General features: G+C 52.9%; 51 protein-coding genes, 3 tRNA genes, 3 rRNA genes, 1 pseudogene and 1 riboswitch (1 of these 59 running past the window's edge). Of the genes and pseudogenes, 21 read left to right on the top strand and 37 right to left on the bottom strand.

The annotated features are described in order from the left end of the window. The 20 genes from atpF to ABC395_RS00195 all read right to left on the bottom strand — a co-directional run. Positions 1–193, bottom strand: partial view of a F0F1 ATP synthase subunit B gene (atpF, locus tag ABC395_RS00290; protein ID WP_042233891.1) — the 5' portion only. It extends 293 nt beyond the left edge of the window; 193 of the gene's 486 nt are visible here — the first part of the coding sequence; its start codon is at positions 191–193; its stop codon lies beyond the left edge, outside the window. Between the two features lie 110 nt (positions 194–303). Further along, positions 304–516, bottom strand: coding sequence for a F0F1 ATP synthase subunit C (gene atpE, locus ABC395_RS00285; protein ID WP_068777401.1), 213 nt, complete (start codon positions 514–516; stop codon positions 304–306). Between the two features lie 107 nt (positions 517–623). Further along, positions 624–1,403 (bottom strand): F0F1 ATP synthase subunit A, encoded by a 780-nt coding sequence (gene atpB / locus ABC395_RS00280; RefSeq protein ID WP_103996921.1) that lies wholly within the window; start codon positions 1,401–1,403, stop codon positions 624–626. Between the two features lie 26 nt (positions 1,404–1,429). Next, a complete protein-coding gene (locus tag ABC395_RS00275) occupies positions 1,430–1,798 on the bottom strand; it encodes an ATP synthase subunit I (protein WP_103996922.1) in 369 nt (122 codons plus the stop codon). Continuing rightward, positions 1,791–2,024 (bottom strand): AtpZ/AtpI family protein, encoded by a 234-nt coding sequence (locus ABC395_RS00270; RefSeq protein ID WP_413000110.1) that lies wholly within the window; start codon positions 2,022–2,024, stop codon positions 1,791–1,793. Before ABC395_RS00270 ends, ABC395_RS00275 begins: the two co-directional genes overlap by 8 nt. A 197-nt stretch (positions 2,025–2,221) precedes the next feature. Next, complete coding sequence (gene wecB, locus ABC395_RS00265; RefSeq protein ID WP_413000109.1) at positions 2,222–3,358, bottom strand: non-hydrolyzing UDP-N-acetylglucosamine 2-epimerase; 1,137 nt, start codon at positions 3,356–3,358, stop codon at positions 2,222–2,224. Positions 3,359–3,381: 23 nt separating this feature from the next. Then, complete coding sequence (gene upp / locus ABC395_RS00260) at positions 3,382–4,011, bottom strand: uracil phosphoribosyltransferase (RefSeq protein WP_009676968.1); 630 nt, start codon at positions 4,009–4,011, stop codon at positions 3,382–3,384. Between the two features lie 240 nt (positions 4,012–4,251). Further along, positions 4,252–5,502 carry a serine hydroxymethyltransferase gene (locus tag ABC395_RS00255; RefSeq protein ID WP_413000108.1) on the bottom strand — a complete coding sequence of 417 codons (1,251 nt, stop codon included), beginning with the start codon at positions 5,500–5,502 and terminating at the stop codon, positions 4,252–4,254. A gap of 99 nt (positions 5,503–5,601) precedes the next feature. Then, on the bottom strand, positions 5,602–6,261 hold the full coding sequence (locus ABC395_RS00250) for a TIGR01440 family protein (RefSeq protein ID WP_413000107.1): 660 nt from the start codon (positions 6,259–6,261) through the stop codon (positions 5,602–5,604). Between the two features lie 29 nt (positions 6,262–6,290). Further along, positions 6,291–6,749 (bottom strand): ribose 5-phosphate isomerase B, encoded by a 459-nt coding sequence (gene rpiB / locus ABC395_RS00245; protein WP_413000106.1) that lies wholly within the window; start codon positions 6,747–6,749, stop codon positions 6,291–6,293. 166 nt (positions 6,750–6,915) lie between these two features. Beyond that, positions 6,916–6,996: riboswitch (ZMP/ZTP riboswitch) on the bottom strand. Positions 6,997–7,098: 102 nt separating this feature from the next. Further along, entirely contained in the window at positions 7,099–7,680 is a 582-nt protein-coding gene (locus ABC395_RS00240; RefSeq protein ID WP_413000105.1) for a low molecular weight protein arginine phosphatase, read from the bottom strand. Positions 7,681–7,764: 84 nt separating this feature from the next. After that, positions 7,765–8,337, bottom strand: a complete 573-nt coding sequence (locus ABC395_RS00235; protein WP_413000104.1) for a manganese efflux pump MntP — start codon at positions 8,335–8,337, stop codon at positions 7,765–7,767. Between the two features lie 252 nt (positions 8,338–8,589). After that, the gene (locus tag ABC395_RS00230) at positions 8,590–9,672 is read right to left on the bottom strand and encodes an L-threonylcarbamoyladenylate synthase (protein WP_413000103.1); all 1,083 of its coding nucleotides are present in this window, start codon (positions 9,670–9,672) and stop codon (positions 8,590–8,592) included. A gap of 29 nt (positions 9,673–9,701) precedes the next feature. Further along, positions 9,702–10,418 (bottom strand): stage II sporulation protein R, encoded by a 717-nt coding sequence (gene spoIIR, locus ABC395_RS00225; RefSeq protein WP_413000102.1) that lies wholly within the window; start codon positions 10,416–10,418, stop codon positions 9,702–9,704. 626 nt (positions 10,419–11,044) lie between these two features. Beyond that, entirely contained in the window at positions 11,045–11,938 is an 894-nt protein-coding gene (prmC, locus tag ABC395_RS00220; RefSeq protein ID WP_413000101.1) for a peptide chain release factor N(5)-glutamine methyltransferase, read from the bottom strand. 7 nt (positions 11,939–11,945) lie between these two features. Further along, positions 11,946–13,016 carry a peptide chain release factor 1 gene (prfA, locus tag ABC395_RS00215; RefSeq protein ID WP_413000100.1) on the bottom strand — a complete coding sequence of 357 codons (1,071 nt, stop codon included), beginning with the start codon at positions 13,014–13,016 and terminating at the stop codon, positions 11,946–11,948. Positions 13,017–13,232: 216 nt separating this feature from the next. Next, on the bottom strand, positions 13,233–14,333 hold the full coding sequence (ychF, locus tag ABC395_RS00210) for a redox-regulated ATPase YchF (RefSeq protein WP_413000099.1): 1,101 nt from the start codon (positions 14,331–14,333) through the stop codon (positions 13,233–13,235). Between the two features lie 209 nt (positions 14,334–14,542). Continuing rightward, a complete protein-coding gene (locus tag ABC395_RS00205; protein ID WP_413000098.1) occupies positions 14,543–15,079 on the bottom strand; it encodes a hypothetical protein in 537 nt (178 codons plus the stop codon). 132 nt (positions 15,080–15,211) lie between these two features. Then, on the bottom strand, positions 15,212–15,667 hold the full coding sequence (locus ABC395_RS00200; RefSeq protein WP_413000097.1) for a hypothetical protein: 456 nt from the start codon (positions 15,665–15,667) through the stop codon (positions 15,212–15,214). Between the two features lie 185 nt (positions 15,668–15,852). Next, the gene (locus ABC395_RS00195; protein WP_413000096.1) at positions 15,853–17,280 is read right to left on the bottom strand and encodes an amino acid permease; all 1,428 of its coding nucleotides are present in this window, start codon (positions 17,278–17,280) and stop codon (positions 15,853–15,855) included. A 350-nt stretch (positions 17,281–17,630) separates the two neighbouring features. On the opposite strand from ABC395_RS00195, the gene ABC395_RS00190 reads away from it, so the two are divergent. From ABC395_RS00190 to ABC395_RS00135, 12 genes are all read left to right on the top strand, one after another. After that, positions 17,631–18,857, top strand: a complete 1,227-nt coding sequence (locus ABC395_RS00190; protein WP_413000095.1) for a PucR family transcriptional regulator — start codon at positions 17,631–17,633, stop codon at positions 18,855–18,857. Between the two features lie 137 nt (positions 18,858–18,994). Further along, positions 18,995–20,128: an alanine dehydrogenase gene (gene ald, locus ABC395_RS00185; RefSeq protein ID WP_413000094.1), complete on the top strand. Its 1,134-nt coding sequence runs from the start codon at positions 18,995–18,997 to the stop codon at positions 20,126–20,128. 154 nt (positions 20,129–20,282) lie between these two features. Continuing rightward, positions 20,283–21,485, top strand: a complete 1,203-nt coding sequence (gene alr, locus ABC395_RS00180; RefSeq protein WP_413000093.1) for an alanine racemase — start codon at positions 20,283–20,285, stop codon at positions 21,483–21,485. A gap of 640 nt (positions 21,486–22,125) precedes the next feature. Beyond that, complete coding sequence (gene tadA / locus ABC395_RS00175) at positions 22,126–22,668, top strand: tRNA adenosine(34) deaminase TadA (RefSeq protein WP_413000092.1); 543 nt, start codon at positions 22,126–22,128, stop codon at positions 22,666–22,668. Between the two features lie 82 nt (positions 22,669–22,750). Beyond that, positions 22,751–22,824, top strand: a tRNA-Arg gene (locus ABC395_RS00170). 770 nt (positions 22,825–23,594) lie between these two features. Continuing rightward, the gene (locus ABC395_RS00165; RefSeq protein ID WP_413000091.1) at positions 23,595–24,476 is read left to right on the top strand and encodes a class I fructose-bisphosphate aldolase; all 882 of its coding nucleotides are present in this window, start codon (positions 23,595–23,597) and stop codon (positions 24,474–24,476) included. Further along, the gene (locus tag ABC395_RS00160) at positions 24,473–25,234 is read left to right on the top strand and encodes an amidohydrolase family protein (RefSeq protein WP_413000090.1); all 762 of its coding nucleotides are present in this window, start codon (positions 24,473–24,475) and stop codon (positions 25,232–25,234) included. The genes ABC395_RS00165 and ABC395_RS00160 overlap by 4 nt, the downstream gene beginning before the upstream one ends. 27 nt (positions 25,235–25,261) lie before the next feature. Then, the gene (locus tag ABC395_RS00155) at positions 25,262–26,338 is read left to right on the top strand and encodes a phenylacetate--CoA ligase family protein (RefSeq protein WP_413000089.1); all 1,077 of its coding nucleotides are present in this window, start codon (positions 25,262–25,264) and stop codon (positions 26,336–26,338) included. Next, complete coding sequence (locus ABC395_RS00150; RefSeq protein WP_413000088.1) at positions 26,331–26,612, top strand: acyl-CoA synthetase family protein; 282 nt, start codon at positions 26,331–26,333, stop codon at positions 26,610–26,612. The genes ABC395_RS00155 and ABC395_RS00150 overlap by 8 nt, the downstream gene beginning before the upstream one ends. Before the next feature lie 18 nt (positions 26,613–26,630). Then, positions 26,631–27,155 carry a hypothetical protein gene (locus tag ABC395_RS00145; protein ID WP_413000087.1) on the top strand — a complete coding sequence of 175 codons (525 nt, stop codon included), beginning with the start codon at positions 26,631–26,633 and terminating at the stop codon, positions 27,153–27,155. Then, a complete protein-coding gene (locus ABC395_RS00140; protein WP_413000086.1) occupies positions 27,124–27,918 on the top strand; it encodes a 3-dehydroquinate synthase II domain-containing protein in 795 nt (264 codons plus the stop codon). The genes ABC395_RS00145 and ABC395_RS00140 overlap by 32 nt, the downstream gene beginning before the upstream one ends. A 66-nt stretch (positions 27,919–27,984) precedes the next feature. After that, positions 27,985–29,214, top strand: coding sequence for a phenylacetate--CoA ligase family protein (locus ABC395_RS00135; protein ID WP_413000085.1), 1,230 nt, complete (start codon positions 27,985–27,987; stop codon positions 29,212–29,214). Positions 29,215–29,307: 93 nt separating this feature from the next. Here ABC395_RS00135 and ABC395_RS00130 read toward each other — a convergent pair whose 3' ends face one another. The 4 genes from ABC395_RS00130 to ABC395_RS00115 all read right to left on the bottom strand — a co-directional run bounded on the left by ABC395_RS00130 (position 29,308) and on the right by ABC395_RS00115 (position 35,683). Further along, positions 29,308–31,344: a sensor domain-containing protein gene (locus tag ABC395_RS00130; protein WP_413000084.1), complete on the bottom strand. Its 2,037-nt coding sequence runs from the start codon at positions 31,342–31,344 to the stop codon at positions 29,308–29,310. A gap of 314 nt (positions 31,345–31,658) precedes the next feature. Next, a complete protein-coding gene (locus tag ABC395_RS00125; protein WP_413000083.1) occupies positions 31,659–33,647 on the bottom strand; it encodes an FAD-dependent oxidoreductase in 1,989 nt (662 codons plus the stop codon). Between the two features lie 235 nt (positions 33,648–33,882). Next, positions 33,883–35,388, bottom strand: a complete 1,506-nt coding sequence (locus tag ABC395_RS00120; protein WP_413000082.1) for a CAP domain-containing protein — start codon at positions 35,386–35,388, stop codon at positions 33,883–33,885. Positions 35,389–35,606: 218 nt separating this feature from the next. Further along, positions 35,607–35,683, bottom strand: a tRNA-Pro gene (locus ABC395_RS00115). Between the two features lie 189 nt (positions 35,684–35,872). On the opposite strand from ABC395_RS00115, the gene ABC395_RS00110 reads away from it, so the two are divergent. The 9 genes from ABC395_RS00110 to ABC395_RS00070 all read left to right on the top strand — a co-directional run bounded on the left by ABC395_RS00110 (position 35,873) and on the right by ABC395_RS00070 (position 44,360). After that, positions 35,873–36,742 carry an ABC transporter ATP-binding protein gene (locus ABC395_RS00110; protein WP_413000081.1) on the top strand — a complete coding sequence of 290 codons (870 nt, stop codon included), beginning with the start codon at positions 35,873–35,875 and terminating at the stop codon, positions 36,740–36,742. Beyond that, positions 36,735–38,945 (top strand): hypothetical protein, encoded by a 2,211-nt coding sequence (locus ABC395_RS00105; protein ID WP_413000080.1) that lies wholly within the window; start codon positions 36,735–36,737, stop codon positions 38,943–38,945. The genes ABC395_RS00110 and ABC395_RS00105 overlap by 8 nt, the downstream gene beginning before the upstream one ends. After that, positions 38,942–39,658: a hypothetical protein gene (locus tag ABC395_RS00100; RefSeq protein ID WP_413000079.1), complete on the top strand. Its 717-nt coding sequence runs from the start codon at positions 38,942–38,944 to the stop codon at positions 39,656–39,658. Before ABC395_RS00105 ends, ABC395_RS00100 begins: the two co-directional genes overlap by 4 nt. A gap of 43 nt (positions 39,659–39,701) precedes the next feature. Then, on the top strand, positions 39,702–40,319 hold the full coding sequence (locus ABC395_RS00095; protein WP_413000078.1) for an RNA polymerase sigma factor: 618 nt from the start codon (positions 39,702–39,704) through the stop codon (positions 40,317–40,319). Next, on the top strand, positions 40,312–41,148 hold the full coding sequence (locus tag ABC395_RS00090) for a hypothetical protein (protein WP_413000077.1): 837 nt from the start codon (positions 40,312–40,314) through the stop codon (positions 41,146–41,148). Before ABC395_RS00095 ends, ABC395_RS00090 begins: the two co-directional genes overlap by 8 nt. Then, entirely contained in the window at positions 41,145–41,987 is an 843-nt protein-coding gene (locus tag ABC395_RS00085; protein WP_413000076.1) for an ATP-binding cassette domain-containing protein, read from the top strand. Before ABC395_RS00090 ends, ABC395_RS00085 begins: the two co-directional genes overlap by 4 nt. A gap of 168 nt (positions 41,988–42,155) precedes the next feature. Next, a complete protein-coding gene (locus tag ABC395_RS00080; RefSeq protein WP_103996954.1) occupies positions 42,156–42,680 on the top strand; it encodes an RNA polymerase sigma factor in 525 nt (174 codons plus the stop codon). Then, entirely contained in the window at positions 42,677–43,225 is a 549-nt protein-coding gene (locus ABC395_RS00075) for a hypothetical protein (RefSeq protein ID WP_413000075.1), read from the top strand. The genes ABC395_RS00080 and ABC395_RS00075 overlap by 4 nt, the downstream gene beginning before the upstream one ends. After that, entirely contained in the window at positions 43,215–44,360 is a 1,146-nt protein-coding gene (locus ABC395_RS00070) for a hypothetical protein (RefSeq protein WP_413000074.1), read from the top strand. The genes ABC395_RS00075 and ABC395_RS00070 overlap by 11 nt, the downstream gene beginning before the upstream one ends. Before the next feature lie 102 nt (positions 44,361–44,462). Here ABC395_RS00070 and ABC395_RS00065 read toward each other — a convergent pair whose 3' ends face one another. The 13 genes and pseudogenes from ABC395_RS00065 to ABC395_RS00005 form a co-directional block, all read right to left on the bottom strand. Then, positions 44,463–45,044 (bottom strand): thioredoxin family protein, encoded by a 582-nt coding sequence (locus ABC395_RS00065; protein WP_413000073.1) that lies wholly within the window; start codon positions 45,042–45,044, stop codon positions 44,463–44,465. Between the two features lie 386 nt (positions 45,045–45,430). Next, positions 45,431–45,580, bottom strand: a complete 150-nt coding sequence (locus ABC395_RS00060; RefSeq protein ID WP_413000072.1) for a small acid-soluble spore protein P — start codon at positions 45,578–45,580, stop codon at positions 45,431–45,433. Positions 45,581–45,621: 41 nt separating this feature from the next. Further along, the gene (locus ABC395_RS00055) at positions 45,622–45,768 is read right to left on the bottom strand and encodes a hypothetical protein (RefSeq protein WP_016423741.1); all 147 of its coding nucleotides are present in this window, start codon (positions 45,766–45,768) and stop codon (positions 45,622–45,624) included. A 32-nt stretch (positions 45,769–45,800) separates the two neighbouring features. Continuing rightward, the gene (locus ABC395_RS00050) at positions 45,801–46,148 is read right to left on the bottom strand and encodes a hypothetical protein (protein WP_413000071.1); all 348 of its coding nucleotides are present in this window, start codon (positions 46,146–46,148) and stop codon (positions 45,801–45,803) included. 237 nt (positions 46,149–46,385) lie between these two features. Next, positions 46,386–46,475, bottom strand: a tRNA-Ser gene (locus tag ABC395_RS00045). An 82-nt stretch (positions 46,476–46,557) separates the two neighbouring features. Beyond that, positions 46,558–47,842: pseudogene (serS, locus tag ABC395_RS00040) on the bottom strand (serine--tRNA ligase). A gap of 89 nt (positions 47,843–47,931) precedes the next feature. Beyond that, on the bottom strand, positions 47,932–48,504 hold the full coding sequence (pdxT, locus tag ABC395_RS00035) for a pyridoxal 5'-phosphate synthase glutaminase subunit PdxT (protein WP_413000070.1): 573 nt from the start codon (positions 48,502–48,504) through the stop codon (positions 47,932–47,934). A 28-nt stretch (positions 48,505–48,532) separates the two neighbouring features. Next, positions 48,533–49,414 (bottom strand): pyridoxal 5'-phosphate synthase lyase subunit PdxS, encoded by an 882-nt coding sequence (pdxS, locus tag ABC395_RS00030; protein ID WP_103996962.1) that lies wholly within the window; start codon positions 49,412–49,414, stop codon positions 48,533–48,535. 115 nt (positions 49,415–49,529) lie between these two features. Further along, positions 49,530–50,702 carry a D-alanyl-D-alanine carboxypeptidase family protein gene (locus tag ABC395_RS00025; RefSeq protein ID WP_413000069.1) on the bottom strand — a complete coding sequence of 391 codons (1,173 nt, stop codon included), beginning with the start codon at positions 50,700–50,702 and terminating at the stop codon, positions 49,530–49,532. Positions 50,703–50,938: 236 nt separating this feature from the next. Continuing rightward, complete coding sequence (gene guaB / locus ABC395_RS00020) at positions 50,939–52,396, bottom strand: IMP dehydrogenase (RefSeq protein ID WP_413000068.1); 1,458 nt, start codon at positions 52,394–52,396, stop codon at positions 50,939–50,941. 165 nt (positions 52,397–52,561) lie between these two features. Then, a 5S ribosomal RNA gene (gene rrf / locus ABC395_RS00015) occupies positions 52,562–52,678 on the bottom strand. A 134-nt stretch (positions 52,679–52,812) separates the two neighbouring features. Further along, positions 52,813–55,729 (bottom strand): 23S ribosomal RNA (locus ABC395_RS00010). A 249-nt stretch (positions 55,730–55,978) separates the two neighbouring features. Further along, positions 55,979–57,532: ribosomal RNA gene (locus tag ABC395_RS00005) — 16S ribosomal RNA — on the bottom strand. Together the 16S, 23S and 5S rRNA genes form the textbook arrangement of a ribosomal RNA operon. Between the last annotated feature and the right edge of the window lie 139 nt (positions 57,533–57,671).

Raw genomic sequence — 57,671 nt, 5'->3', positions numbered from 1 at the left:
CCTGCTTCTGTTCTTCGAGCATTTGCTCGGCTTGAACACGACTTGCGTCAGCAGAGTTCATCTGGTCGGCAATCAGCTTTCTGCGCTCTTCCATCGTTGCGAGCAACGGACCGAAGGCGTATTTGCTGAGCAGCCAGTATAGAATTCCGAACGCGACGAGCGCGAATACGAACGATTCCCAATTCCAAGACATTCGAGTCACTCCTTTCCGTAACTGTGTGCTGGGGCGATTCTTCAAGAACCTAATTCATAGCGAAGGCGCGGATGGCTCAGGCCTTCCCCGCCCAACCGAGGCTATGCGAATTAGCTGAAGAAAATCAGGAAGCCCAGAACGACACCGATAATCGGAACAACCTCGACGATACCAACACCGATAAACATAGTTGTTTGCAGTGTACCGCGAAGTTCAGGTTGACGAGCGATACCTTCTACTGTCTTGCTTACGATCAGACCGTTACCAATACCAGCGCCAAGTGCGCCCAAACCGATTGCTAATGCTGCTGCCAGGAATTCCATGAAAAATTTCCTCCTCAGAAAATAGGTTTTGTACCTGTAATGTGTATATGGATCCCACGCCTTGCGGAAGCCGCGCAGAGCTTGCTAAACGCAGCTGAGCCGATCATTTAGTGATCTTCATGATGAACGGTAGCTTGGGAAATGTAAACCATGGTAAGGATGGTGAACAAGAATGCCTGGATGGCACCTACGAAGATACTGAAGCCCTGCCAAACGGCGAGCAGCGGTATCCCTACAACACCCAGCATCATAATGGTGGAGATCAGAACCTCACCCGCAAAGATGTTCGCGAACAAACGAAGAGCAAGCGTCAACGGCTTGGAAAGCTCTTTAATGATGTTCAGCGGCAGGAAGAACCAGAACGGCTCAAAGTAGTGCTTAAGATAATGCTTTGTGTTCTGTGTCAAACCGAGTGTATTCGTCATCACAAACACCATCAGGGCGAGTGCGGACGTTACGGAAAGGTCGGCTGTCGGTGATTTCCACCAAGCCACAGAAGCATGCTTACCTGCTTCCTCCAGCTCATGAATACGGGCATCCGTCAAGACCTGCTGACCGAATAGCGTAAATCCATGATGATGGTCGGTTACGATACCGAACGGAAGACCGAGAAGGTTGGAGACAAAGATAAACATGATTAAGGTTAATCCTAACGAAATGTAGGACTTTGCCTTACTGAGCGGCATCGTACTCGCAATGGTGTTATGAACGAACTCAACGACCCATTCCATAAAGTTTTGCAATTTGGAAGGTTTGTCGACGGACAGGTTCCGCACGGACAGAAGAGCCAGGACTAACACAACCACGCAGGATACGATAATCGCCAAAAAGGTTGAAATGTCAATATCGATACCATTTTCGAAGTGTAGCACGGGAAACTCATGCATTTTCCAATTTCACCCCTTTCCATGCATTACGGTTTGTGTGGACGACTCAAAATGCCGACTAGCAAAAGTATAAATGGAACCAAAAAGCAACCAATAATGGTTGAGGCGATATCAAGGTGTTGTGGAAATTTAAGCGCAATCATAACGGCAAGGAGCACTGTGGCCAAACGGCTTAAAAATCCGAGACTCATACGCTGTGCGCCCCGCTCCGCAACGGTTTTGCCGATCAAATCGACTCTGCGCTGAAGGAGCAAAGCATTGATGCCGCTTGCAACCGCACCCACTGATAATCCTGCGGCTACCGTACGTACGGAAGGGACAAGCGCCCAGACCAGTAAACATGCGGCGAGAAGCAGAAGTGCGATACGCATAGCTTTCTTGAGCAGGTCATTCATCGGGTTCCTCCAGAAACTTCTTAAGCAGCATGATAACCGAAGCGATCCCCGCGAAGAGACCTAGCATCACGCCTGCTACTATCCAGCTTCTCGGACCGCCAAAACGCTGGACTGCGAAGTTCGCGGCGAAGTAGCCGATCAGTGTACAGATAGCGATATCAAGCCCGAGAGCGCCTACAAGGCCGGCAGCCCTCCAAGGATTATCGCGGTTTCCTTTGTTTTTCATGGCTTTGACCCCTATCAATCCTCATATATTGTATCGGAGCAAAGTCTACTTTGTCAATTCGTATAAAATCAAACATTTCGTGAACAGTGCTGCCGAAATCCCTTATATATCAAGGGATTTCGGCATTTAAAACCAAACAGTGGAACTGTACAGTGTGACCTTTGTCATTGCATCGTCACAATGTCGAACGAGTTGGGCTAAAAAGAGTCGGGTTTTTCCGTTTTATAGCCGAAATGGTGAAGGATTCCCTGCACGATTCTGCGGGAAGCCTGTCCGTCTCCATAAGGGTTCGCAGCGTCTTTCATGCGATCATACGTTTGCGGATCGGTGAGCAAAGCGCGTGCACGCTCGTAAACTTTCTGCCCGTCTGTACCGACCATTTCCAGGTTACCGGTTTCCACACCTTCGGGACGCTCCGTAGTGTCACGAAGAACCAAAGTAGGAATACCGAAAGACGGAGCTTCTTCCTGCATACCGCCGGAGTCTGTCAAAATCATGTAAGTATGAGGATAAATATTATGGAACTCGAACACGTCGAGCGGATCGATCAGTTTAATTCTCGGGTGGTTGCCCAGAATTTCATAAGCCGGTTCCTTAACGGCCGGGCTCGGATGAACCGGGTACACGATCGCGACATCCTCGAATTCGTCCGCTATGCGCTTGACCGCGTTGAAGATCTGGCGGTGCGGCTCTCCCTGCGCTTCTCTGCGGTGGGCCGTCATCAGAATGAGACGCTTGCCTTCCGCCCAGTCCAGAACCGGATGATGGAAATCCTTCTTCACGGTGTACTGGAATACGTCCGTTACGGTGTTGCCGGTAACATAAATCGTGTCTTCCGATTTATTCTCCCTGCGCAGGTTGTCTGCCGACAAACGGGTTGGAGCAAAGTGAAGATCCGCCAGAACGCCCGTCAGCTGACGGTTCATCTCTTCCGGATACGGCGACATCTTGTTCCAGGTCCGCAGGCCCGCTTCCACATGGCCGACTTTGATCTGCTGCAGGAAGGCCGAATAGCTCGCCAAGAAAGTCGTCAGCGTATCGCCATGCACCAGAATCAGGTCCGGCTTCGCTTCGCGGAAAACAGGTTCCAGACCTTGAAGAACCCGGATGGTGACTTCGTTGAGTGTTTGACGGTCCTTCATGACGTTGAGGTCAAAATCTGGCTGGATATTGAACAACTCAAGCACCTGATCCAGCATTTGGCGATGCTGGGCCGTCACGGCAACGAGTGATTCAATCTGCTCCGGATGCTTCTGAAGCTCCAAAATAAGCGGAGCCATCTTGATGGCTTCCGGTCTTGTACCGAAAATCGTAATGACTTTCAACCTTTTCATGAACGTACGTCCCCCCAAATTACTTATTTCGTACCGAATAACCGGTCGCCCGCGTCTCCCAGACCGGGAATGATGTAACCGTGATCGTTCAAATAATCGTCGATAGCGGCTACATAGATGTCAATGTCCGGATGCTCTTTCTGGACGGCTTCGATACCTTCCGGAGCGGCGATCAGGCACATCAGCTTGATTTGTACGCATCCGCGGTTTTTCAAAGCGGTGATAGCCAGGTTAGCGGAACCGCCCGTCGCCAGCATCGGATCCACGACGATCAATTCTCTTTCCTGTACATCTGTGGGTAATTTCACATAATACTCGACAGGTTGAAGCGTTTCGGGGTCACGATACAGTCCGATATGACCTACTTTCGCGGCGGGAATCAGGTTCAGAATCCCGTCCACCATGCCGAGCCCTGCGCGAAGAATCGGAATAATTCCGAGCATGCGACCGGAAATAATCCGGCAGTCCGCGGTCGCTACAGGCGTTTTGACCTGGATATTCTCCAGCTGGATATTACGCGTAATCTCGTACGCCATCAAAGTGGCGACTTCATCCACCAATTCACGGAAATCCTTGGTTTTCGTATTTACGTCTCTTATGTATGTGAGTTTGTGCTGAATCAAGGGGTGGTCGCAAATGAACACCTTACTCATAGTATTCCTCCCGAATATCGATCTGGCTGATCTGGATGTCTTTCCGACTTTCCACAAACCTCGTCCATTATATCATATGTCTGTTTATATATCCTCCCCAAAAAGCACACTCTCTTATGACAAGAATCTGCTTTTGTATGAACGATCCGTCTACTTTTTTTCATAAAAAAAGGAACCCTCTGCGGGTTCCCGGATTCACTGACCACCTGCCGGTAAAGCAGGCCTATTTATAAGGAAGAATTAATATTCCAATCCCGTGTAAAGCGGGAATTTGGAAGTAACGTCTTTGACGAGTTCACGGGCTTGGTCGTGAACGGCGGAATCGCTCGGATTTTTAAGCGTAAGGGCGATAATCTTGGCGATTTGCTTCATGGCTTCCGTATCCATTCCACGGGAAGTCGCCGCAGGCGTGCCGATACGAATACCGCTTGTTACGAAAGGACTCGTCGGATCGAACGGAATCGCGTTCTTATTGACGGTTACGCCGACTTCGTCAAGCAGATGCTCGGCGTCTTTACCCGTGATGTTCAGGCTGCGCAGGTCGATCAAGATCAAGTGATTGTCCGTGCCGCCGGAAACGAGATCGATTCCTTCGGCCGTCAAACCTTCTGCCAGCGCTTTGGCGTTGTCGATAACGTTCTTTCCGTATGTTTTGAAGTCGGCTTGCAGAGCTTCACCCAGCGCAACGGCTTTGGCCGCGATGATATGCATCAGCGGTCCGCCTTGGGAACCCGGGAATACGGCTTTATCGATGGCTGCGGCCCAAGGCTTGCGGCACAGGATCAAACCGCCACGCGGTCCGCGAAGCGTTTTGTGAGTCGTCGTCGTGACAAAGTGGGCATGCGGAACCGGATTCGGGTGCAGACCTGCCGCAACAAGACCGGCGATATGAGCCATGTCGACCATGAACAGGGCGCCCACTTCGTTCGCGATTTGACCGAGCTTCTCGAAATCAATGATGCGCGGATAAGCACTCGCCCCTGCAACGATCAGGCGGGGTCTGTGTTTGAACGCCGCTTTACGGACATCATCATAATCGATACGGGAATTCTTCTCGCTTACTCCGTAAGCTACGAAGTTATAGAGAATGCCGGACGCGTTGACGGGGCTGCCGTGTGTCAAGTGTCCGCCGTGCGCCAGGTTCATACCCAGAACGGTGTCGCCCGGTTTCAGCGCGGCCAGGTAAACGGCCATATTCGCTTGAGCGCCGGAGTGAGGCTGTACATTGGCATGCTCGGCCCCGAAAAGTTCTTTCGCACGGTCACGTGCGATATCTTCGACGATATCGACGTACTCGCAGCCGCCGTAATAACGCTTGGACGGATAGCCTTCCGCGTATTTGTTCGTCAGCACGGTGCCCATAGCTTCCAGAACCGCCTGGCTCACAAAGTTTTCGGAAGCGATCAGCTCGATTTTATCGCGTTGACGGCCAAGCTCCAGGTTCATAGCCTCAACGATTTTCGGGTCCTGTTTACGCAAAAATTCTACCATCTATAACAACCTCCCATGGATTTAAAATCACAACCAGTTTCGCTTTGTACGTGCCGCGATAAACGGCGGGTTAATCCCCCGCATCGCGGCTTCAGGTCATTACTCACAGGTGCCGCTGTCTTCAAGGCCTCCCGAAACCCTGCCGGCAGGCGCGCCGGCACCGGCGAATACGGGAATGCCCGGACTTTCCGGCACCGCTTCGTACACGGCCCGCTGTCCGCCGATCAGCTTCGGACGCGTGTAGGCCATCGTCACGTGTGCCTCGCCCACCTGCTTCACAGGCGGACGCACAGGGACGGCAACCCGGCGGAGGTGCATCCCGATCAGGGTGTCACCGATGTCGATGCCCGCATGGGCGGCGATCTCTTCCACGACGCATGCGCGTTTCAGGTGCCGGTAAGCATGGGCGGCCATCGAGCCGCCGGCCTTGGGCACCGGCACCACATTCACCGGCTCCAGCCGGGGGTCTTGCTCCACCAGCGCTTCTTCGACGACAAGCGCGCGGTTTAAATGCTCGCAACACTGGAAGGCGAGCCGCAGCCCGTATTCTTGCGCCACCCGGACCGCGGCGTCAAAAATGCGCTCGGCCGCTTCCGGCGTGCCGGACGTGCCGATTCTCTGGCCCCGCACCTCACTCGTCGAGGTACCGAAAACGACGATCTGGCCGCGCTTCAAGCCGCCGGCTTCGATCAGCGCCCGGAAATTGGCCTCGACCGCAGGCCCTATTCCGTCCAGCCAGGCTTTCTCTCCGTCATTCATACGATCACCTCCATTTAAAATAGAGTTCCTTACGGATGAATCGTATTCTTCTCTTCGAGCAGCTTCACTTTCTTCAGGCGGTTCTCATGACGTTCACCGTGCGAAAACTCCGTCTCGATCCAGATCTTGACGATTTCCTGTGCTACGCCGGGTCCGATTACACGCTCTCCCATAGCAAGCACATTCGTGTCGTTGTGCTCCCGGGTTGCCTTCGCGGAGAACATATCGTGCACAAGCGCACAGCGGATGCCGGGCATTTTGTTGGCGGCGATGGTCATGCCGATGCCTGTACCGCAAATCAGAATGCCTTTGTCCGCCTGTCCGTTAAGCACCATATCGCAAACGGGGACGGCGTAATCCGGATAATCGACCGATTGTTCACAGTTGCAGCCGACATCCTTCACTTCGTGACCTAACGATTCCAGGTAAGGAACAATAACATCTTTAAGCCGGTATCCGGCGTGATCGGCGCCAATTGTAATTTTCATTGAAAAGCCCTCCTCGGGTGGGAATAAACTGCGTCTGGCTCTATTATAACCCAAACCGATCAACCGGAGAAAAAAACCGGCAAATTCCGACTTTACCTGCACCTGTGTAACCGTTAGAAGACAATGAAAAAAAGAGCATGACACGCGTGTAAATACGCATGTACTGCTCTTTTGCCCAGGCGACCGGCCGTATACCCCGATGCTCCACTGTGGTTACACCCACTCGTCGCCAGTTACATCAGGTCTTCTTTTATGCCCCTATCTTACCGTATTCCCGCAAAACTGTAAAGCCGCTAAAAAATGAAGATTTTGTTAGCCCGGTGAGAGAAACCACGGCCATCGGGTTCATTCATCGGCTTTCCTTTATCTTTCCAACCAATTTAACGAGCGCTTCTTCGATTTCCTCCGCCGTGTGCCGGTAAAGCTCCAGCGAACCGCCGTAAGGATCGGAGATATCATAATCCGGGAGCCGTTTTTCCAGATACTTAAGCCGCGTTCTCTCTTCTATCGTGATTTCCTGGGAAAGGGCCTGCTTAACCTGCAATTCGGCGATCAGCTTCTCCCACTCCGCGGCGGCTGTCGTGACCTCGGAATCGTCTTCTACAAACTCTTTTAATGTATGTGTTTTATCCGCCGCTTGCGGGAACCGCTGAATTACGGCGCGTTTATGATCTTGTGTCATCGTTAAGATGAGATCGGCCCAATCCACGTCCGCGGATCTGAGAAGACTGGAGCTGATAGAAGCTTCACAGCCTTTTTCACGCAAAACGGAGGAAGATTGCCGGGAAATCGGGCTGCCGTCGGAAGCAAAAACCCCTGCAGAACGGATCTGGACTTCCAGGTTTTCCTCCCGGGCCATATGGCGCAGAATCCCTTCAGCCAGCGGGCTGCGGCATGTGTTTCCGGTACAGACAAAAAGGATCTGTTTCACGTTCCGTCTACCTCCCTACAGAGTATTCGAACGGGTTCATTCCGCTCTCTATTATTGTACCGCTTTTTTTGAAATCAGGAAAACTTACAATAAAAATTTCAGACCGAACAGCAGTAAAATCAGACCGCCCAGCGCTTCGCCGTATTCACCGATCCAGCTTCCCACACGGCGTCCGAGCATAAGCCCCAGAATCGACATACCTCCGCCCAGCAGCCCGAAAAGCAGGACCGTCAAAACTACATCCGTCGCGAAAATGCCCAGTGAAACCCCGACCGAAAAAGAATCCACGCTTACGCTTAGCGCAAACAGAATCATTCCCCAAAAGGTACGATGATCGAAAGCCGGGGAATCGTCTCCCCGGAAGGAGCTGTAAATCATATGGGAGCCGAGCAGGATGAGCAGACCGCCTCCGGCCGCCACGGCAACCTGTCCGAGCAAAGCGCCGAGATAATGGCCCGCATACATGCCGAGCAGCGGCATGAGGATATGGAAGAGACCGATGACGATGCTGATTTTAAGAATATGCAGCAGGCGTATTCCTCTCATTCCGATTCCGATTCCTAAAGAAAACGCGTCAAAACCCAGCGCAATGGCCATGATGAAGATCGTCAGCAGTTGGCCCCATACGAAAGGTGACACGCCCGCCAGTGCCGCCATTGGTATTTCCCCCTGTCCACTTTTTCTCTCTCAAGATATGCGGACAAACCGGGAAACATGCTACGGACTTGTACCTGACGCCATGGGTAAAGGCTGCTGCTTTCGTGATAAGTATTCGTGTGGAAAAGGATACTGGCTTCCCGGAATTTTTATGCCCTTGCGATACGCCGTTATACGGCGTATTCCCCCTCTGCCTGTATGAATCCAACAGTCCGGAAAGCGTCCCGCGTGCCACAATGCCTCTTCGGCCGCTTAAACGCGGGTAACTTCTTGACCCGCGGCTTTCAGCAGCCGGTTCATAACGGCACGGCCTATTCCCTTGTCGGGACAACCTTCCGCGAGGATATACGTCGTCCCCTCGCGGTCGAACTGCCGCAGCGCGGCATACAGCCCGCGCGCGATCGTCTCCGGCTCGGCCAGTGAGCCGGAGGAGACGACAGCGTCCGCGTGATGCAGACCGCGGCGCTCGTCATAGGTGAGCACCCCCGTGCGCTCACCGCGAGCTTTGGCGGCGTCAAGGTCACGCCGCATCCACTCGGCGACGGCCTGCGGATCGTCGCCCAGCACCACGCGCATGCTCCCCTTCGGGGCGTAATGCGCATACTTCATGCCGGGAGCCCGCGGCGTCCCGGCCGGTTCCCCGGTGCGCACAGGCTCGCGCACCGGCACGTCCGGCAGCGCCTCGCGCAGCTGCTCGGCCGTAACCCCGCCGGGGCGGAGGATGTATACCGCCCCGGACGCCCACTCCACGACGGTCGACTCTACGCCGACGCCCGTCGGGCCGCCGTCGACGATGCCGCCGATTCGTCCGCCGAGATCCTCGGCGACGTGTTCCGCCATCGTCGGGCTGGGACGCCCCGAGCTGTTCGCGCTCGGGGCCGCTACCGGGCAGCCTGCGGCGCGCAGCAGTGCCAGGGCGACCGGATGGTCGGGGATGCGGACCCCGACGGTAGACAGCCCCGCCGTCACCAGCGGGGATACCGCGCCCGCGCGGACCGGCACGATGACGGTCAGGGGACCGGGCCAGAAGGCATCCATAAGTCTGAGCAGGGGCTCGGCCGGTGCTCCATCCACGAACGCGTCCATTTGGGAACGGTCCGCGATGTGGACGATCAGCGGATTGTCCGAAGGACGCCCCTTGGCCCGATAGATGCCTTCGACCGCAGCGGAATCGGTCGCATCCGCTCCCAAGCCGTACACCGTTTCGGTCGGAAACGCTACGGTTTCTCCCTGGATGAGAAGACCGGCCGCTTCGGCAATCGCCTCACCCGCTTGTCCGGATCCGGTCTCCGTGTCCGCTTCATTGTAAATCTGCCATAGTTTAGTCGTTGTCAAAGCTGCTCACCCTTACTGGTTTCCGAAATTTATCTGAACAGATTCAGAAAGAATCCGATGATACCTTGAAGCAGTTCCCACAGAAAAAATTTCACTTCCGTATCTCCGCTTGCGGCCTCATCCGCAGCTGCCCCTTCGGCGGGAGCGTTCGCCGTTTTTTTCTGCGTGCCAGCCGTCTTAGCTTCACCAGAGGATTTCCCTTCAGCTCCGTCTTCAGCAGGAGACGCCTGGGCAACGGCCTCACCCGACACACCGTCTACAAAGCAAAGCGGGGGAAAAATTACACACCACCAGTTCTGCCCTTTCCCTTCTCCGAGAGACACGCGCAGAGCTTCGTAATTCCCCGCCGGATAAACCCGGCTGCCGTACATTTTGGTCGGAAACGGGACTTGTCCGAGCTCTACTGTGTAAGGAATACTTCCAAGACCTCGGGACACAAGCGTGTCGCGGACGACCTTTTCCAGAACCGGAAGGTTCCGCTGCACAATTTGCCTCGCCTCATCTATGGAGTGCGGCCCCGTAACCCACTCGTTCATCTGAGCGATGATGGCGTCCCGCACCTGCCGCTTGACGGCTTGATCCTCCGGCTTATCGGAGTTGGCCAGTATACGAAGACGGATCGACTGATCCGGGATAGCTCCCTCCGCCAGAGCCGCGTTCGAGCGCGTGCTTTCCCAGCTCATCATCATGATGGCAAGAGCGAAAAACGTATAAAATAAATGCTTGTATGATTTACGAATGACCATAATGAATCCCTCCCGTTTGCCGGAAAAACAGCGACAGCTTCGAAGCCCTTCTCTGTTTCTTCCTCTGTAACGGTTAGTATGGTCAAAAGGTAAATCTTTTAAACTACTAATCTATGATTTTTTTCACGTGGAACAATTTCGTGTGGAACATATAAACCGGCCGGAAAAGCGGCCGTTTAAAGCAGCAACCATAGCAGCAGACTCGGATTTCCGGAGCTGTCGAGCGTGAGTGCCAAACATGCTGATAGGTTTTAAAAAGTGTCCTTCTCTAGATGCGAGGTTTATAGATTGCCGGTTCGGGGAAGGGTAATAGCAAAACCTGTTTCGGAGACGGCAAACGTGAACTCTTACTCTTTTGGGCCTGCCGGACCGGCCACCCCAGTTCCGACTAAAGCCAAACAGGGGGTATCGGCAGTCACTTTACATGTGTTGATGCAGCAGTCTTCGAAAACGGATGTTCGCAGCCCCTTCCAATTAGCAGCAGTACTATCAGCCAGCGTGGTATGCCCTGCTCAGTTACTATAAGGGATTGGGCTTTCGGTTGAATCGGCAGCATCTTCAGCCGTGCAGCCCTTTCCGTTTTTTTCGAGACCCCAACCACTCGTCAGAGCTGGGCTTCCCGGCGGTCAATCGTTATTTATGGCTATGACATGCCGGTCGATGCCGGCCAAGTCTTTCACGAAGCGGATCTCGCTCCACTCTCCCGCTGCGCGCAGCAGCTCCGCCACGGCCTCCGCCTGGTGGATGCCGACTTCCAGCCCGACCAGTCTAGGCTGTTTCGGCAGCAGCGGGATCTGTCTGGCCAGCCGCCGGTACAGATCCAGTCCGTCCTCGCCCCCGAACAGCGCGAGATGCGGCTCATAGTCGCGCACCTCCGGCTGCAGCGACGGCGAGTCCCCCGCCGGAATGTACGGCGGGTTCGAAACCAGAATGTCGACGGGCAGCTCCCGTTCGATGCAGGGCAGGAGCAAATCGCCCTCGTAGAAGGCGATCCGCTCCCCTACGCCGCACCGTCCGGCGTTGCCCTTGGCGACCTCCAGCGCCTCCGGCGAGAGGTCGCATGCCGCGGCGCGCCATTCGGGGCGCGCATGCAGCAGGCTCACCGGGATAGCTCCGCTCCCGGTGCCGATATCCGCAAGGAGCGGAGCGCCTTGCGGGAACAAGCGCGAGCCCTCGCGGAGGATTTCCTCCACGAGGAGCTCGGTTTCGGGACGCGGGATCAGTACCGCGTCCGTGACCCGGAGCGTCAGGCCGTAGAATTCCTGCTCGCCGGTAATGTACTGTACCGGCTCACCGGCGGCCTTACGCTCCACAACCTCGACCCACTGCTCCGCATGCGCAGCGGGAAACGGCTCTTCCAGCCGGAAGAAGAACTCCGTCCGGCTCAGCCTCAGCATGTGCTGAAGCAGAATCTCCGCACAGATCGCCGCGTCCTGGATTTGCCGCTCTTTGAAAAAAGAAGAAGCCTGGGAATAGGCTTCTCGGATTGACATGCCGGCTTGATAAATCAGCCTGTTCATGATGATTTTATTGCTCCCCTTTTTCAAGAAGCTCGGCCTGCGCCGTCATAGTCAGAGCATTGACGATTTCGTCCATATCTCCGTTCAAAATAGTATCCAGCTTGTGAAGCGTAAGACCGATGCGGTGGTCCGTTACGCGGCTTTGCGGGAAGTTGTAGGTCCGGATGCGCTCGCTGCGGTCACCCGTGCCGACCTTGCTCTTCCGCTCCCCGGCGTACTTCGCTTCTTCTTCCTGACGTTTTACATCGTAAATGCGCGCGCGCAGAACCTGCAGCGCCTTCGCCTTGTTATCGTTCTGAGACTTGCCGTCCTGGCAGGTCGCCATAATGCCTGTCGGCACGTGCAGAACCCGAACCGCGGACTTCGTCGTATTAACGGACTGCCCGCCCGCTCCGCTGGAGCAGAACGTATCGACCCGGATATCGCTGTCCTTGATGTCGATGTCGATCTCTTCCATTTCCGGCATAACGCCGACCGTGGAAGTGGACGTATGAATACGGCCGCCCGATTCCGTTACCGGAATGCGCTGAACACGGTGCGCGCCGCTTTCGTACTTCATTTTGCTGTAAGCGCCCTTGCCGTTAATCATAAAAATAATCTCTTTGAATCCGCCAAGGTCGTTCAGGTTCGCTTCCAGCACTTCGGTTTTCCAGCCTTGGGCATCCGCGTACTTGGAGTACATGCGGTACAGGTCTCCCGCAAACAGGGCTGCCTCGTCACCGCCGGCCGCGCCGCGGATCTCCACGATCACGTTCTTGTCATCGTTAGGATCTTTAGGCAGCATGAGCACAGTCAGACGCTCTTCCAGCTCGTCTTTGCGGCCGGACAGTTCCTCGATCTCCATTTTCACGAGGTCGCGCATTTCGTCATCGAGTTTCTCAGCCTGCATGGCTTTCGCCGCATCCAGTTGTTCCAGCACGTCTTTGTATTCTACATAAGCATCGTAGGCTTCTTGTAGGTCGGATTGTTCTTTGGAGAATTCCCGGAGCTTCTTCGTATCGCTCGTCACATCCGGGTCACAGAGCAGCTCGCTCAGTTTCTCATAGCGATCCGCCAGAGCCTGCAAACGATCCAGCATTTGGACCACTCCTTACCATAATGTCAAAATAATCAGAGCTTTGCGCCGTTTTTGCAAACAGCCTAAACCCCGAACGCCCCCCGCCAGCCGCCAGGATAGTTTACGTAAGGGACCGGTCAACCGTTCGAGGATTTCCTTACCACCGAGCGTTGTACATCCTTATTTTCTATATAACACCGTAACAAGCTAAGGAAACGTCCGTCTAACGGCCGCTCCCTAAACGTTGAAACGGAAGTGCATGACGTCGCCGTCCTGCACGATATATTCTTTGCCTTCGAGACGAAGCTGGCCTTTTTCTTTAGCCGCGTTCATCGAGCCTGTTGCGGTCAAATCTTCATATGAAACCACTTCAGCCCGGATAAAACCGCGCTCGAAGTCCGTATGAATGACGGCCGCTGCCTGAGGAGCTTTCGTTCCTTTACGGATGGTCCACGCTCTTACTTCCTGGACGCCGGCCGTGAAGTAGGTGTAGAGACCGAGCAGCTTGTAAGCCGCTTTGATCAGACGGTCAAGACCCGACTCCTGCAAACCGAGCTCTTCCAGGAACATTTCTTTGTCTTCGCCTTCAAGCTCGGCGATTTCGGATTCAACTTTCGCGCTGATAGCCACAACCTCCGCGCCTTCTTGAGCCGCAAACTCGCGGACCTTCTGCACGTAAGGGTTGTTGTCGCCATCCGCCACTTCCGCTTCGCTCACGTTGGCGGCATAAAGAACAGGTTTCATCGTCAGCAGATGAAGGTCGCGCACAAGCAGACGCTCCTCGTCCGTCAGCTCTACGCTGCGGGCCGGCTGGTCGTTATACAGAGCTTCCTTGATCTTCTCGAAGCATTCCACTTCTGCGGCATACTGCTTGTTGCCGCCTTTCATATTTTTGCGCGAACGGTCAATGCGCTTCTCCACGGAATCCAGATCCGCCAGAATCAGTTCCAGGTTAATCGTCTCGATATCGGAGATCGGATCGACTTTGCCGGACACGTGGGTAATGTTCTCGTCCACAAAACAGCGGACGACATGCACAATTGCATCCACTTCGCGAATGTTTGCCAAAAATTTATTGCCAAGGCCTTCGCCTTTGCTCGCGCCTTTAACCAGACCTGCAATATCCACGAATTCAAACGCAGTCGGCACGATCCGGTTCGGATTCACAATATCGGCCAGTTTCTGCAATCTTTCGTCAGGCACCTCAACTACACCGACGTTCGGATCAATCGTGCAGAAAGGATAGTTTGCGGATTCAGCACCCGCTTGTGTAATCGCGTTAAATAGCGTCGATTTTCCTACGTTCGGTAGCCCGACGATTCCTGCTTTCAAAGCCATGTATGTGACACTCCTTGGTTCTCAAATTGAAAAAATGCACCATATTCTATTATAAACCATTCGTCAAGGGGTTACAATTTGCTTATTTGGGCGGAATTAAAGCCGGGAGCGGCAACTCTATATAAATGAAATCATGCATTCGGGGAAAATTGCGGAGTATTGGGTCACATTCTATTCTAATGGCTTCGGTTGAGCCAATATAAACTTTTTTATTCATTAATAGTCAGTTCACGGACAGCTCTTAATTCCTCGTATTCCTTTGTTAATTGCTCGATGGGCTTGCTCCCGTCTTTTAATTGGTGCTCGATTTCTGCAAGCGTCTTTTTCTTTTCATTCAAAATCCGGGCAGCTCTTTTATACGCCTTCCCATTTACGGGGTCATTCTTCTTAGTTTCGTAGTAACCGTTGATTTCCAATATATTCTTCAGTGATCTTATATTTTCTTCGAGTACTGCTTTAGAGTCAGGCGGGTATAACTCTTCCTGCAAAGTCCCCGCTTCGATTCCGATTTTTTTGATCAATCTCTCGTCTTTCTCACGTTGTAATTTTTCGGCCGTTGTTTCGGAAGCTCCTGGTTGTCCGGAATCGAGTATAGCTCTTAATCGTTGTTCTTCCTTCTTTAAAATTTCCAGCCTCTCTTTCTTATCAAAACCGTCTGCCTGACTGGAACTGTTCCATCCCAATCCGGCTATGATAAGAGCGGTTGCCGAGCAAACACCGGCTATCCATGTTTTTTTAAGATTCAAGAAGTTGCCTCCTTAATACTTGGTTCTGAGCAACGGTTGTGGAGTAATCATGCCCTCGTGTAGGTATCCAAGCCATTGTCCATGAACCCTTGGAATTTTCGAAAGTTATAAGTTACGTAGGATTTCACACGGTTATTTACTTTTCAAGCTTTTGATCAGCCCCGCCGCACACAATCCGACAAACAGAGCCGTGCCGTGCAGGAGGATCGGGAGCCAGGCTGCGGCATCTACCGGAAGCACCATGCCCCATAGAAAAACGGGCGGAAACTGGATCAGCACAAGGACGACCGCAATCCCGGCCAGGACGTTACAGCTGAGCCCGCATGCTTTTCCGGGCCGGATCAATCCGACCAAACCGGTCAGCAGGATGGCCCCCAGACCGATGGAAAGATAAGCCCAAAGCTTCAGTCCGCGGGGTTCGGCCACAATCTCGTGTGCTATAAACTGAATGGAGAATGCCGTTTCTCCTCCCCAAATCGGGGTATATAAAATACCCAGCAGCAAGCTGAGCAGACAAGTTCCAAGAATGAACAGAAAATGACCTCTGGCGAATTGCTTTTGTCCCATTGCTTCACGGTTGGCTGACAACCTGACCCCCTCCTGAAAATGCTCTTAGTTTTATAACGACCGGGAGTCCCTAAAAGTTCCAGGCCCGCCTTCCAATAACAAGAGTTTTTCATAAATTTTTCTGGGAATAAAAAAAGGCAAGTCCGGATTCCGATTTGGAGTCCGTCCTTACCTTTTTAAACGTTATGTTCGTTCAAGAACCGGTTTTACAGCTCAGATTGAGGATTGATGCTGATTCCTGCGCTATCGGAGTTTTTTTCGGAAAGCGCGTTCTTCCGGTGAAATCCCTTGCCGTAGTAAACCACAACGAGAGCGATCAGCCAGATTGGCCCGACAATCAGCGCGACGCGCGTGTCCTCGGAGAAGCCGAGAAGAACAATGACGAGCACGAGGAATGCCAGAGAGATATAGGAAGTATAAGGCGCCAGCGGCATCTTGTACTTAAGATTGCGGATTTGATCCGGACTTAATTTCTTGCGGTATCTCATTTGAGAAATAAGAATCATCGCCCACGTCCATACAGCTCCGAAAGTAGCGATACTTGTTACCCATGCAAACACTTTTTCCGGGACGATATAGTTGAGAATAACACCGATAAGAAGAGCGATAGCCGAAACGACGATGGCTTTGCCCGGAACGCCGCTTTTGGAAACCTTACGGAAGGAATCCGGCGCCTCGCCCTGCTGAGCCAGGTTGAAAAGCATACGGCCCGTACTGAAAATACCGGAGTTGCAGGAAGACAGCGCTGCCGTCAGAACGACGAAGTTGATAATTCCCGCGGCTCCCGGAATTCCGATTTTCTCGAACGTCATTACGAACGGGCTGCCGGCCTTGCCGATTTCATCCCATGGATAGATGGACATGATGACAACAAGTGCGCCGATATAGAAAATAAGGATGCGCCAGAAGACCGTGTCAATGGCTTTGGCCAGGGTTTTCTCAGGGTTTTGGGCTTCGCCCGCCGTTACCCCGATCATCTCAACGCCCAGATAAGCGAACATTACCATCTGGAAGGAAAGCAAGAGGCCGGTTACCCCGTTAGGGAGAAATCCTCCATGGCTCCAAAGGTTGCTGAATCCGACCGCGATGCCCTCGTTGCCGAGTCCGAAGAAGATCATCCCGGCTCCGATCACAATCATGCCGATAATCGTGACGATTTTAATCAAGGCGAACCAGAATTCGAATTCACCGTACGCTTTAACGGCGATCAGGTTAATGCCGCTCATGAGTACAAGTGCACCGAGCGCCCAGAGCCAGCGCGGAGTTCCCGGGAACCAGTACTCCATATAAATGCCGACTGCCGTAATTTCAGCCATACAAGTGATAATCCAGAGGAACCAATAGTTCCATCCGGTCAAGTATCCGAAAAGCGGTGAAATATGATTTCTCGCATACCGGCTGAACGAACCGGCTACGGGATTTTCAATGGCCATTTCCCCGAGTGCTCTCATAATGAAGAAAATGATGAGGCCTCCAAGCGCGTACGCCAGCAGAATGCCGGGACCGGCAAGTTTGATTGCGGATGCGGAGCCGAGAAACAGGCCTACACCAATGGCGGCACCAAGCGACATCAAGGTGATATGTCGTTGTTCCAATCCTCTTTGCAGTTCATGAGTCTGAGTTTTTTTGGACATAGGTACCTCCTGAAGATTCGTCTTAAACGTGTTCTGATTATACCCTCTTGAGGGCTTGAAGTCTGTCCACCAAAAGTAGCTAATTTCTGTAAAAGTAAGCGTTATCAATTATTTTATGTTTATTGAAAGCGCTTCATTTACAAAAAGAAGTGTAGCATATTTGTGTGTGATCTGTTTTTGTGTGATTATGAGAATGTTTCCCCCGGGATTTGTGCAAATACACAAACCGATACGATCCGTCTATGGCTTTTCGCACAATCGTTTTATAATAAAAGTACTGACTTTAAATGAACCTTACTTATATAAAATAAACCGCTTCGCAAGCCAAAGGAAATGGAGTCAAGACCTGCATGAGCAATGAATTAAATCCGTTTGACCGAAGTTTTGAAAGTTTGGAAGCATTGGCGGATACCATCAGCGAGGTGCTCGGCTGCGCCATCACCATAGAAGACGCCAACCACCGTCTTATCGCCTACAGCACGCATGAAGCGCAGACCGATCCCGTACGGATCGCCACGATAGTCGGCCGCCGCGTGCCCGAGAAGGTTATCGCCAGCCTGTGGCGCGAGGGGTTTATTCAACGGCTGATGAACAGCGAGGACCCCGTGCCGATCAAAGCGCTGGACGATGTGAAGCTCGGACGCCGCATTGCCATTTCGATCCGAAATAACCGCGAGGTGCTGGGCTACATTTGGGTGCTGGAAGACACCCGGCAATTAGAAGAAGCGGATTTCCTTCAGCTTAAGCATGCCTCCCGTGCGGCCAAAACCAAGCTGCTGCAGCTTCAGCAGCAGAAACGCAAGGAGCAGGAAGGCTTTGAGGACTTTTTCTGGCAGCTGCTGACCGGCCACATCTCCTCGGGCGACGCCGTCCGGCAGAAGTCCGACAAGCTCGGCATTCCTCTCATGGACTGCTTCCAGGTCATGGTCGTCGAATTCGATTCGGACATCAGCGAGCAAAGGGCTCAGCAGATCCGGTATCTGATCAGCACGACTCAGCGGATCCGCATCGCCCTTCATATTGTCGATCGTACCCAGCTCGTACTGCTCGGGACCTCTTCTTCCCGCAATCAGTTTGCGGCGGATTCTTCGGAGTTTCTGCGCCTCTTTGCCCAGCAGATGAAAGACCGGTTCGGCGTGGCCCCCGGGCAAACCGCTATCGGCAATATTTATGAAGACTACGGTCTGGTCGAGAAAAGCTACAGGGAGGCTCTCTCTGTTCTTCAGGTGAAGCGGCAGTTTCCCCAGGAAACGAAACGGTTTATCCATTACAGGGATCTGGGTTTCTATCGATTTCTTCCTCTTATGGCCGAGGAAAATCGTATTCACGCCCACACCAATCCTTCCCTGCTTAAACTGCGGCAGTACGACCGGGAGCATAACGGCAATCTTCTGCATACACTGGAAGTATTTCTTCTACAGGACAGCAACGTTAAAGACGCGGCCGATGCTCTCCACGTTCATACCAACACCCTGAACTACCGGCTGAAACGGATTTCCGAAATCGGGGATATCGACCTCAAAGATATGGACCAGAAGGTGAGCTTGTATCTCGATTTGAAAAGCGAAAAATTGTAGCGTCATTCGGCATTCTGTGGCAAGCTTTGTGGATTTACACAAAAAGCGGGCGCTTTTTTCTCGAAAGTGCACGAAGCAAAAAAGCGTTTTCAAAACTATACTAGCCTTAGATTTCCTAATCTAAGGAGGCAGTTCTTATGCGGATAGGTGTTCCTAAAGAAATTAAAAATAACGAAAATCGTGTCGCCGTCACCCCTTCGGGTGTTGTGGCTTTTGTAAAAGCAGGTCATGAAGTACTTATTGAGAAAAATGCCGGTATCGGCAGCGGCTTTACGAACGAAGAATACTTGACGGCAGGAGCTTCCCTTCTTGATCAGGCGGCAGATGTATGGGCCGGAGCGGACATGATTATGAAAGTGAAAGAACCGCTGGCATCCGAGTACGACTACTTCCGTGAAGGTCTCATTCTGTTCACCTACCTTCACCTTGCGGCAGAGCCCGAGTTGGCTAAAGCACTTACGGCAAAAGGCGTAACGGCTATCGCTTACGAAACGGTCGAAGTAAACCGTACGCTTCCGCTGCTGACTCCGATGAGCGAAGTGGCCGGACGCATGTCCGCTCAAATCGGCGCTCAGTTCCTGGAGAAGCCGCACGGCGGCAAAGGAATCCTGCTTGCGGGCGTTCCGGGCGTACAGCGCGGTAAAGTAACCGTTATCGGCGGCGGTGTCGTAGGCACGAACGCGGCGAAGCTTGCAGTCGGTCTGGGCGCGGACGTAACGATTATCGACCTTAGCCCTGAGCGCCTTCGCCAGCTGGACGACCTGTTCGGCAACCAGGTGAACACGCTGATGTCCAACCCGCTGAACATTGCGGAAGCGGTTGCGGCTTCTGACCTCGTGATCGGCGCCGTTCTTATTCCGGGTGCCAAAGCGCCTAAACTGGTCTCCGAGGCGATGATCGCTTCCATGAAACCGGGTTCCGTAGTCGTTGACGTGGCCGTCGACCAAGGCGGTATCATCGAAACCGTCGACAAAATCACGACGCACGACAATCCGACTTACGTGAAGCATGGAGTCGTTCACTACGCGGTTGCGAACATGCCGGGTGCGGTTCCGCGTACATCTACCCTTGCGCTCACCAACGTTACCCTCCCTTATGCCTTGCAAATCGCAGGCAAAGGCGTGCACCAAGCCGTAAAAGACAACGCCGCTCTTCAGCTTGGCGTCAACGTGGCCGGCGGCTCCGTTACGTATGAAGCGGTTGCCCGCGATCTTGGCTACGAATACGTGCCGGTCGGGAAAGCACTGGACAAAATCTCGGTTTCTTCCTAAAATCAGATCTGTCACAGGCTGTCCACCGTACTGAATTACAATAAACGAAAAAACACCGCGGTTTCCGCGGCTTTCATCCCCTCGAAGCTGCTTCGGGGGGATTTACCTCTTTTCGGGTAACCTATCGTTATAATGTTTTGGAGGCGAATTCTGCATGCATCCTGCCAGTTACCGCGATACATGGGCGGAAATTTCGCTAGACGCGATCGAACACAATGCACAAACGTTCAAAAAAAATCTGCGGCAGGGCTGCAAGCTGATGGCGGTCGTCAAAGCCGACGGTTACGGTCACGGCGCTTACGAAACAGCACGTGCCGCTCTGCGTGCGGGTGCGGAGTACCTCGGTGTCGCTCTGCTGGATGAGGCTTTGGAGCTGCGTGCGGCCGGTATCTCGGAGCCGGTGCTTGTCCTGGGCTATACGCCTCCCCGTTCGGTCAAGAAGGCCCTTGAAGCAGACATAACGCTCACCGTCTTTACGACCGACGTGCTGGAGGCTGCCGGAGCCGCCGCGGTGTCGTCCCAAATGCCTGCGCGCATTCATCTCAAGGTAGATACCGGCATGACGCGGATCGGCGTAAGAACGAAGGAAGAAGCTTTAAGCCTCGCCCGTCAAGCCCTTCAAACGCCGGGTATAGTGCTTGAAGGAGTTTTTACGCACTTCGCGGCCGCAGACAGTCCGGATGATACCTACACCCGCGAGCAGTTCCGTCGGTTTACGGACATTCTCCGTTACCTTTCGGATGAAGGGATCACCGTCCCGCTGCGCCACTGCTGCAATAGTGCCGGGACCATGCAGTATTCCGACATGCATCTGGATATGGTCCGCGTCGGAATCAGCTTGTACGGCCTGCCGCCTTCCCCCTCCTTCGCACAGGATACTCACGCGCTGCAGCCGGCGATGCAGTTCAAGTCCCGGCTCGTTCAGGTGAAGGAAGTTGAAACCGGTACGCCCGTAAGCTACGGCTGTACCTTTATTGCGGAACGCCCTTCCCGAATCGGCACTATCCCGGCGGGATATGCCGACGGACTCTCAGGTTCCCTTTCCAACCGGGCAGACCTGCTCTTGCACGGAAACCGTGTCAGAATCGCCGGAAGGGTCTGCATGGACCAGACGATGCTGGATATAACGGATGTAACGAATGCCAAAGAAGGCGATGCCGTGACGATTTTCGGTCAGTCCAAGGACGCGTTTCTGCCTGTTGACGAACTCGCCGGGCTGATGGGTACCATCAATTATGAAGTCGTTTGCCTGATCGGAAAACGGGTTCCCAGAGTCTATCTGCACCACGGGAAGCCGGTGGCATCCGTCAACAAGTTGATTGGTGAACTTCCTGCCGAGGATTCTTCATCCCGATAGATAGGAAAATAGAAACCGGATGCCGCTTATCACGAAGCCGATGAGGCCCGATAGCGCCGACGCTTCCTTCCCTGCTTTTCCGGGGACCGCTTATACTCCCGTCGCAAAAACCCGTTCCCCTTCTTAAGGGAACGGGTTCTTTTTTTCGTGGTCCAGCCATGGTATATTCAATAAGTTAGTCACACAATATCCACAGATTTATCGCTTGTCAACACCGTTATCCACAAGTTGTTAACAAAGATTTGCTTAAAACCGTTATCCACTTGTGGGTAATGTTTGATTATTCATACCCTACCTAATCCGAAGAAAATCGCTCTTTAGGCTTATGTTTGAATTTTCTGAATTTTACGACTAAACTGAATTTTCCTCAGTATTCATGCGGGTTTGCGCAAGTTCACCTTTCTCCTTCTATAAGGTATTTCTAACGCATCCTGTTTATTTATTTCTTTCAGAAATGTGAATCATTTGCTTACCTCGTCTATTTTGGATAGACTAAGATACACTTCTCAGGTAAAATGATTGGAGTTGTCCACAATTTTATCCACAACATGTTAACAAAGGAATAAACGTTCGGGGCATAACCTCATTTTAGGGCCGACAATTATGCGCGATACGCCGGACAAGGAGCAGAAACAACTTTATGGAAACCTCACAATTTGACCATGAACCCCACGGTCCTCATGATCCTATACAAGCCGAACACGAAAAGTGGATGCGCGAAGCCATGCTGGAAGCGGATAAAGCAAAAGCGCTGATGGAAGTTCCCATCGGGGCCGTTGTTGTCCGCGGCGGCGAGATCATCGGACGCGGCCATAATTTGCGCGAAACCTCGCTCGATCCTATCGCTCATGCGGAGATTATCGCGATACGCGAAGCCAGCGAAAAGCTGGGTGCCTGGCGGCTTCTCGACTGCAGGCTCTATGTCACGCTGGAGCCGTGTCCGATGTGCGCGGGCGCCATCGTCCAGTCACGCGTTCCGCAGGTAATTTACGGCACGCCCGATCCCAAAGCGGGCTGTGCCGGAACGCTGATGAACCTGCTGCAGGAAGAACGCTTCAACCACTGCGTCGACGTGATCAGCGGGGTGCTGCAGCCCGAGTGCGCCTCCCAGTTGACCGAGTTCTTCCGGGAACTGCGCCGCCGGGCCAAAGAAGCGAAGAAAGCGATTCGGGCAGAGGAGTAACCGGACAACCTCCAAGGTTTTGACGTGGAGATTCTTCCTCCCTCAAACCATTCTGTGGTATACTGAATAACGGAATTTATATGCGCCCGTAGCTCAGCAGGATAGAGCGACAGTTTCCTAAACTGCAGGTCGGAGGTTCGAATCCTCTCGGGCGCGTTCCATATCGACTCTCAAACCCTTGTGCCGCAAGGGTTTTTTCTTTTTGGGTTCGCATACCTATTGCACGATCATACTTGTTGTTTGCCTTAAGTACACATCCATCTGCCTCTGCCGAAGTAGAAGTATAACGCGAATCCACCCCGCTTCCGACAATTGCATCCCCCAATTCCCAATGCTTCTTTCCTCTACCCGACAAATTATTTTTACAATTTATTACAAATTTTAACCGAGATTAAAAATATTTCTTCAACCGTCTTTACCTTCTCTCCCTTCACTTGTAGTGGAATTGACCCTTGATTAGCGTTTTTTCTCCCTTCCTCCCCTTACTCCAATCAGGGTTTCCGAACTCATGCTTCTTCCCGCTTATCTTCTTTCCCTGCTGAAAAGACAAACCGGGCCGGATTAAATACTAAAACTTAATTTAAAAGTTTTTGAGCAATTTAACCAAATTTTAATTTACTTTTTTTGTCTAAAAAAGTAAAATCATAGTTGAAGAGATCGTTATGGATTTTTAGGTATCTATTTACATTTCATCCATTTCGCGTCTATCGGCCTACATCCTCTTAACGCCCCTATCTTCCGAATTATTCGTACTGTGACGAAAGAACGATTTTTGAGAATCCTCGCTCCTAGAAACATCCACAACAATTAGCGGCAATCGGTACTAGCTTTGTGCTTTTAGCCTGTCCGGTATCACTTCTATTTTCGCGCGGTTCTGAAAATAGGGTTCTTTCTTATTTTGCATCCATCGGAAAGGAGATCTATGTATGAGTAAATTGCTGCGTCTTTCAAAGATTTTTCATCCGAAATCCGGCCGCTCTTTCATGCTTCCGGTAGATCACGGCACCACCTACGGACCACTTAACGGTATCTCCTCCATGCCTGACTTGCTGCGCATGGCCAACCGCTTCCGTCTGCAGGCAATCATTGCCCATAAGGGAGCCATCCGCCGTGCCCTTGAAAGCAGCGAATCGCCATGGGGAACCGAATTCATTCTTCATCTCTCGGCTTCGACTCAAATGTCACCGGATGTGTCACGCAAACAGATCGTATCGACCGTCCGCCACGGCTTGCAAATCGGAGCTATCGGTCTTTCCGTACATATTAATCTGGGTGTTACTCAGGAACATGAAATGCTGCGCGATCTCGGCCTTATCTGTGATGAGGCTTATGCCTGGGGCCTTCCGGTCCTGGCTATGATGAACGTACCCGAAGAAGATCTTTCGGAGAGGGCGGCGACCAATAAAATAGCTCATGCGGTCCGTATTGCCGGAGAACTCGGCGCGGACCTCGTTAAAGTTCAAACGCCGGCTACTCCGCAGAGAGCGGCTGAAGCCGTAGCTGCTTTTACCATCCCCGTTCTGATGGCAGGAGGCAGCTCGGTCGGCGACAAGCTCGCTTTTTTCCGGGGGATCAGGGATATGCTCGATGCCGGCGGTAAAGGCCTCTGCATAGGCCGGAATCTTTTCGAAGATTCCCGTCCCGATGATATGTGCCGTGCACTAGGAGACCTTGTTCATAGGGACTGCAGCGCGGAGGAAGCTTACGAGACCTATTTGGCCGCCGCCTCCCGTATGCCGCTTATCACGAAGCAGACGGACCCCGACAGCGCCGCCGCTCAATTTGACCCTTGGGAGGAATACGCATGATCATTGACAGCCACGCCCACATATCGAGGCAGGATTACAGCAGCCCTGAACGACTGCTGGACGATATGAAGGCGGCGGGTATAGACAAAGCCGTCCTGGTGCCGGGCGGCATGCTGGACGTTAGACGAATGACCCGGTATGTCACCGGCGAGGAGAAGCCGATCCTGACGGATCCGCCTAACGATACCGTACTGGAGATCATTCGTGAATATCCGGATAAATTTTACGGAATCTGCTGTATTAATCCGAACGACGGGGCTCCGGCCGCTCTGGCTTCTCTGGAGAAGGCATGCCGCGACGGATTCAAGGGACTCAAAATGTCGCCTCTAGTCCATGAGGTTACGCTTATGGGAGACGTCGTTAAAGAACTTGCCGCCCTGTGCGGGGATTATGGAATCCCCTTCTATACGCACCTAGTTATCCAAGCAAGAGCCAATACGGCCGCACTGGGTTCGCTTGCCGAAGCTTTTCCCGGTACTAATTTCGTTATCGGCCATATGGGTTTCGGCCCGCTCGACATAGACGCCATCGAATTAGCCGCCCGAAGGGGAAATGTTTACCTGGAAACGTCCACAGGCAATCCGCTGTCGATCCAGACGGCAGTTAAACTGGCGGGTCCCGACAAGCTTATGTTCGGTTCCGAGTTTCCCTTGTCGGACCCATTCGTAGAGAAGGTCAAAATCGACCGTCTCCCTATCTCCGATGCGGATAAAGAAACGATTTTGCATCATACGATTTCACGCTTGCTCAGACTATAATATTCGCCGTATAAGGAGGGAAAGCACGTGGCCGTAACAGCAAGAAGCCAAATGGAATTGATGTCCGGACAAAAAGCGGGGGACCGGTTCGAGCCGCACGTCCGGTGGCTTAACAGCCTGACCGAACGCGGAACGTCGGTAGAGAACCTGAGTCAGGCGGAAGTGGATGCTTATCACCGGAGAGCCTTACGCAGCTTGCTTCAATTTGTGTATGAAACCAATGAATTTTACAAACAGCGTATGGATATGGCCGGCCTGACTCCGGAAGAGGCTTCCACTCCCGCTTTATTTGCCAAACTGCCTTTCCTGACCAAGGAAGACTTGCGCAGCGATCCCCGCTGCATCATTTGCGCGCCTGATCTGGCACATATCCATACTTCGACCGGTACGACCGGAGGCAAGCCGATCTTTATCGGCCACACTTTGAATGATCTTTACCGGCTGGATACGGCTCCCCGCTACCCATCCCTTATGCAGAACACGCGAAATACCGTAGTCGGAAACGCCTTACCTTACGAAATGAGCTCGTCCGGACTTTCCTTTCACCGGGTGTTCCAATACATGCAGGACTGCTGCGTACTGCCCGTCGGCAAAGGGGGAGCTTACTCCCAACCCGACAAGGCCCTTGAGTGCATGCTGGCCTGGGGTATGCAAACCTTGATTATTGCTCCTTCCTACGCCGTGACCCTGGCTGAACATGCGCAAAAATTAGGAATGGACCTTCATCGGGATTTCAACCTGCAGCATCTGTTTTTGACCGGTGAAGGCGCTTCACCCGCTCTTCGCGAACGGATCGAACGGATCTGGAACTCCCCCGTGACAACCTGGTACGGTTCGCTTGAGGTAGGTCTGATCGGGATCGAATGCCTGGAGCACCAAGGTTACCATTTGGCCGAAGGCCACACCTATACCGAAATCATTCATCCCGTTACGGGAGAGCCCCAAGCTCCCGGAATCGTCGGCGAAGTCGTTCTCACTACCCTGATGCGTGACGGTATGCCCGTAATCCGGTACAAAACGGGAGACCTCGGCTACATTGAGGAAGGCCCCTGCCCTTGCGGCTGCCGTCTGCGCCGTTTGCAGCCTGAGAGGACGTATGGGTGATCAGCTCACCCTCAACAGCGGGGATTTTTCTCCCCTTTATCTTGAACAGCAGCTTCTGCAAATCAGCGGCACAGGCAATTGGTATCAATTTATCGTTGCGAACGGGGAGCTTTCCGTACTCGTCGAAACTTGTGACTCCAGCGTAGACCGAGCGGGGCTTTCAAAGGAGATAAAACTGCGTATCGAAGCGAGTATCCGGCAATCCTGCGACGTGCAAATCGTCGATTACGTGGAACGTGACGCGGGAAAAGCCCGCCGGGTTATTCGACTATAACAAGAGGAGATCTGCGAAATGAGTAAAGTGCTGAAAGAAACGCCTGAAACCAATACGAAATCATCCGATGATTCCAACCCGCCGACCGGAAAACCTGCTGAAGCAAAAACAAACGGCGCAGCCGTTCCCGTTTCCAGCCTCAATCAGGCCAAAACTAAACCTATCGCGTCCGTACGCAGCAAGTACGCGTGGTTCGATATCAGTGCTTTGACCGCACCGGAGCAATGGGGCGCCATCGTACAAGCTATGCCCCACCAGAAATTTACCGGTGTCGTGGCCAATGAGCAGCAGGTGAAGCAGCTTCCTCCCAATTTGGATAAAATCACCTATGTCCAAGGCACTCCTTCACCCGATAAGCTGACAGCTTTAAACGAAACCTACGATATTCTGGTTTTGGAACCGTCGGTGATCGGCAGCAGTTGGTTCAGACGCAACCGTGAAACCATCACCTGTAAGATAGGCACGAGTGTAAATGTAACGGACCCTGAGTCTCTGCAGTCTCGCTGTAGCAATGACCCACGAAGTGTCCCTGCTTATCGTTGAATTTCGCGACGACACCAAAATTCCGCTTGAAATTGTTTTGGCGGACGCCCAGAATTTCGGCACCGAGGTAGTCATGAAAGTACGCGACGATGTCGAGGCAAAAGTCGTTTTCGGCGTGCTCGAGTGCGGGGCCGATGGAGTGCTGATCGCGTCTGGCGATCTTGGCCAAGTATACGCGGTAGGCGAAGTCATCACTTCAACGGGCCAAAAAGGCGGCCAGCCGCTCCAGAAACTGACCATCACACGGACGGAGCACATCGGCATGGGCGACCGCGCCTGCATCGACCTGACGAGCTATCTCGGCCTCGATGAAGGCGTGCTGCTCGGCTCTTTTTCCTGCGGGGGTATTCTTGCCTGCAGCGAGACCCATCCGCTTCCCTACATGCCGACAAGACCTTTCCGCATCAATGCGGGCAGTCTGCACACCTACGTGCTGGCACCGGATAACCGGACCTGGTACTTGTCCGATCTGCGATCGGGTATGGAAGTCCTCGTCGTCAGCACATCAGGCAAAGCGAGACGCGTTTCGGTCGGCCGCGTGAAAATCGAGCGGCGTCCCCTGCTCTATATCGAAGCCCAGGCGGAAGACGGGACAACTCTTAACGTCATTATGCAGGAGGACTGGCACGTGCGCGTATTCGGCACGGAGGGACAGCCGATCAACATTACGACATTGAAGCCGGGCGATCAGGTGCTGGGTTATACGATGGACCCCGGCAGGCATGTCGGTGTGAAGGTCGACGAGCTGATTATCGAGCAGTAACGCGTTCTTCAGGTCTACATCCTTCGAACCTGCAAGATCTCATACCCATTTGAGGGGGAACAACCTGTGTCCGAGAAATTTACCGCCCTTATGGAGCGATTGGAACAATCACCTTTCTACAGACAGCATCTTTCGGCGGAGGAAAGGGAAATCAGAGATATTTCCCGGATAGGGGAATTGCCGCTGACGACCAAAGACCAGCTCCGCGAAGCCGGTCCCTGGAATCTGCTGGCGGTGCCTCCGGAGGAAGTCTGCCAATACTTCGAAACGTTCGGGACGACCGGTCTTCCGGCCTCGGCCTGGTACACAGTCCGGGACCTGGAAGCGGGCGGCCGTCAGATCGGCGACTCCGGCCTGCGCCTTAAACCCGGGGACCGGCTGCTTAACCGGTTCCCTTACGCTCTCTCCCTCCCGGCTCACCTGGTTCAGCAGGCCGCGCGGCAGGCGGGCGCATGCGTGCTTCCGGCCAGCAGCCGGAATACGATGACGCCTTATCCGCGCATCATTGAACTGCTGCGCAAGCTGAACGTGACGGTGATGACGGGGCTTCCCCGCGAGATGGAAATACTGGCGGAAACCGCCCGGCTGCATGGATTTCGCTGCCGGGAAGACTTTCCCTATCTTCGGGCCATCGGCGTCGCGGGGGAACTTCTTGCCGAGCCGCGCCGCAAGCATATCGAAGAGCTATGGGGCGTACCGGTATACAACCTGTACGGCTCCACGGAAACGGCCAACATAGCGGCGATGTGCGAGCACGGCGTTCTGCATGTGGCCGAAAAAGATTTCTTCGTCGAGGTGCTGCAGGAAGACCTGTCGGCGGCAGTTGAACCCGGCGGCGGCAAAGGCCTTGCCGTCATCACAACGCTGACCCACGAGGGGTCTCCTCTTCTCCGTTATTTAAACGGAGATGTGATTTCCCTCGAAGAAGTCAACTGTCCGTGCGGAAGAGGCGGACACAGGCTTACCCATTACGGACGGCTGCATGACAGGCTGGAGGTGTCCGGCCGGATATTGGAACCGGCGGACATTCATAACGCCGTGTATTCGCTGCCCGATCTGCCCGATGCCTGGAAAGTATCGCCCGCACAGAACGGGCTTCACTTTACGTTCGAATGGCAGGGCAAAGACGCCGGAGTGCTCCCGCTCTTTGCGACTATTCTCGCCGAACAGCTTCAGCTTCCGGTTGTGGTGGAACCGAGCGAACCGGGAACCTTGTTCGACCGCCGTCTGCTGCTTGAGCGCCAGGTCAGCACCAAGCCGCTTTATATTGTAAAGCCGGCTGAAGTTGTGCTTTAACCGTCGTAACGTTCAGCGTTTATCCCGATAGAATCAAGCAAAACCCCCGTGCCTTACTTGGCCGGGGGTTTGTTGATCTTTGTAGAAAAGCCGTCAGACTTGAACGAACGGCTGCCTTCTGCTTAAAAGCTCTCCAGCCTTCTCGCTGGACAAAGGCGGGCTGATAAAAAAGCCTTGACCGATCGTGCATTGGTGTTCCTGAAGAAAATGAATCTGTCTCTCATGCTCGATGCCTTCTCCGATAAGCTGGAAATTTAAATGCCGGCCCATATCGATGATCGTCCGGACAATAGCTTCCGTGTTGGCATTGAACGTAATTTCTTCTATGAAAGTACGGTCGATCTTAATATGGTCGATAGGCAGCTTATCCAATAAGAAGAGGGAGGAATAACCCGTGCCGAAATCATCGATCGAAATTTTGACGCCGATCTTCTTCAGTGCGGTCAAGATCACAAGAGACTGGTCCAGATTCTGCATAATGCTTTCGGTAATTTCGAGCTCCAGATGACCGGGGTCCATATCGAATTCTTCGAGGACGCTCTGGATCGTTGAGACGAGCTGCTTATCCTTGAATTGCCTTACGGAGATGTTGACGGCCAGGCGGATTTCCGGCAGCCCCGCTTCTCTCCACTGTTGGTACTGGTGACAAGCTGTGTGAAGCACCCATTTGCCGATAGGCACGATAAGCCCCGTCTCCTCGGCGATCGGAATGAATTCTCCCGGCGTGACCACCCCCAGTTCCGGGTCCATCCAGCGGATCAAGGCTTCCATCCCTACAATTTCACCATTGGCCAGGTTAATTTGCGGCTGATAGTGAAGAGTGAACAACTGCTTCTCAAGCGCTCTGCGCAGCCCATTCTCCAACTTTAGCTTGCGGGCCAGCCGGTTGTTATGAACGCGGTAAAACTGGTAATTGTTTTTCCCGTTTTCTTTGGACAGGTACATCGCCATATCCGCATGTTTGATCAGTACATCACGGTCCATACCGTCCTGAGGGTAAATACTGATCCCGATGCTCGTCGTCGTATAGACCTCGTGCCCGTGCAGCTGGAAAGGCTGTTTAAACTGATCCAGCACCGCCTGCGCCTGGACACGGACCCCGTCCTCCGTCACCCCTTCAAGCAAAATGACGAATTCGTCTCCGCTGTGCCTGAATACGGTATCGGACGGTCCCAGACACGCCTGCAGCCGTTCGGCCACCTGTCTTAACAGCAGATCCCCGTATATATGACCGACGGTATCGTTAATATTTTTAAACCGGTCCAGATCCAGAAAAAGCACCGCCAATTGCGATCCCGTCTGTCCCGCTCTTTCGATCGCCATATACAGACACTCGTTAAGGTAACTGCGGTTGGGCAGTCCCGTCAAAGTGTCATGGTAAGCCATATGATTTATCTTTTCCTCGGCTTTCTTGCGCTCCGTAATATCCTTGCCGATGCTCATACACGCGGGCTTGCCCCCGTAATTGGTTGCCACGAGTACCAGTTCGCAGCTTCTTACCTGTCCGTCCAGACGGACATACCTCTGCTCCATGCGGGCGGAGACCCCTTTTTCCAAAACTTCGTTCACATGCTCCAGGGCATTCTTGCGGGATTCCGCATGGAGAAACCTCAAGGCCGACCGCCCCAAAAGTTTATTCACGTCTTCCGCACCCAGGGATTGGACGGCAGCCGGATTGGCATAGACGAGCTTGCCCTTCTGCTGGACCACAATCGGCTCCGGACATATCTCGATCAGACTCCGGTAGCGGTTCTCGCTTTCTTTAAGCCGGTCGCGTTCTATGATCATTTGCCTGAAGAAATAGCTTAAAGCGGCATAAACGACCGTGTTAAATACGACACCGACAAGATTGGCCCGGAGGTAATCGAACTGGACCGTACTTGAATAAGTAAGTAGAAAAAGCAGGAAGCCCGCTCCTACAATGGTCGGCACCCACAAACCCGGAAGCAGGAAAGCATAGAGCAGCAGCAGAGTGTACATGATGGAAGGAAGTTTGAAATAATCGATGTTGTGTAGCAGAGTAAACAAGGTAATATAGGCTATCGAAGCGAGGATATGTTGCAGCACGACTGATTTTCTCAAGAATACGGCGGATAGAATGGTCGTCAGGAATATAAACACTTTAATCATGTGGTCCTGTCCGACCGAGAACAAGTTGTTCACGATAGTGAGTACAAGAAGCGTTAATAAATAAGCCTTGCCATTTCGCATAATGTGCCGATATACGGGACTAGACCGCAGCTGCCTCATTCAAGTGCTCACTTTCTTATGGAATTATAATCTTCATACATTTACCAATTATTATCATTATAGCAGATATCTACTAGACTAAAGGGATACATTTCTCTTGTTTTAGTATAAATTTATTTTTGTAAAAGAATAAAACCGGCCGCAGAGGACGACCGGTTCCAAACAAGGCTCATTTCGTTTTCGCTGTATTCCCACTACCGGTAAACGACCCCGGCTTGTGCTTTAAGCACGTCGCGCAGCAGCATATAAGCATCCCCGTTGGTCAGCTTCGATTTGTTCCCGATCGCTTCGTAAGTCGCGGGATCGATCAGCTTCTGCTCCAGCACATAAGCCGCCGACTCGCTCCGTCTTACTTTTGCACCTACCGCTTGGGAGATGGTCCAGGCGGCCTGATCCCACGTCAAGGCAATATCACCGGGTTTGGTCAATCCTTTGACCGCCGCATCGGCACTGCCGTTTATCGCTTTGGGATAGGTCCGGCCCAGCACCGTCTTCATCGTGTTAAAATGGTTCGCGAACCGCCGCGGGTTAGACGGCTCGTCCAGCTGGAATTCGTTCTTCTCGCCGCCGGCGGCGATGCCGAGACTTACTGCCGCCTTCAAGCCTTCATAAGCTTTGTGTTTCGTATACGATGGCGCCTCGAATTTATAAGGCTCCAGCCGCACTCCCTGCTTCACCAGGGTCTCCTGTAGTTCGGTGACCATCGGCTTCGACAAGGAAAGCTCCCGGAAGCTGACTTTGTTCTTGGCCGCTACCGCAGCCGCCGCACCCGCCGCTTGGCCCGATGCCATCCCGACCGGAACGGTCCGGGCAGACCCGTGGGGCAGCGAATCGAAGCTCGCCGAGCGTCCGACCACCAGCAGCCCGTTTATTTTCTGAGGAACCAGTGCCCGGAAAGGAACGGCATACTGGATCGGCTTCAATACGATATCCCCGCGATACTTGGCGTCCGTGCTTTGGATATCGATGTTGTAGGAGCCGTAGGCAATCTTGTCCCACTGGTCGCGGTTATCCAGCGCATCTGCCATGGTAAGCCGGTATTCGCCGATCATATGGCGCGTTTCCCGGACGTACAGTTCGGGAGCCGAACCGTCCAGTTGGAGAGGCCCGAATTCCGGAAATTCTTTTTTCATGTAATCCAGAACATGCGGAAGCTCGGCACGGCCGATTTCCATTCCTTCCTTGACGGAAGCCGGGTCCAGCGGATTTACCCCGAATATTTGCAGTGCGTTGATCAGAATCGAGCCGTCGTTCTGCCGGCCGATATTCAAGCCGCGCATGCGAACCCGCTCGGGGTTCGTCGATTTGTAGTCCCACATGGCCGAGTACCCCCAGCCGCTCATCGCATCGGCGCCCATACCCCGGAGCAGATGCGGGTCGTTTTCGCCGTTCTTTTTCATCTGCTGCCAGAGTTCTTCCGTCATTCCTTTTAAACGGAAAACCAGCGTAACGGCCATGAGCGATTTATCATCCCCGAGATCCTGCCGTCCGATTGTAAAAGGCGCCCCGGCGGCCGCTGCCACATCTCCGTCCTGAGTGGCATCGATGACGGACCGCGCGCTTACTTTGTGCTCTTTTCCGTCGGCCGTCGTGATGCTTAGTCCCGTTACGGTCTGCGATCCGTCCATCATTGGCGTAAAGCTTTTGGCCCGCATCAGGAGGTCGATTTTCTTCTCCTTCCGCACCAGATCATAGAACGCGTTGGCTGCCGTTGTGACGTCAAATGAAGTCCCTTCGATTTTCTTGCGCCATTCCAGGAAAATTCCCTCATTGAGAAACTTGGAAGCGTCGGATTTGCCTTCTCCGTCAGGCGCGAAGCTGTTGTCCAGGCTGTTGAGCCAGCCTTCGGTGAATAAGCCGCCCAGAACATTCCGGCCGCGATTTTCCACGAGAAGCGTCTTCTGTCCGTTGCGGGCCGCCGATACGGCCGCGGCGATGCCTTCCGGGTCCGTTCCCGCGACGATCACGTCGTATTCGGATTCGGGCGCTTTAACCGAGGCCAATTTCTTGACGGACTGGGACTGGCCGGGAGTGACCGTATCCGTTCCTTTCCAGGCCGACCAGGCCCACCAGCTTAAGCTGATCAGCACCAGAAAAGAAAAAGCGCTTATTAATCCCATTCCCTTACGGGGATAAGTGCTTGATTGACTCTCTTTTTTTCTCGAATCCGTCGTTTGCGTCATCTTCAACCTCATCCTTCTGCGAAATAGGTTCCCCTCTTTTTCCAAGCAAACAATCCGTCGATAAGTCTCCTATTTAGACGAAGTTTGGCGGGGATAGGTTTCATTTGGCAGGGCCCCAAGCGAACCCCCGTTGTGTCCGACCGAGGCGCAGCATGCCCTTCCGCAAAAAACGGGCTCCTTTCCAGGAACCCGTCGCTCCACGGATTTTCCCGCAGGAGATGAGATGCACATTACATTATCTCGGTGTATAAAAGTTTTGTGTGTAATATACGTTCATGGAACCGCCGAAGTAAACTCCGACGCCCAAGCGGGTTGTATCGCCCATTATGTTCTTGCGGTGTCCCGTGGAATTCATCCAGCCGTTCACCACTTCAATCGGTCCCGAGTATCCGGCCGCGATGTTCTCCGCCGCACTGCGGTACTTCAGCCCGTCCTTCTCCATCCGGTCGAAAGGAGAGAGTCCCTGCTTATTTGTATGATCGAAATACCCGTTCACGGCCATATCTTCGCTGTGCTTTCGGGCTGTCGAGGCGATGGGCTCGTCCCAGACGAACGGCGACTTGCCGTGACGGACACGGATCGCATTCGTAAGGTCGAACGTCTGCTTCTCGTAGGCGGTCCGCTGATCGTCACTACGCGTGGATAAGGTGCCCGAGCTGCTTTTTGCGGCGGACATGGACGTATCCTGGACGAGCATGCCGATCAGCTTCCCGCTATCGTTCGCATCGAAGTAGAAACTGACGTTCAACCCGCCCGATTCGAACGAAACCGCACCTTTATCCGAGCCGCCAACGGCTTTGGCCCCCGACATTTTCTGGCGGACCGCCTCCTCGTTCATAGCCGGCGTAATTCCGTTCGCATCCGTCCAATTTCCGGTAACCGTATACAACGCGGCAACTTGACCGTCCTTAATACCGGCCTGCAGATAATGCTGATAGTCTTTGTTGTTATAGATGTACCAGGTCAGTCCGCCGCCGCCCGTATCTTTACGGACGGGTTGGCCCAGCCGTTTGACGAGATCGGCTTCCGTGTCGCCTACGGCGGCACCCTCGATGGCAAAATGCCGATCCGCCAGACTGCCCGTATTTGTAGTGCCGGCATTGCCGGCACCGTCTGAATTATTAGGGTTTGGGGTATAAGCGACCGCAACGAGGTCACTCTGCACGCCCAAAAGATTTTGGAGGAACTTCAGCGCCTCCGCACGGGTTAAAGCGTCGTCGGGACGGAAACCGTTCTCGCTTCCGTCCGTTTTGCCTTGAGACAACCCTTGATCCAGCAACCGCTGGACCGCCTCTTTGGTCGAAAGCAAATTGCCCTGCGTAGCCGCAATCAATCTGGCGGCATCGCCCCGCAAATAGGGGGACGTTGTATTTTTAAGCACGGGCCAAGAATAAACGGCGGCTTTGGTATAATAGGGATCGAACCATTGCGAGCCTGCCGGCGTTCCGGATCCCACTTTGTTATAGGCGCGCAGCAGAAGTGCCAGAAACTCCGGCTCGGTAACGGCCTTATCCGGCCGGAACGTACCGTCGGCGTAGCCGTCCGTCATCTTGTGCTCATACGCCCAGCGGATCGTTTCTTCGGCCCAGTGTCCCTTGGTGTCCTTAAAAGCCGCTTTATAGGAAGGGGCCGCCGTTTGAGACGCCGCAGCAGCCTTGTAGCCGTTACCGCCAAGTCCTGTAGCCAGCAGGGCTGCCGTCAATAAACCGCCGATCAATATTTTGCCTGTTCTAGTTCTCATACCCTCACTCCTTGATCGGAATTATGATGCCGCACTTCTATTCTAGCGAATGATGGGGGCGGGGTAAATTGATAATTTGATAGATTTTGGCGATTGAAGAAGTTTTTTCTTCATGGGGCGGGTCGGCATGCCTTTTCCCGGCATACTAAAAAGACCGCCTCTCGGCGGTCTGTTACGTATACGTATCGGAAAATAAGCCTGATCAGGGGATAAACGGATGGTCGAGACGACAGGATTTGAACCTGCGACCTCTTGCTCCCGAAGCAAGCGCTCTACCAAGCTGAGCCACGTCTCGATTACTCGGAAATAGATCAATTCGATACTAAATATTATAGCACACCGGCAAGGGAGAGCAATACTTCTCTTTTGTAAAATACTCCGTTAAAAGCCGGCAATCGTTCATCCGTCCAAACTATTTTACCTCTCTTATCGTTGAAAGAGTACATATGCGTAAAGTAAACCACCTTCATAAAGGAAGATCCGCATGATCGAGATCCGTAACTTATCTAAAAAATATAAAAACCAGCCGGCTCTCACCGGGATAAATCTTGAGATCGGGCAGGAAATGTTCGGCCTGCTCGGACCGAACGGGGCCGGCAAAACGACGCTCATGCGTATTTTGTCCACGCTGCTTGAGCCTACGGAGGGTATGGTGCGCGTGGGAGGTTTGAACCTGCTGTCGGATGCCGAGCATATCCGCAAAATCACGGGCTACCTCCCCCAATATTTTCATCTCTACCCGCAGCTTACAGCCTACGAATTTCTGGACTATGTGGCCGTCATGAAAGGCATCAAAAGCGCCCGCGAACGCAAATCCCGGATCGGCGAGATACTGGGCCAGGTCAATCTGACCGAGAAGGCGGGCGCCAAGATCAAAACCTTCTCCGGCGGCATGAAACAGCGGCTGGGGATTGCGCAGGCTCTCCTCGGGGACCCCAGGGTGCTCATCGTGGATGAGCCCACGGCGGGACTCGATCCCGAGGAGAGGGTCCGCTTCCGCAATCTCCTGAACCGCTCCAGCTTGAGCCGGACAGTGCTGCTGTCCACGCATATCGTCGCGGACATCGAGAGCAACTGCAGCCGGGTAGCGGTGCTGCACCGGGGCCGCGTCGCCTTCGCGGGCAGTCTCTCCGGCCTGCAGGAGTGCGCCGAGGGCATGGTCTGGGAAGCGGAGCTGAGCGAACGGGAATTTGCGGCCTATGAGCCTCATCAGGTCGTAACCGCCCGCCGGACCGGCCACGGCATGCTCTGCCGCATCGTTGCCGCGGAACCGCCGGCGGGCAATCCCGCTCCCGTGAAGCCTACGCTGGAGGACGGCTACCTCGCACTGATCGGAGGTGGCCGTCGTGAATAGGTGGCTGCGCGCTTTCTCTCTGGAACTGCGGCTGCTGCGCAGCAATCCCGTTCTTCTGGTCCTTCCGCTCCTGTTCGGAGCCTGGATGGTCTACTCCCTCTCGGGCATCGCTCCTCCCGTATCGCAGGATCTTTATTTGTATGTCTATGACTTTCATAAGGTCAAGCACACGCTGACTTTGGGGGCGGCCATGCTGCTCGGTATTCTCCTTATCCGCAGGGATACCGCCAAAACCGCCTACGAGTGGACGGCAGGACTTCCCGTCTCTCCCGCGGTTCTTTTCAGCGTAAAGTATGCGGCCGGTCTTCTCTATCTTTCCTTGTTTACCGCGTCTATGGCGGTCGTTTACGTGTATTTTGCCCTTCACTACGGCATCAGCAGACCTGTTATGGTTCAGGAGCTCACTTTTTTTGCGATCCAGTACGAGTGGTCTTATATGGTGACTCTTGCCTTGGCCATGCTTCTGGCCATCACTATCCGTAACCGGATCGTATATCTGATCGGCTTCTGCGCCTGGGTTTTCGGCACGTTTTTTATCGATCAATTTATTATCGAACGTCTCGGAATTCTGGAACTGCGGGTACTGAAGCCGTTTCATCTCAGCGGGATGACGCTGGATTCCTTCTATGCCAATGAAGCATGGGGTCCGTGGATAAAAGAACGGGAAACTTGGCTGGCCAGATGGTTTGTGCTCAGTTTCACCCTGGTTCTGCTTACCGTTTGCGTTACCATACTGAAATGGGTCCGTCCGAGCGGAACACGCGGGAGATGGGCGGCGGCCCTGATTCTTTTTACCTTCCTGTCCGCGGGCTCTTATTACACCTATATGAAGTTCTGGACTCCGCATTTTGCAGCCTATCGGGATCAGCTCGGGAATGCTCCCACAGAATCGGTCTATAATCAGCGCTCGGTTACCCAGTTTGCCGTCTCTTCTTACAAAATGGAACTGGCTCCTGTTTCTTCGGATGGGCTCCAGGCCACTGTAGAAGTATCGCTCCGCCCAGCCGATCTGCCGCAAGGCGCCGTTTCGTTTACCTTGCACGATTATTTTCACGTGGAACAATTGCTGCTTGATAATCAGCCTGTGCCCTTTAAGCGCGGCGGCAATTTGATTTCCGTCGAGAGCCGTTATTTCGACTTTTCCAAAAGCAGCCAGATTCTTACCTTCCTCTATACTAGTAAAGGCTTGAACTGGACATACGGACCGCGGCAGGGGGAGCAGATTATCTCATTCGTAAAGGACCCTTATTTGTACCTGCCCAACTCGGCAGCCTGGTATCCTTTACCTAATAACGGACCGCTCTACCTTACCGATGAACACAAAAATGAGCTGTTCTACGGCGGACCGCAGCCTTTGTCGCAGCCGGCCGATTTTGATGTCACTTTTAAAGGGTTTTCTACCCCCATATACGGTTCTATTACGGAAAAACAAGGCTCCGCGGGCATTCAGCATTTTGAGCAGAAGGGTATAAAGCACCTGACCTTCTTAGCGGGAAATCTTATTCAGTTCAGCGACGCCAAGGGCAGCCTTAAACTGCAGACAACTCCGGGCAACCGGCTGGAAGCCGACCTTTTCTGGAAAGATATCCTGAGGATGAAAGCTTATTATGAAGCACTTCTGCAGACAAATCTAAGCGCCGTGCGTAACATCGTGTACCTGTCTTACGGAAATCTGATTTCTCCGGACAGCCGTCAGTCGGCGGTTGCGGGGAGCAGCTATTATATCAACGAATCGAAAAATCATAACCTGGACGATTATCAGCGCATTCGAACCACTTACGCTCTCCTTTTCGGGGATGATTCCTACCAGAGCAGCTACGCTGAAGTTTCCAGAGATGCGAACGGCAGCACGGACGAGTCCGTCAAACCTTCCATTTTTATGGAAATCCGCTCCGCATTCTTATATCTGTACTACAGGGACGGGCTTCAGCTTACGGAGGAGCAAATCAGAAGCGTTCAATTCTCGGACCAGTTTCTTCCGAAGGATCGGATGACTGGAGACCGGGGCCTCGGCCAGCGGATCAAGAATTCGATCCTCCTTCAAGTCCGGGAAGCGCTGGATGCGGGAAAAGCGGAGGAAGTGAAGAGAGTGCTTGCCTATTTCTACAAAAAAGGCCTCAGCGCTCCCGAAGCTCCTTTCCGGTATCCGGTAGTCACGCTCGATGATTGGGACCTGGAGTGGGCAAAGGTGTTCGGCTCATGAGCCTTTGGCTGCACGACCTCAAAGGGTTTAAAAGTATGTGGGGCTTGTTCCCCCTCCTTTATGTGCTTATGCTGGGATTCGCTATGTGGAACTCGGATCCGGAACTCCCGGGCAACGCGCTGTTTTACGGGGAGCTTGCCTTCTATCCGCTGGTTGTCATGCTTTGTGCCGCGCTGTTTCATCGCGAGCTTGGCGGGCCCATGGAAATTTACGCGGCTTTCCCCTTGTCCCCGGCGTGGATGCCGGTTCGTAAAGGGCTGATCCTGCTTGCCGTCTGCGCAGGCTATCAAGCTTTATGGTTTACGGCCTATCAGGCAAAATTCGGGGCCGTAACAACGCTGGTTTTTCCCTACAGCCCTGCCGGTCAGCCTCACATACGTACGTTAAACGGCTTTATGCCGCTTCTCATGCAGATGCTTCCGGCCCTGCTGTTTATCTCCGCACTTACCGTTACAGTTATGCTGACGGTCAAGAAGCTCTATGCCGGGCTGTTCGCGGGGCTTGCCTGCTGGATGCTCGATGTCCTTTCACATGGAAGCTGGCTTCCTTACTTCACCATTTATACAGTCCATCTCCAGGAGCAGGCTAAAGAGATCCCGGATCTTTTTCTTCCGAACCGGCTCGCGCTGCTGTGTGCTGCGCTGATTTTATCCGCGTTCATGATTTACACGGTTCGGGACCGCTGCCGCTGGATTGTCTACGAAGAAGAATAATACAGCCGGCCGCACAAACGGAACCGGAGAAAGGAGGAGAGCCATGCTTACGGATGAAGAGCTGGTCCAAGCTATGGCCCGGGGCGATCAAGCCGCATTCGAGGCTTTTGTACACCGCTATCATGCCCCGCTTCAGCATTATCTCGAACGGACTTTGCACGATCCCCGCAAGGCGGAGGATATGGTCCAGGAAGTATTCGTGCGTCTGCTCAAACAACTGCAGAAACAAATCATCCCCGATCACATCCGACCCTGGATGTACCGGGTAGCCTTAAATCTATGCCGGGATTACTGGAAGAGCCTTGCTTACAAAAACGAACAGCAATTAACGGCCGAACCGCCCGAAGCGCAGGATTTTCAGCCTTCCGTTGTAGAAATCTATGAGCGGCAGGAAGCACGCAAAGAAATTATCGGGGCCCTTCGCTCCCTCCCTGAAGTCCAGAAGGAAATCGTCATACTCCGTTTCTTTCATGATCTGAAGCTTCAGGAGATTACAGAGGTTCTGCAAATCCCGCTGAGTACGACGAAGACCCATCTTTACAGCGGCCTTCGTAAACTTAAAGCTCTGCTCGGCTCCAAAGCCGGAAGCTTAACGGACACCACCGGCGGGCGAAAAGAAAATCACGGCAAATCGACCAAGGAGGGAACCCCTTATGTATGAACCTGACGATAAAGAGCTTGACCGGTTGGAGAAAGATGTCGCCTCCCTGCTGAACGGATACCTGGTTAAGACGCCTGACCGTATAGACACTGCCAAGCTGCTCAGCAGACTGCAAAGCCAATTCGATGCCTTTCATGAGAAAAGTACGGGCACAGACGCGCCTGAATATTCTGCCGACCTGCGGCCGTCTTTGTGGAAGCTTTGCCGCCATCAGCTTTTTATGTACAACAAGTGGTTCTGGCTGCTTAGTATGCTGCTCTTTGCCATGCTGCTGCTGCTTAACTCGCCCTACACCATAGCAGGCTCCCTGCCGGGCCGCTCGTCTTATTCGCTGGCTTTCCCGCTTTTGCTCGTATGCGGTTTTCTGTATCAGTACCGAAGCTGGAACGAAGGGATGCGCATGATCGAGAGTGTTACGCCCTATCCCCCCGCGCTTCTCATGTTCAGCCGTCTGATCGTCCTGCTCGCTACGAATGCGGTGCTGGGCCTCATCGGCTCTCTTTATACGTTTGCAACGATGAGCTATTCAAGATCGTGGATAACGGTTCCGTTTCTTTTCGACTGGATAGCTCCGCTTCTGCTCGTAACGGGCTTAACCGGGTATTTTATGATGAAACGCGGCATGCTTTCGGCCATAATAGCCGCTGTTATAGGCTGGGGGGTAGAACTGTTCATGGAAGAGTGGCTACGCCGGGAACTGACCGGACCGGTCTGGAACTGGGCGCTGATTCTTCAGGCAGTGCTTATCGCGGCGGGTGTTCTTCTTCTTTTGTCGGCTTACCGGAAAAGCCTGCGGCTGACAAGCGTGCAGGGATGGCGGTCCGCATGATCCGCGTTAATCAGCTCATCCGGCTCTACGAAGGTCATATCCGGCTCCATGTGGACCGGCTGACCCTTGCTCCGGGCCTGATCCTGCTCGTAGGAAAGAACGGAGCCGGCAAGTCTACCCTGCTCCGCCTGCTGGCTACCGCCGATTTTCCCGACGGAGGGGAAATCAGCTATGTGGAGGGGACCGTCAAAGAGCAGCTTCCCCAAATCCGCAGCCGGATCGGTTATGTGCCGACGGATGTGGAACTTCATGAGGATATGACGCCCATCCGGCTGATGAATTACATGTGCCTCCTTAAAGGAGCCGATCCTGCTCAAGGAGAACAACTGCTGCGCGAGCTGCATCTGGAAGACGTCAAACGGAAGCGGATCGGGTCGCTTTCTCAAGGAATGAAGCAGCGGCTGGCAATCGGCCAGGCGCTGCTCGGATCTCCGCGCTATCTGCTGTTGGATGAGCCTCTTAACTACCTCGATTCCATCGAGCGCAAAACCGTCATCCGCATCCTGTACCGGCATGCCCGCAGCAGTATCGTGCTAATCGCGGCCCATGAGCTGAACGAATGGCAGGAAGCCGATCAGCTTCTGTGGCTGAACGCCGGCAAGCCGGAATTTTACGGAACGCCCGAAGCGTGGAGACAAGTACCTCTCGGGGTTTGGCAGGGGGTGCTTCATCATGCGGACGCCCCCCTCTTCGACGAAGCTTACGTAATGATCCGAAAGCTCGTTGGAGACCATACCGAGTGGCGGGTATTCAGCCGCGAATGTCCCGCGGCGGGTTTTATCCAAGTCCCGTTGACAACCGAGGACGCGTATTTTATCCGCTCCCGGGGCTTGCTTTGAATCTTGATCAATTCCGCCTTTGGCTTGCCCGGTTGGCGGTTTTTTTGTGCCTGGAAAAATATTTTTGCCGGAAGTGCAGAACTCGAATGGAATCGCTTCGTCTATAGTGATGGAGAGGGGAGGGAGAAAGACATTTTAACGCAGCAAGAGGAACTGCTTGTCCAAGGCATGCTTGCCGGAGATGAGGAAGCCTTTCGAGAGGTTGTCCGGACTTACCGGAATTACGTGTTTCAAATAGTGTTTTCGGTCGTGCGGCATCCCAAAGATGCGGAAGACGTCATGCAGGAAGTCTTTCTCAAGATGTATACCTCCCTCCCCCAAACCGAGGTAAAAGGCTTGAAAGCTTGGATCTCCCGCGTGGCCGTCAACAAAGCGATCGATTACAAACGCAAAGCCTACCGCCAGCGGGAAGCGGCGACCGACGGTATGGAAGAAGCAATGCCCCCTCCCTCCCTGAGCGGGTCCGATACCGAAGATCCCCTGCTAAGCAAAGAGCTTCAGGCGCTTGTTATGCGCAAATTGGAGGAGCTTCCCGAAAACTATAGAGAAGTCATTATCGCTTTCTATTACGAAGATAAATCGTATCAGCAAATTGCCGATGAGCAGGAAGTTACCGTACAGACCATCAAATCCAAACTATACCGGGCAAAACAGTGGATTAAGCAGCACTGGAAGGAGGAAGAGTTCGAATGAGTCATAGAAGCCGGGATGAATGGAAGCTTTACATTGCCGGAGAAATTACGGATGATCGTCAGAGAAGCCTTTGGGAGGATCACTTGTATGAATGTGATCTTTGTCTGGAGATGTACACGGAATGCCTGGAATTTTTGTCTCCGACTCTCCCCCTTCCGGATGAGACCGATACAGAGCACATGATCGACCAAATTCTATCCCGGAGCGGCAGTCTGCCGATTCTTCTGGAAGCGGCTCCGGTAGCTGTACAGAAGCGGGAAGAAACCGAAGGCTCCCCGGACCCGAAGGAAGCGAATAAACGCCGGAAAGCCCGCTCTCCGAGACGCACGGCGCTTACTCATTATGCCATCGCGGCAGCGGCGACGTTCCTGCTTATGACTACCGGCGTGTTCGGCAAAATGACGGACCAGTTCTCCGTAGTCCGAGCCGAACAGAAGAAACCGCTCAGCACGCCGGTGTCCGATCATCTGATGGAGCAAACTTTCGCTTTCTTCGATTCTCTGCATGCCCAGAAACCAAAAGGAGGACATCCCCTTGAACCCTAGATCCAACACCGTCGCTCTGCTGCTCTCGTTTATACCGGGACTCGGTCATTTGTACCTGAAACGTATTTTCAGGGCCTTCCTGTATGGAGCCGGTTTCTTCGGTCCGGTCGCTTTGGCCTTTCTCATCGTTGTGGAAGGACACGGCGCTAAAGACTTCGCCTTCCTCCTCCTGCTTTTTGCCGCCGCTTGCTGGGTTGTTAACATGGTCGATATGTTTATCACCCTCGGCAGCACACCGTCCTACCCGCCACCCGGCTATCATGACTACGGAAACCCGGGCTACGACGATCTCGGCCGCGGTCATGGTCACGGACCGGGTCACGGCTCCGTTCCGGAGTTCAATCCGGCCGTCTACGAATGGCAGCGCAGAGAAGAACGCCGGAAGATTATCCTGGCGTCCTTCATTCCCGGCCTAGGCCATTACATGCTGGGCATGATGTACCGCGGGCTCTCCGCCATGACATTTTTTATCGGAGGAGCGATTGTGATTGTCTTCGGAGCATCTCTCACCCATACGGAAGAATTTCTCTTCTTCCTGCTGGCGCTGCCCGTGCTTTGGATTTACATTCTTTTTGATGCCATCCGGCAGCTGGAGAAGAAGCAGGCCGGCTTGGAGCTGACGGACCGGACGTTCTTCGACGACTTCAGCGAAAGCCGTCAAGAAGGCAGACGGAGCAAGACAATCGCTACTGTTCTGGCCGTATTTCCCGGTGCCGCCCACCTGTATCTCGGGCTTCAAATGAGAGGGCTTCAGATCATGGCAGGCTTCCTGTTTTCCATTTACATTATGGATGTCCTCCGCCTCTCGCTCTTCTTGTTCCTGATCCCGATCTTCTGGTTTTACAGCTTCTTCGATGCTCTGCAGCTGATATCCCGGCAAGAATTCGGATATGTCGAAGACAAACCGATTTTTAAAGGAATCAAGCGGCACCAGCGTAAGATCGGCTTTCTCATTATTCTGGTCGGTTTGTATTACCTTACGAATGAAGTACTGCTGGACGTATTAAGAAGATATTATCCCGATTGGCACTGGCCGTATTCGATCTCTGCCTACTTCCAAACATTCATCGTTGCCTTGATTCTGATCGGAGGCGGGTTAACCCTGCTGCTTAATCCCCCGAACCGGAAGTCTTAAAAATCTCCATACCAAGCTCCGCAGAGCATGATGCCCTGCGGATTTTTTCTATTCAACGGGAATGCGCACTTTCCTTTCGGTCAACTATGAATCAATCCTCGTTCAGACCAAATCGCAGGCTTCCTCGGGCATCCAATGCTTGTCACGGCCCTCCCACTTGACGTTGCAGCCGATCGGGTTTGTGATAGGGGTAGGAACAGGTTTGCCCGCTGTAATCGCCTCCAAGGCCTCCTGGAGGTTGTTAACGGTGATGTTAGCGGTTTCCTTCGGGTTGTCGACTCCCCGTCCTGTGTAGACCAGCTTGCGTTTGTCGTTAAACACAAAGAAGTGAGGCGTACGGAGAGCACCGTATGCAAGAGCAACTTCTTGACTCTTGTCGTGAAGATAGACCCAGGGAAATTTCTTCTCTTCCATGCGTTCTACCATTTTCTCGAAAGAATCTTCCGGATTGGTCTGGGAGCTGTTGCTGTTGATCGCCACGAAAGCAACCCCTTGTTCCGTAAACTGCTCCGCCGTTTGCCGTGTGAGCTCTTCTGAACCCAGGACATACGGACAATGATTGCACGTAAAGAAAACAACCAATGCTTTGGCATGCCGGAAACTGTCCAATGTGTAAATATCGCCGTCCGTACCTTGTAAACGAAAATCCCTAGCCCGGTCTCCAATTCCTAACGTAAATCCCATGATTCATCCCTCCTTGACTATAAACTATACCTTATCAGTACCTCTTATGACGAAGTTAGAATCGTTTGTTACCAAATTGTAAGAAATTTCATGCATATTAAAACGAAAAAGGAACCCCGGAGGGTTCCCTTTTGTCGGTGATTACTGGGATGATCTTCAACATCTTGCTGTTCACAAACCTTCACAGTGAAACGGCTTTTAGAACACGTCCCGGTGTCTTTGGCACATCTCCTCCAGTTTGGCTTTACAAGCTCGAATGACCTTCAGATGATTGTTCTGCTGACTTTTCCAACGGAACCACACCTCTCTGTGTTCACCGACAATTCTAGTATGTCCCGGTTCTAAGCGGCTATGCACGTGCGTGTAAAAATTTTTTCGGGCTGTTCTTACCTTCCTTCTCCCTGATTCTGGCGGGAATGATTCCGGTTTTTCACTTTCTTCGAGCCCGACAGAGGCTCATTGGAAGGGGTGTTGTATCTTTCCCGCTCCTCATGCGTTACGCTCTCTCCCACAGGCTGCGTCTTTGGTTTGGACATCTTTTTTCACCCCAAACGGTCCGTTTTCGGAATTTTAGCTTCTATTCTTCGTGATTCAAGGCATCCTGATGACGGCGATCGTTAGTCTGCTGCTGAATTTGCTGGGCATCATGACTGTTTACCGCCGATTTGTTCAAATCCTTGGCCACATTTTGCAGGTTCTTATCCCGGGTTCTTTGTCGAGTCATGATCGTTCCACCCCCATTTCGGCTAAAAGCAGTTACGCATGCGTGAGCTCTTGCAGCACTTGGGCACACTCGTGAATATGACGAACATAATCCTTAACCAGTCCCTGGATAATTTCACTGGTTTCATCCACGTGTACGTCATCACGCTCCACATCCACCAGCTCGACCTTCACTTCACGCGAGTCTACGTAAGTGCATTTAAAGTCGAACGTGTAATGCGTTCTGCCCGCATTCGTGATATGAATCCGGACTGCCTGCGGATCAGCCTCGTCGGGCCATACGCGTGCATGATCGGACTCGGGAAGCGTGTTGGGCAGCTGCTCCATCCAGGCTTTGGCCAGCTGCTCTCTTTCCACAGACGGCTTTTCCGTCTTGATCATCCTAAACCACCCCCTACCGTTAACATGCGTCAAGGCGTGGTGCGCCTATTCTCCTGCCCTTGCAGCAAAAGCTGGGTAATTCTTCGCTGAGCTCAACCTCCAATCTCCATAGAACAGCCCAAGGTCATTCTCATTCGTTTTCGTTTAAAAAGCCCATAATAAAAAGCCCGTATATGCAAAAAAACTGCGGCACTTAAGCCCGCAGTTCGTAAAGTTCTTATTTTTTAAAAGATGGAATGGCGGAGAGGGTGGGATTCGAACCCACGGTGCCCTCACAGACACGGCGGTTTTCAAGACCGCTGCCTTAAACCACTCGACCACCTCTCCAGAAAGCTACCGGCTTCCGATCACAGAAGTCAGTAACTGTAACAGAGAAATTTTATCACATTCAAAGTTCCATTTACAAGTGTTAATTTTTACGCAGGACCGTAACGCCATTCATGTAAGGAACCAGTACTTCAGGAACCGTAACTGAACCGTCTTCCTGCTGGTAATTTTCAAGGATAGCCGCTACCGTCCGTCCGATGGCAAGACCCGAGCCGTTAAGCGTATGTACGAACTCCGGCTTTGCTTTGGCATCTCTGCGGAAACGGATATTGGCGCGGCGCGCCTGGAAGTCCTCGAAGTTGCTGCATGAGGAAATCTCGCGGTAAGCTTCCGAGCTTGGGAGCCATACCTCAAGGTCGTATGTCTTAGCCGATGTGAAGCCGATATCGCCGGTACAGAGCGTCAGGACGCGGTAAGGCAGCTTCAGAAGCTGCAGCACGCGCTCCGCGTTCTGAGTGAGCTCCTCAAGCTCCTGGTAGGAGTCTTCAGGCTTGACGAGCTTAACCAGCTCCACTTTATTAAACTGGTGCTGACGGATCAGGCCGCGGGTATCTCTTCCTGCAGCTCCGGCTTCGGAACGGAAGCATGCGCTGAACGCGACGAATTTGCGCGGAAGCTGCTCCACGGCAAGAATATCATCCCGGTGGTAATTGGTCACCGGCACTTCCGCCGTCGGAATCAGAAAATATTCCGAATTCTCGATATGGAAAACATCTTCCTCGAACTTCGGAAGCTGCCCGGTTCCCGTCAGGCTGTCCCGGTTTACGATATACGGAGGAAGCATTTCCTCGTAACCGTGTTCCGTACTGTGCAGGTCCATCATAAAGTTCATCAAAGCGCGCTCCAGACGGGCACCCAGACCTTTATAGAATACAAAACGCGAGCCCGTTACTTTACCGGCCGCTTCAAAATCGAGGATACCCATGTCCGTAGCCAAATCCCAGTGGGCTTTCGCTTCAAAGTCAAAAGTAGGCACGTCCCCGTTGCGGCGGACTTCAATGTTGTCCTCTTCCGAAGCCCCTACCGGCACGCTTTCATGAGGAACATTCGGGATAGAAAGAAGCAGGTGATTCAGCTCGACTTCCAGTGTCCGGAGCTCCTCATCCAGTTCTTTAATGCGGTCACCCACGCCTTTCATTTCGGCAATCAGATCGTCCGCGTCCTCTTTCGCCTTCTTGCGCATCGCCACTTCCTGCGATACCGTATTCCGGCGGTTCTTCAGCTGCTCCACTTCCTGAAGCAGTTCTCGGCGCTTTACATCAAGCTCCGCTATACGCGTAACTTCTTCGAGACTGCTTGCCTCCGCGGTTTTTCATAGCGGTTTGAACCGTTTCTATGTCGGTACGGATTAATTTAATATCAAACAAGGAGACTCCTCCTCCTAAAGTTGTGTAAATGGAACAAAAGCACCCTTCTCTCGTATGGAGCAAAAGAGGTGCTTCTGCTTTTGTTTCGATTAACGGGTTTCCCGGATCATATCCAGAAAATAAGCGTGCATGCTTGAATCATCCGTCAGTTCGGGATGGAACGAAGCCGCAAGCAGATGACCCTGTCTGGCGGCCACGATTTGGCCGTTGTACTCGCTTAACACGTCCACGCCGTTCCCGACATGCTCGATAAGCGGTGCACGGATGAATACGGCCCTTACAGGCTCGTCGATGCCTTTAACGGGCAAATCGGTTTCAAAGCTTTCACGCTGCCGGCCAAAGGCGTTGCGCTGCACGGTCATATCCATGAGTCCCAGATGGGCTTCTTCCTGACCCGCGATTTTATCCGCGATCACAATCAGCCCGGCACATGTGCCGAAGACGGCCTTCCCCTGATTGGAGAAATCCTGAATCGCTTCGATAAAACCGTAGCGTCTCATCAATCTGCCGATTGTGGTGCTTTCGCCTCCGGGAATGATCAGACCGTCCAGCTCGGCGAGCTGTTCCGCGCGTTTTACCACAACGCCTTCTCCGCCAACCGCTTCGATCAGACGGATATGTTCCGCTACGGCTCCCTGCAGAGCCAATACGCCAACTTTCATCGTTATCCCCGCTTCCTGCCTCGGCTGATTACCAGCCGCGATCCTGCATCCGCTCGGAAGCATGCAGCTTGGAGATTTCGATGCCTTTCATCGGAGCGCCCAGGTTCTTGGAAACTTCCGCGATCAGCTTGTAGTCTTTGTAATGCGTAGTCGCTTCTACGATTGCACGCGCGAATTTCTCAGGGCTGTCCGATTTAAAAATACCGGAGCCTACGAATACTCCATCCGCGCCAAGCTCCATCATAAGAGCCGCATCCGAAGGAGTCGCTACACCGCCTGCGGCGAAGTTGACGACCGGCAGTTTGCCGTTCTCGTGAATATATAGAACCAGATCGTATGGAGCACCCAGGTTTTTGGCTTCGGCATACAGCTCGTCCTTCGCCAGGCTCTGGATTTTCCGGATTTGAGATTGAATAAGACGCATATGACGAACCGCTTCAACGATGTTACCCGTTCCCGGTTCACCTTTCGTACGAAGCATGGAAGCTCCTTCGTTAATACGGCGCAAAGCTTCACCGATATCTTTCGCTCCGCATACGAACGGAACCGTGAAGTCCTTCTTGTCGATGTGGAACACTTCGTCTGCCGGTGTCAGTACTTCGCTCTCGTCAATATAGTCCGCACCCAATGCTTCCAGCACGCGTGCTTCCACAATATGACCGATACGCGCTTTCGCCATTACCGGAATGGAAACAACTTTCATAACCTCTTCCAGAACAGTCGGATCCGCCATGCGGGCTACGCCGCCGGCCGCACGGATATCAGATGGTACCCGTTCCAGTGCCATAACCGCGGAAGCACCCGCAGCCTCTGCAATCTTAGCTTGTTCCGCATTCATGACGTCCATGATGACGCCGCCTTTTTGCATTTCAGCCATGCCTCTTTTTACGCGCGAAGTACCCGTCTCCATCTTAAATCCTCCTGGAATTTATATCCCTAGCTAGATTTTTCGTTCATGAACTTCTAAGCTAACATTTTACATGAACCTGTTCGCGAAAACAATAACTTTTCCTGAGAGAACCCGCTTAGAATAAGCCTTTAACCCCGTTGAACAGATCTGCGAACAAGTTTTTGATCGCCCGCATCATCATCCGGAACCAGCTCGCTTTTTCCATATCGTTCGCTGCCACCAAATCAACCGTTTCGGAATTTTTTCCATAAGTCAAGGTAGCCGTACCCAGCTTGTCTCCCTTTTTGAGAGGAGCAACCAGTTTGTCCGCCGCGAGCAGATCAACCTTCGTTTCCAGCTTCGTATCCGCGGTTCCTTTTTTCACGGCAAAAGCTACATCGTTTTTCAGGACAGCCGGCGCTTCCAGCTCTACGCCTTTTGTAATCGGCACCGTTTTCTGTGCGTCGAGAGCATCTCCGGCTTTAGCCAGCGATTTGAATTCGAAGTTAGTAAATCCGTAGTCAAGCACTTTGCGTGTCTGGTTAAAACGCTCCGGCTCTGTCTTGGCACCCATTACAACGCTGATCAAGCGCATGCCGTTGCGTTCAGCCGTGCCTGTAAAGCAATACCCGGCTTCATCGGTGTGTCCCGTTTTAAGGCCATCCAAACCTTGATAGGCATATTTCTTAAAATTGACATTGCTGCTGTTGCCTTCAAGCATCCAGTTGTAGTTAATCATCGGGCTTTTATCCGACTCGCGTAATTTCTTTGAAGTAACCTTTGTATATTCCAGAACTTCTTTGTGCTCTGTAACCAGGTGTCTTGCGAGTATGGCTACATCCTTCGCTGACATTACCGTTTCCCCTTGAATACTTTGAGGGGCGTTCTCTTTAATGTCCGCTCTGGATAAACCGGTCGCATTAATGAATTGAGCTTTATCCGACATGCCAAGCTCTTTGGCCTTGTCGTTCATCATCTTCGCGAAGCCTTCTTCCGATCCGCCAAGCTTCTCGGCAAGAACAATAGAAGCATCGTTAGAGGAATAAATCGACATGGCATAAAACAAATCTTTGATCGTCAGGGTTTCGCCTTCCGCGATCAACTGGCCCGATCCGATTACGTTAGCCGCGTACTTGCTGGCCGTCGCCGTATCTTCCCATTTCAGCTTGCCATTGTGAATCGCTTCCATAACGAGGTATTCCGTCATCATTTTGGACATGCTTGCCGGAGGCAGAACTTCATCGGCATTCTTCTCGAACAAAATTTGTCCTGTGCTCGCTTCCATCAGAATCGCAGATCTAACATCCAATTCGGGTTCGCCGTCAGCCGCCAACGCGGTAACCGCAAATATGTGAAGGAAGGATACTTGTAGCATTGCAAAAACGAGGGCCAAAGATACTTTTCTTTTCCAAAAACCAAATTTTTTCAACTCACACACTCCTATTTGTAAATTCATGATGTGTCTTATTGTACCATCCCCCGGGCATAAAAAAAGGAGACCCCGGTCCTGAAACCGTGTCCCCCCATATATCGAAAAAGAATAGCTTACAGCGAGTAGTTCGGTGCTTCTTTCGTAATCTGTACATCATGCGGATGGCTTTCACGAAGACCTGCGCCCGAGATACGAACAAACGTTGTATCGTTGATCAAAGTGTGGATATCGGGAGCACCACAGTACCCCATACCGGAACGGAGACCGCCAACCAGTTGGTAGATGGTATCGGCCAATGGTCCTTTGTAAGCTACCCGTCCTTCAATACCTTCCGGCACCAGCTTGGTTTCGTTTTCCTGGAAATAGCGATCCTTGCTGCCTTCTTTCATGGCTCCGAGGGAGCCCATACCGCGGTAAACTTTAAAACGTCTGCCTTGGTAGATCTCGGACTCTCCTGGGCTTTCTTCCGTACCTGCAAAAAGGCTTCCCAGCATAACGGCGCTGGCACCCGCAGCAATCGCTTTTACTACGTCACCGGAGTACTTGATGCCTCCGTCCGCGATGATCGGTACGTTATACTCACGTGCAACAGATGCACAATCGTAGATAGCCGTAATTTGAGGAACACCGATACCGGCGATAACACGGGTTGTACAAATTGACCCGGGGCCAATTCCGACTTTGACGATAGAAGCGCCTGCTTCGATCAGATCTCGTGTTCCGTCTCCGGTAGCTACATTGCCGGCGATAAGCGGCAGCTCCGGATATTGGTTACGAAGCTTTCTGACCGTCTCCAGGATGTTGATATGATGTCCGTGGGCCGAATCGACCACGAGCACGTCCGCTCCGGCTTCTACTAGAGCCGCAGCGCGTTCCATCACGTCTTTGGATACACCTACTGCGGCTCCGCACAACAGACGACCGAATTCGTCTTTACCCGCATTAGGGAATTGAATAGCTTTCTCAATATCCTTAATGGTGATAAGGCCTTTCAAAACAAAATTGTCATCAACCAGCGGCAGCTTCTCAATCTTGTGCTGTTGGAGAATGCCTTCCGCCTGCTCCAGTGTTGTCCCGACAGGAGCTGTCACTAGGTTTTCTTTCGTCATGACTTCCTCAATTTTAATGGAGTAATCATGGACGAAACGCAAGTCACGGTTGGTCAAAATCCCAACCAGCTTCTTATTCTCATCGACGATCGGTACGCCAGAGATTCTGAACTTCGCCATAAGCGCTTCCGCATCGTATACATGATGCTGCGGTGTAAGGTGGAACGGATTCGTAATAACACCGGATTCCGAACGCTTAACCCGGTCTACCTCACCGGCTTGCTGCTCAATGGACATATTCTTATGAACAATTCCGATTCCGCCTTCGCGGGCGATTGCAATTGCCAGAGCGGCCTCTGTCACCGTATCCATCGCTGAACTTAGGAAAGGAATAGTTAATTTCACTTTCGGGGCAAGCTTGGTGGAAACATCAATCTCTTTACCGAATACATTTGATTTACGAGGCACCAGAAGTACATCGTCAAACGTCAATCCTTCTTTTGCGAATTTAGCATCCCACACAGGGTTTGCCCTCCTCTTCTGTCTTTAGATATTATTGCAATCATACATAAGGCGTTTTTTCATGTCAAGAAGCAGACCATGACAATCTTGGTGCTCCTTGCTAGCATGTCTCTTTTCTATAACAAAAAACCTTTTCGAATTGGAGTTCGAAAAGGTTTTATTTGTGCTTGGCAACGTCCTACTCTCCCAGGACCCTTCGGTCCAAGTACCATCGGCGCTGGAAGGCTTAACGGTCGTGTTCGGGATGGGTACGCGTGGTTCCCTTCCGCCATCGTCACCAAACAGGTGTCTAGTCAGACACATCAGGGTTGCTCCCTGAAAACTAGCAGCGAAACAAGCAGTCGATCCATCCAAAGATCTTGTGGTGCATACGCTGGGTATGCTTGTGATGCCGTGAACATTCTCATGAACACGTTGTGGTCAAGCCCTCGACCGATTAGTATTGGTCAGCTCCACACATTGCTGTGCTTCCACCTCCAACCTATCTACCTCGTCGTCTTCAAGGGGTCTTACATACTGGGAAATCTCATCTTGAGGGGGGCTTCACGCTTAGATGCTTTCAGCGCTTATCCCTTCCGTACATAGCTACCCAGCGATGCCTCTGGCGAGACAACTGGTACACCAGCGGTACGTCCATCCCGGTCCTCTCGTACTAAGGACAGCTCCTCTCAAATTTCCTGCGCCCGCGACAGATAGGGACCGAACTGTCTCACGACGTTCTGAACCCAGCTCGCGTACCGCTTTAATGGGCGAACAGCCCAACCCTTGGGACCTACTTCAGCCCCAGGATGCGATGAGCCGACATCGAGGTGCCAAACCTCCCCGTCGATGTGGACTCTTGGGGGAGATAAGCCTGTTATCCCCAGGGTAGCTTTTATCCGTTGAGCGATGGCCCTTCCATGCGGTACCACCGGATCACTAAGCCCGACTTTCGTCCCTGCTCGACCTGTATGTCTCGCAGTCAAGCTCCCTTATGCCTTTGCACTCTTCGAATGATTTCCAACCATTCTGAGGGAACCTTGGGGCGCCTCCGTTACTCTTTAGGAGGCGACCGCCCCAGTCAAACTGCCTACCTGACACGGTCCCTCTACCGGTTTACGGTAGTAGGTTAGAACTCCGATACGATCAGGGTGGTATCCCAACGGCGCCTCCACCCAAGCTGGCGCTCAGGCTTCAAAGGCTCCCACCTATCCTGTACAGATCGTACCAAAGTCCAATATCAAGCTGCAGTAAAGCTCCATGGGGTCTTTCCGTCTTGTCGCGGGTAACCTGCATCTTCACAGGTATTAAAATTTCACCGGATCTCTCGTTGAGACAGCGCCCAAGTCGTTACGCCATTCGTGCGGGTCAGAATTTACCTGACAAGGAATTTCGCTACCTTAGGACCGTTATAGTTACGGCCGCCGTTTACTGGGGCTTCGGTTCACAGCTTCGGGTTACCCCTAACCGCTCCCCTTAACCTTCCAGCACCGGGCAGGCGTCAGCCCATATACTTCGCCTTGCGGCTTCGCATAGACCTGTGTTTTTGCTAAACAGTCGCTTGGGCCTTTTCACTGCGGCCCCCTCGTGCTATTCACACTACCGGGGCACCCCTTCTCCCGAAGTTACGGGGTCATTTTGCCGAGTTCCTTAACGAGAGTTCTTCCGCGCGCCTTAGAATTCTCTTCTCGCCCACCTGTGTCGGTTTGCGGTACGGGCACCTTCGCCTGGCTAGAAGCTTTTCTCGGCAGTGTGAGATCAAGACCTTCGCTACTGTAATTTTCGCTCCCCATCACAGCCCAGCCTTATGATGTGCGGATTTGCCTACACATCAGCCTCACTGCTTGGACGGACATCCATCAGTCCGCGTCCCTACCCTGCTGCGTCACTCCATTGCTCGTAACGGCTTACGGTGGTACAGGAATTTCAACCTGTTGTCCTTCGACTACGCCTTTCGGCCTCGCCTTAGGTCCCGACTTACCCTGAGCGGACGAACCTTCCTCAGGAACCCTTAGGCTTTCGGCGGATCAGATTCTCACTGATCTTTTCGTTACTCATACCGGCATTCTCACTTCTGTACAGTCCAGCAGTCCTCACGATCTACCTTCACTCCGTACAGAACGCTCCCCTACCCATGCACACAAGGTGCAAGTCATAGCTTCGGTGGTGTGTTTAGCCCCGTTACATTTTCGGCGCAGAGTCACTCGACCAGTGAGCTATTACGCACTCTTTAAATGGTGGCTGCTTCTAAGCCAACATCCTGGTTGTCTGTGCAACTCCACATCCTTTCCCACTTAACACACACTTGGGGACCTTAGCTGATGATCTGGGCTGTTTCCCTCTTGACAATGGATCTTAGCACTCACTGTCTGACTCCCGGGGTAATGTCTGTGGCATTCAGAGTTTGACTGGACTTGGTAACCCTTGGCGGGCCCCGCACCCAATCAGTGCTTTACCTCCACGACACATCCCCCGAGGCTAGCCCTAAAGCTATTTCGGGGAGAACCAGCTATCTCCGAGTTCGATTGGAATTTCTCCGCTACCCCCACCTCATCCCCGAATTTTTCAACATTCGTGGGTTCGGGCCTCCAGTGCGTGTTACCGCACCTTCACCCTGGACAGGGGTAGATCACACGGTTTCGGGTCTACGCCTGCATACTATAGTCGCCCTATTCAGACTCGCTTTCGCTGCGGCTCCGCCTTTTCAGCTTAACCTCGCATGCAAACGTAACTCGCCGGTTCATTCTACAAAAGGCACGCCATCACCCGTTAACGGGCTCTGACTTCTTGTAGGCACACGGTTTCAGGTTCTTTTTCACTCCCCTCCCGGGGTGCTTTTCACCTTTCCCTCACGGTACTGCTTCACTATCGGTCGCTAGGGAGTATTTAGCCTTGGCAGATGGTCCTGCCGGATTCCGACGGGGTTTCACGTGTCCCGCCGTACTCAGGATCCGTCTAGGCATACGTTCACTTTCGGCTACAGGGCTGTTACCTTTTGCAGCGGACCTTTCCAGATCACTTCACCTAATGAACTTTTGCCATGTTGACGTCCTACAACCCCAAGGAGCAAGCTCCTTGGTTTGGGCTAATCCGCGTTCGCTCGCCGCTACTGACGGAATCACTATTGTTTTCTTTTCCTCCAGGTACTTAGATGTTTCAGTTCCCTGGGTGTGCCTCCAATGCAGCTATGTATTCACTGCATGGTAACTGCGCATTACCACAGCTGGGTTCCCCCATTCGGACATCCCCGGATCAAAGCCTGCTTACGGCTCCCCGAGGCATTTCGTCGTTCGCCACGTCCTTCTTCGGCTCCTAGCGCCTAGGCATCCTCCGTGTGCCCTTATTAGCTTGACCAGTGCTCGCTGTATGCCGATTCGCGCTAGCAAGCAAGCTTGCCAAATCGCTCATGCGCCATACAACTTCGCTTTGCATCAAGACCAAAAGGTTTTGGATGATTCTAGTTACATGTTTCGCTATCTAGTTTTCAAGGATCAACGGTTGAAAAGAGAAGCAAATTCTCCTTTCAAAACTGACAACGAGTGATTGAAGGTTGAAGGCACTGCCTTCTTGACTGGGTCCGTTGCAGGACCCGAGTCTCCATAGAAAGGAGGTGATCCAGCCGCACCTTCCGATACGGCTACCTTGTTACGACTTCACCCCAATCATCTACCCCACCTTCGGCGGCTGGCCCCTTGCGGTTACCTCACCGACTTCGGGTGTTGTAAACTCTCGTGGTGTGACGGGCGGTGTGTACAAGACCCGGGAACGTATTCACCGCGGCATGCTGATCCGCGATTACTAGCAATTCCGACTTCATGCAGGCGAGTTGCAGCCTGCAATCCGAACTGAGACCGGCTTTTCTAGGATTGGCTCCAGATCGCTCCTTCGCTTCCCGTTGTACCGGCCATTGTAGTACGTGTGTAGCCCAGGTCATAAGGGGCATGATGATTTGACGTCATCCCCGCCTTCCTCCGGTTTGTCACCGGCAGTCAACTTAGAGTGCCCAGCTCTACCTGCTGGCAACTAAGTTCAAGGGTTGCGCTCGTTGCGGGACTTAACCCAACATCTCACGACACGAGCTGACGACAACCATGCACCACCTGTCACCTCTGTCCCGAAGGAAAGGCTTATCTCTAAGCCGGTCAGAGGGATGTCAAGACCTGGTAAGGTTCTTCGCGTTGCTTCGAATTAAACCACATACTCCACTGCTTGTGCGGGTCCCCGTCAATTCCTTTGAGTTTCACTCTTGCGAGCGTACTCCCCAGGCGGCATGCTTACTGTGTTAACTTCGGCACCAAGGGTATCGAAACCCCTAACACCTAGCATGCATCGTTTACGGCGTGGACTACCAGGGTATCTAATCCTGTTTGCTCCCCACGCTTTCGCGCCTCAGCGTCAGTTACAGGCCAGAAAGTCGCCTTCGCCACTGGTGTTCCTCCACATCTCTACGCATTTCACCGCTACACGTGGAATTCCACTTTCCTCTCCTGCACTCCAGTCTCCCAGTTTCCGGTGCGAACCGAGGTTGAGCCTCGGGATTAAACACCAGACTTAAAAAACCGCCTGCGCGCGCTTTACGCCCAATAATTCCGGACAACGCTTGCCCCCTACGTATTACCGCGGCTGCTGGCACGTAGTTAGCCGGGGCTTTCTTCTCAGGTACCGTCACCCAAAGAGCAGTTACTCTCCTTGGCGTTCTTCCCTGGCAACAGAGCTTTACGATCCGAAAACCTTCATCACTCACGCGGCGTTGCTCCGTCAGACTTTCGTCCATTGCGGAAGATTCCCTACTGCTGCCTCCCGTAGGAGTCTGGGCCGTGTCTCAGTCCCAGTGTGGCCGTTCACCCTCTCAGGTCGGCTACGCATCGTCGCCTTGGTGAGCCGTTACCTCACCAACTAGCTAATGCGCCGCAGGCCCATCCGTAAGCCACAGATTGCTCCGTGTTTCACAGTCTCTCCATGCGGAGAAACCGGTTATCCGGTCTTAGCTACCGTTTCCGGTAGTTATCCCGATCTTACAGGCAGGTTGCCTACGTGTTACTCACCCGTCCGCCGCTAACCATCGGAGAAGCAAGCTTCTCTTCAAGTCCGCTCGACTTGCATGTATTAGGCACGCCGCCAGCGTTCGTCCTGAGCCAGGATCAAACTCTCCGATAAAGTTGTGCTAGCCGTAAGGCCAGCGGTTTATCTCAAGCTGATTAAGCTCAAACATTCGTTGCTGACGAGAATTTCTTCTCATTTATTGTCTCATTACTGAGACGCTTCAATCACTCGTTGTTCAGTTTTCAAAGGACAA

This window comes from Paenibacillus canaveralius (assembly GCF_047238265.1).
Lineage (GTDB): Bacteria > Bacillota > Bacilli > Paenibacillales > NBRC-103111 > Paenibacillus_F.
The sequence above is the reverse complement of the archived record's forward strand: the minus strand, read 5'-3'. Positions and strand labels throughout refer to the sequence as shown.

Bases quoted from the DNA above. Each gene is read 5' to 3' on its own strand.
- atpE (WP_068777401.1), bottom strand. From the start codon at position 516: ATGGAATTCCTGGCAGCAGCATTAGCAATCGGTTTGGGCGCACTTGGC.
- atpB (WP_103996921.1), bottom strand. From the start codon at position 1,403: ATGCATGAGTTTCCCGTGCTACACTTCGAAAATGGTATCGATATTGAC.
- ABC395_RS00275 (WP_103996922.1), bottom strand. From the start codon at position 1,798: ATGAATGACCTGCTCAAGAAAGCTATGCGTATCGCACTTCTGCTTCTC.
- ABC395_RS00270 (WP_413000110.1), bottom strand. From the start codon at position 2,024: ATGAAAAACAAAGGAAACCGCGATAATCCTTGGAGGGCTGCCGGCCTT.
- wecB (WP_413000109.1), bottom strand. From the start codon at position 3,358: ATGAAAAGGTTGAAAGTCATTACGATTTTCGGTACAAGACCGGAAGCC.
- upp (WP_009676968.1), bottom strand. From the start codon at position 4,011: ATGAGTAAGGTGTTCATTTGCGACCACCCCTTGATTCAGCACAAACTC.
- ABC395_RS00255 (WP_413000108.1), bottom strand. From the start codon at position 5,502: ATGGTAGAATTTTTGCGTAAACAGGACCCGAAAATCGTTGAGGCTATG.
- ABC395_RS00250 (WP_413000107.1), bottom strand. From the start codon at position 6,261: ATGAATGACGGAGAGAAAGCCTGGCTGGACGGAATAGGGCCTGCGGTC.
- rpiB (WP_413000106.1), bottom strand. From the start codon at position 6,749: ATGAAAATTACAATTGGCGCCGATCACGCCGGATACCGGCTTAAAGAT.
- ABC395_RS00235 (WP_413000104.1), bottom strand. From the start codon at position 8,337: ATGGCGGCACTGGCGGGCGTGTCACCTTTCGTATGGGGCCAACTGCTG.
- spoIIR (WP_413000102.1), bottom strand. From the start codon at position 10,418: ATGGTCATTCGTAAATCATACAAGCATTTATTTTATACGTTTTTCGCT.
- prmC (WP_413000101.1), bottom strand. From the start codon at position 11,938: ATGAACAGGCTGATTTATCAAGCCGGCATGTCAATCCGAGAAGCCTAT.
- prfA (WP_413000100.1), bottom strand. From the start codon at position 13,016: ATGCTGGATCGTTTGCAGGCTCTGGCGGATCGCTATGAGAAACTGAGC.
- ychF (WP_413000099.1), bottom strand. From the start codon at position 14,333: ATGGCTTTGAAAGCAGGAATCGTCGGGCTACCGAACGTAGGAAAATCG.
- ABC395_RS00195 (WP_413000096.1), bottom strand. From the start codon at position 17,280: ATGTCCAAAAAAACTCAGACTCATGAACTGCAAAGAGGATTGGAACAA.
- ABC395_RS00190 (WP_413000095.1), top strand. From the start codon at position 17,631: ATGAGCAATGAATTAAATCCGTTTGACCGAAGTTTTGAAAGTTTGGAA.
- ald (WP_413000094.1), top strand. From the start codon at position 18,995: ATGCGGATAGGTGTTCCTAAAGAAATTAAAAATAACGAAAATCGTGTC.
- alr (WP_413000093.1), top strand. From the start codon at position 20,283: ATGCATCCTGCCAGTTACCGCGATACATGGGCGGAAATTTCGCTAGAC.
- tadA (WP_413000092.1), top strand. From the start codon at position 22,126: ATGGAAACCTCACAATTTGACCATGAACCCCACGGTCCTCATGATCCT.
- ABC395_RS00165 (WP_413000091.1), top strand. From the start codon at position 23,595: ATGAGTAAATTGCTGCGTCTTTCAAAGATTTTTCATCCGAAATCCGGC.
- ABC395_RS00160 (WP_413000090.1), top strand. From the start codon at position 24,473: ATGATCATTGACAGCCACGCCCACATATCGAGGCAGGATTACAGCAGC.
- ABC395_RS00150 (WP_413000088.1), top strand. From the start codon at position 26,331: ATGGGTGATCAGCTCACCCTCAACAGCGGGGATTTTTCTCCCCTTTAT.
- ABC395_RS00145 (WP_413000087.1), top strand. From the start codon at position 26,631: ATGAGTAAAGTGCTGAAAGAAACGCCTGAAACCAATACGAAATCATCC.
- ABC395_RS00140 (WP_413000086.1), top strand. From the start codon at position 27,124: ATGACCCACGAAGTGTCCCTGCTTATCGTTGAATTTCGCGACGACACC.
- ABC395_RS00130 (WP_413000084.1), bottom strand. From the start codon at position 31,344: ATGATTAAAGTGTTTATATTCCTGACGACCATTCTATCCGCCGTATTC.
- ABC395_RS00125 (WP_413000083.1), bottom strand. From the start codon at position 33,647: ATGACGCAAACGACGGATTCGAGAAAAAAAGAGAGTCAATCAAGCACT.
- ABC395_RS00120 (WP_413000082.1), bottom strand. From the start codon at position 35,388: ATGAGAACTAGAACAGGCAAAATATTGATCGGCGGTTTATTGACGGCA.
- ABC395_RS00110 (WP_413000081.1), top strand. From the start codon at position 35,873: ATGATCGAGATCCGTAACTTATCTAAAAAATATAAAAACCAGCCGGCT.
- ABC395_RS00100 (WP_413000079.1), top strand. From the start codon at position 38,942: ATGAGCCTTTGGCTGCACGACCTCAAAGGGTTTAAAAGTATGTGGGGC.
- ABC395_RS00095 (WP_413000078.1), top strand. From the start codon at position 39,702: ATGCTTACGGATGAAGAGCTGGTCCAAGCTATGGCCCGGGGCGATCAA.
- ABC395_RS00090 (WP_413000077.1), top strand. From the start codon at position 40,312: ATGTATGAACCTGACGATAAAGAGCTTGACCGGTTGGAGAAAGATGTC.
- ABC395_RS00085 (WP_413000076.1), top strand. From the start codon at position 41,145: ATGATCCGCGTTAATCAGCTCATCCGGCTCTACGAAGGTCATATCCGG.
- ABC395_RS00080 (WP_103996954.1), top strand. From the start codon at position 42,156: ATGCTTGCCGGAGATGAGGAAGCCTTTCGAGAGGTTGTCCGGACTTAC.
- ABC395_RS00075 (WP_413000075.1), top strand. From the start codon at position 42,677: ATGAGTCATAGAAGCCGGGATGAATGGAAGCTTTACATTGCCGGAGAA.
- ABC395_RS00065 (WP_413000073.1), bottom strand. From the start codon at position 45,044: ATGGGATTTACGTTAGGAATTGGAGACCGGGCTAGGGATTTTCGTTTA.
- ABC395_RS00060 (WP_413000072.1), bottom strand. From the start codon at position 45,580: ATGTCCAAACCAAAGACGCAGCCTGTGGGAGAGAGCGTAACGCATGAG.
- ABC395_RS00055 (WP_016423741.1), bottom strand. From the start codon at position 45,768: ATGACTCGACAAAGAACCCGGGATAAGAACCTGCAAAATGTGGCCAAG.
- ABC395_RS00050 (WP_413000071.1), bottom strand. From the start codon at position 46,148: ATGATCAAGACGGAAAAGCCGTCTGTGGAAAGAGAGCAGCTGGCCAAA.
- pdxT (WP_413000070.1), bottom strand. From the start codon at position 48,504: ATGAAAGTTGGCGTATTGGCTCTGCAGGGAGCCGTAGCGGAACATATC.
- pdxS (WP_103996962.1), bottom strand. From the start codon at position 49,414: ATGGAGACGGGTACTTCGCGCGTAAAAAGAGGCATGGCTGAAATGCAA.